This window comes from Arenibacter echinorum (genome assembly GCF_003259375.1).
Classification (GTDB): domain Bacteria; phylum Bacteroidota; class Bacteroidia; order Flavobacteriales; family Flavobacteriaceae; genus Arenibacter; species Arenibacter echinorum.
This window is the reverse complement of record NZ_QLLN01000001.1, coordinates 793,418-851,088: the sequence shown is the minus strand read 5'-3', so window position 1 is coordinate 851,088 and position 57,671 is coordinate 793,418. Positions and strand designations below refer to the sequence as shown.

The following is a 57,671-nucleotide window of genomic DNA, read 5'->3' as shown; positions in this document are numbered from 1 at the left end:
AGAAAACAATTATGCGCATAACAATACGGGCGGATTATTGGCTTTTGTAACCCCGGGATTGCCTATAAAAACAACCTTTGATGTAATCTTGCGAAACAATTTTGTGGTAAACAACAACCATGAAAATTTTGGTGCCCCCGGATCTACGGTTTCCGGAATTCCATCGGGCACGGGTATTTTAATAATGGCCGCCGATGACGTGATTGTCGAGAACAATATTATTACGGGAAATAATAACACTGGGATTACCATCGTGGATCTTGCAACAGGTGCTCCCAAGGCAAATGATCCCAATTCGGAAGGAAATCCGGACAGGGTCGTTATTCTAGATAATATCATGTTCGACAACGGCAATAACCCAACGGGTGAAATAAAGGCAATTATGCTTACCCAAATGGATACTAAGGGTCCGGATATTTTCGCCTATGGAGGAGGCACGGGAAGTAGTATTAGGGACAAGAACAGGTATAGGACCTTTGGTTTGGAAAATTACGGTATGGCACAAATAACCGATACCAAAGATATACCAACCATGATGACCCCATCTCCAGTGCCACCAAGATCGGTTTCCTTTGAAGAATTGGGCGAGCTTACGTATTATGGGGTCTGCGCCGGGTGCCATGCCTTTGGCACTAGATTGATAGGTCCACCAACAGAAATCCTTCAGGCAATTCACCAGAATAATCCCCAAGGTATAGTAGATTATATCACAGCTCCAAAAAACCTTAGGGAAGACTATCCTGAAATGCCGCCCCAAAATTATTTATCGGAAGAAGCCAAAATGGCCGTAGCGGAATATATTCTGGCCTTGAAGCATTGAACCAAAGACACCTACAAAGAAAATGAAAGGTTATTATACTAACCCTGTATTGTTCTTACCTTAAAATTTAAAGTCAATGCAAGGTAATGCAATTGCCTTGGTTCAAATATTCATTTTCATTATGAAGTGATTTGAAATATAATTTTTATAATATCCCCAAATGAATAAGCTTGGGGATGTTTTTTATATTAATTTAATGCCATGAACGTATTAGGAAAACAGCGCGATTTTTTTACAAGGCAAAAGACCAAGGATGTTTCTTTCCGAAAAGAGGCCTTAAAGCGATTACAAAAAGAAATAATTGCGCGTGAAGATGATATTGCAGAGGCCATTTACAAAGATTTTAAAAAACCTAAGTTTGAGACCTTGGCAGCGGAAACGCAATTTGTTTTGGCGGAATTAAAATTGACCTTAAAAAATATTGACAATTGGGCCAGCCCTGAGAGAAAATCTGCCTCATTAATGAATTGGCCCTCTTCGGATTGGATATATAGGGAGCCCTATGGTGCAGTATTGATTATTGCTCCATGGAACTATCCCTTTCAATTGGCATTTGCTCCTATGATCGCAGCTGTGGCGGCAGGAAATACAGTTGTTGTAAAACCCTCCGAAGTAACACCGCATACGGCATCGATCATCTCCGAAATTATCAGTGCAGTTTTTGTACCGGAACATGTTACCGTTGTGGAAGGCGGTGTGGAAGTATCCCAAGAACTTTTGGCCGAAAAATGGGACTACATTTTTTTTACAGGAAGTACCCGCGTTGGGCAAATAGTGTATGAATCAGCCGCAAAACACATAACACCCGTAACTCTCGAACTAGGAGGGAAAAATCCCACCATAGTGGATGAAACAGCCTCTATCAACCTGGCCGCTAAACGGATTGTTTGGGGCAAATTTTTAAATGCTGGTCAAACATGCATTGCTACCGATTATATACTTGTCCATAGAGAAGTGAAGGACAAACTTGTGGCGGCACTTAAACAAAATATTACCAAGTGCTACGGAGAAAATATTGAACAGTCTCCGGATTTTTCGAGAACGGTAAGCAAAAGCCATTATGATGGTTTAAAAGAAATGCTTGTGGGCGAAGAAATACTTTTTGGGGGCAATAGCAATGATGAAGATAATTATCTGGCCCCTACCCTGGTCAATGAGCCCAACTTGGACTGTAAATTGATGCATGGCGAAATTTTTGGGCCCATTCTACCAATTATTGCCTACGAAAATGAAGATGATATCGAGAAGCATTTAACCAATTATGGAAAACCTTTGGCTACCTATATATTCTCCAACCGAAAATCCTTCCAGAAAAAAATAATCAATAGGTATAGTTTTGGAGGGGGAGCTATCAACGACACTGTAATTCAAATTACCAATAAAAATCTCCCTTTTGGAGGTGTTGGCGCAAGTGGTATAGGAGCCTATCATGGCAAACGATCGTTTGACCTTTTTTCACATCAAAAAGCAATAGTTAAAAAAGCGAATTGGTTGGATGCACCACTTCGATATCCACCGTATAACCTTCCCTTGCAGATAGTAAAGAAAATAAAGCATCTGTTTTAAGGATTTATCAAGGTGGCCATCGATCCGATCACCTCTATTGCCGATCAATGGCGACAAAACCGTGCCGTTCCTTTACATATTTGAGGCTCTTCGGTTCTCAATTTTGTCTTTGAGAAAATAGTATTGCCTCCTTCTTATTTCTAAAATATCCCAATCAAAAAAGAAAGGGAATTTCGTTTTGACCATTCGAAAAACCAATATTTTAGAACTAGAATCTTCCAAAAAACAAAAGAAACCAATATATATCGACCTCCACTTTAAGTATTCAACGAGATATATTTTTAACAATCTATTAACGATTATTATTTATACCTTAGAATTGGCAAACAGATAAAATAAGGTTTTGGCCAACGCCTTTTCTTTTTTATTATCATGCCTCGATATAATTCTGTTTTTTCCTATGCACATAGCATCTACATAGTATTTCATTTAGTAAGTGCCCTCTGGCCTTATAGAAAAAAGAATGGGCAACTGCACCATTCCAAAGTCATAATTCCTCCATTAGTCGATTGAAGGAGGAAATAAAATCCTAAATACATAAGAATAATTTACAATAATTAATTCCCTGATCTCACTCAGGCCAAACTGAAAATGTTATGAGAACGAACCATAGATTTCCAAAAAAACTATCATGCTAATTACAACCCTTTTCTTTATTGCCGGCTACATGGTTATTGCGTTGGAGCATGTTGTTAAAATTGATAAGGCGGCGACTGCCCTGTTTATAGGGGTAGTATTATGGGTCATTGTTGCCCATACCGGAGTTGATTTTTCAGAAACCCTAATAAAGCTCAAGGAACATTTTGAGGAAATTGCTGAAATTCTCTTCTTTCTACTTGGAGCAATGACCATTGTTGAATTAATAGACATTCACAATGGTTTTGAAATTATCCTAAGGGTAATAAAGACCCGAAGCATGCTAGTGCTGCTTTGGGTACTATGTTTACTCACCTTTTTCTTATCAGCTGTACTGGACAACCTCACCACTACAATTGTAATGATGGCCATATTAAGGAAATTTTTGACCAGCAAGTCGGACCTCTGGTATTTTGCAGGATTTATCATCATTGCTGCCAATGCAGGTGGAGCCTGGTCACCCATAGGCGATGTCACCACAATTATGCTTTGGAATGGTGGCCAAGTATCCACAAACACCATAATTACCGAGGTATTTTTACCCAGTTTGGCCTGTTTATTGGTTCCTTTACTAATAGCCTCCTATAGTTTTAAGGGCAAAATTATTGAAGCAGGGGTGCCCACTGCCCCTAAGATTCAACAAATAAGTTCCAAGGAAAGCAATTTAATTCTACTTCTGGGGGTAGGTCTACTTTTAATGGTGCCAGTATTTAAAGCTATTACCCATTTACCTCCCTTTCTGGGTATGCTATTTAGCCTATGTCTTTTCTGGTTGATCACTGAAATACTGCATAAAAATAAGCCTATTGAACTTAAACACCATTTATCCGTTGCAGCTACTGTTCAAAGAATTGACACCCCAAGTATTCTGTTCTTTTTGGGAATCCTTTTGGCGGTCGCCGCTATAGAAACCAATGGCTCCCTAGAATTTATGGGGAGTGCACTCGAAACCACTTTCAATGATTTTCATATTACCAATACCTTATTGGGGCTTTTATCCTCTTTAATAGACAACGTGCCATTAGTAGCAGGTGCCATGGGAATGTACACCATGGATACCTTCCCACAAGATCATGAATTCTGGACATTTTTAGCCTATTGTGCGGGTACGGGAGGTAGTGTACTTATTATAGGATCTGCTGCCGGAGTGGCTGCCATGGGAATTTTGAAAATTGATTTTTTATGGTACTTGCGCCGTATAGCCTGGCTAGCCCTAATCGGTTACTTTTCAGGTATCCTGGTCTTTATTTTAATTAATTAATAATTTAGGTTTAAACCCAATTAAAATAGAAAAAAAATAGAGTGTAAAGTTTAATGATACCCTATCTGATATAGGAGTAACAAATTTAGTCATCAAAGAGATATTCCTACTCCGGGATATTCCCGATAACCGCATTATTACAGATGCAAAAACATAGAGATGCCTTTGACAAAAAATTAACCCTGCCCAAAAGAAAGCAGGGTTTTTATTACCAAACTGAACTTCTGGTAGACTACCTAGCCAAATCCAGCATTTTACCGTTTTTTAATTCACCAAGGACGGTTACATCCTTGCTTTTCTTATATTCTTCAAGGGCAAGAAGCATTTGCTCCTCCGTATCCCTTCTAATTTTTATACCTCCAGTTTTCTGGTTTCTATTTCGAACTTCAATATAATATCCGTCCTTAAGTTCCGTTGGTTTTGTCGCCGGCCTTCCCATATTTAATAACTAGTTTTTACTGTTCAACTATTAATTCAAAGTGTACTAAATTTCCTTAGTCGTATAAACATATGAAAACTTAACACATTAATCGGGAATAATATAGCTTATTAATGTATAAACCTAGAAAACAGGGATTTTTAACATAAACTTAGCAGATATTAACCTTATTTCCAACATAAGTCTAAATTGGAATCAAGAATTGAGTGTATTGGATTAGAGAAAGCCACTTTTTAATTACTATAATAGGAAAACCCAAGCGACCTACAAAAAATAAATCCGAGTCATAACAAAGTAAAAAGACCGGCATAGGGTATATCCTATAACCGGCCTTTGAACCAAGTATTTAAATTAAACTTTTACCCAATTACTTACTGCCGTGTGGGTGTTCTTTTAGTAATTCTTCCGGAGAATAAAAACCTTGCTTATCCTTGATCTGCTCACGTACCTCTTTCACTTTCTCTGGTGAAATTGGGGTAGCCTTATTACCGAAGGTATTCCTAACATAGGTCAGAACAGCTGCGGTTTCATCAGCAGTAAGTAAATTTCCAAAAGGTGTCATAGGCACTTGGCCGGGATAGGTCTTACCATTGACCACAATCGGCCCCATAAGACCCTTGGTGGTTAGTTTTATAAGTCTATCTTCACTTCCGGTAACCCATTCGGATCCGGCTAGAGGAGGAAAACCGGAAGCTTCCAGACCTTGACCGTCAGCTTGGTGACAGGTGGCGCAATAGCCATCCCTCATGTATATTTCCCTTCCTGCAACCAGAAGTTCCAAATCCTTTCCTTTTAGATCGGTCTTTATCACCTCTTTGGGCTCTTCGCCCGCCTTGTGCCCGTTTAAATGGGCAATAGCTGATTCATATGGCTTTTCCATCCATTTGTCCAAACCTTTTTTACCAGCTTCAGTGATTATTGGAATACCAGTATCCCTGCCTAACCATGAAGCTGCAACCAAGGCTTCCAACCTTACCCTTGGATTGTCATCTTTGGCCGCCTGCATAAGAAGATCGGCCTGATCTGGAATCTGATGTCCGGCATACCTAAGAACTCCTACTGCAGCTGCACGAGCCTTGAAATCTTTGGCATTCAGCATTTGTTTAAGCAATTCAGCATCAACCTTGTCCAAGCCCCATGTAACCCAAAGGGCTTCCAAAACAGTGTGTTCGTATCTGGGGTCCTTTGTATCCAAGTTTGTTACCCATGTTTTTAATTTGGACAAAACTTCGGAGGCATCCCTAGCCCTCAATTCCCTTTTGGTCCTATAACGGGTACGGTATTCCGGAAGTTTAAGGTTATCCAATAGTTCGTCAATGCTGGCATCAACTATCTTGGCAGGTTCTACCAAGGGTCTGGATGGATAGGTAATGCGGTATACCCTTCCGTGAACATGATCACGTAGCGGGTCGCGTGCATTATGCTGCATATGGCCAATAAGTACATTGTGCCAATCTATAACGTACAAAGAACCATCGGGTGCAAATTCCATATCTACAGGACGAAAATTTTTATCGGTTGCAGAGATCAAATCCTCTTGGTGCTTACTTAAATAGCCAGCTGTTTTAGGATCATCCACCATGGAATGCTCCTTAATTCCTAAAAATCCTATTGTATTGGCAATCAGCATATTGCCTTGTGCCGCATCAGGAAAATGTCTACTGGACACAAATTCCAAACCAGAAGTTGGTCTCACCAAATGTTTCTTTTCAATAAGATTTTCAGGTAATGGTGAACTTACCCCGTAGCGCGGTACAATTGTTCCGGGCATCATCCAGGTAGCAGATGGTCCTGAGGTATGTTCAAAAAATGGTTGTCCCCAATCGTCAAATGCAATTCCCCATGGATTTGGAATGGGCAATTGTGCCGTACGTTCCAAATGATGTCTTTGTGGGCTATACCTATAGAATCCACCATTGGTACCCCTAACGTTTCCATAGGCTGTTTCTACATTGGTATGCAAGAACACCCCTTCGCCCATATAAATTGCACCGGAGGGATCTGTTGTAAAGGCGCTAATGGCATGGTGAGTATCATGATCATCAAAACCACTTAAAACAATCTCTTTTACATCGGCCTTATCATCCCCATCGGTATCCTTTAAAAGTACTAAGTTTGTACCCTGTGATAAATAAACACCTTCAGGCGCAAATTCAAACCCTATGGTCAAATGAAGTCCGTCTGCAAAAATAGTTTGTTTGTCGGCCTTGTTATCTCCATCCGTATCTTCTAAAATCAGTAATTTATCGTTGGGTTTACTATCCCCTGGTTTATAATGCGGGTAACTTGGCATGACCGCAACCCAAAGCCTTCCTTTGTTATCAAAAGAAACCTGTACGGGATTGGCCAAATCTGGAAACTCCACTTCCGAAGCAAAAAGTTCTACCTTATAACCCGGCGCCGGTTTAATTTTATCCAAGGCGTCTTGCCCATATAAATATTCTGGTGTTCCATTTTTATCACTCGGCTTATAATTCGTTTCTACCTCAGGTAATTTTTTGGTCTGTGCATCGCTTTTGGCCAAATCCATTTTTTTACCCTCCAAGGCCTGCCATATGGCAGTATCCCTTATGGCGGTCATCTGACGTATTTTCTCAATTTCATAAGGATAATTGTCCGGACCATAGGGATCATAACGTCTTCCATAAACATGAACAGTATTGGGAATTTTAAAATCGTTGTGCCAGAACCAGTTTTTCTCATTTACGGCATCAAGTACCAATTCCCGGTTCTCTTCTGCCTTACTTTCCTTGGTTCCGAAAACTTTATCGGCCAACAGCTTAGCAAACTTCTGATAGCCGTAATCGGTCAATTGAAATCCATCTTGTGTTAAATCCGTACTTTCCGTTTGGAACCATTCCTTGGTCGGCTCATAAGCATCTACAAGTAGGACTCCTTCTTCAGCGGCAACCTCTTTCATGGCAGCCGTATAAAGCTCAAGGTTCCCATTTTCCTTTTTTCCATCAGGCAGATCCATCTTATCAGAAAGGTCTTCAAAGGCAATTGGGGAAACAAGTGCCAATTGAGGTGCAGTGGAACCATTATATTTTTGACTAAGGGTATGCTTGATAAAGGCTCGTAATTCCCCTTTATAATTATCAATCCCCTCCGGTCCTTCGAAGGATTCGGGATACCCAAAAAATCCTATGATAATATCAGCTTTTAAGCTGGTAATCCACTCATCAGGAGAAGGGAAATGACCAATAGGGCCAGATCGACGTCCGTTTTCATCATCCTCAAAATGGATGGCCTGTCCGGACTCATGCTCAAATTTTTCAGCACCTGGAAACGCCCAAGGTGAATTTCTTGCGGGATGTGGCCTAAAACCGGGTGTGTTACCGCCATCGCACATATTGCGGATAAACAAAGAATCATTGGGAAAACGAAGTTGCATTTCCGTTTCGAAATGCCCAAAGTTCATCATACGCGATCCCAAATTACTACCCACCAAAACGATATGGGAGTTAGGGGAAATTTTTAATGTGTTGTCTTCCTCTTTACTACAGCTTGAAAAGCCAAGGACCAGGAAAAGTATTAGGAAAAACTTTCCCCCAGCAACGTTTTTATTGATTTTCATCTTTTTTTGGTATATAATTAATTGATATTCACGTGTATTCCTTCTTTCACAGATTTTTCACAAGCCTCTATAATTCGCTGGCATGTAATGGCATCTTCAAGGCTTGAAAGTGCCGACTCATTGTTCCGCAGCACATTATTGATAAAATGCGTTGCCGTATTCTTTATGGATTCAGGATAACATTGATACGTTTGTGAATGGGCTCCATTACGATCATTGATTACCCAATCCCTATAGCTGTATCGCGTACTACCTTTTGTCCCAATAACTTTTATAATACAGGTCCAGGGATCTCCTGCATGATCATCATTGGCAAAGCTGGCCGATAAATGGCTCAAGGTACCATTTTGCATTTTAATATTGGCCATGGCCACGTTTTCTTGTGGTGCAATGGTCGTATCTACCGTATGCTTTAAACAAGAAACTGTTTTTGGTTGTCCTGCCAAATATAGCATGGTATAACTGTGATGGGTCAATATCTGGCGGATAACCCCAGGGTAACGGGCTCTGATATCCTCGGCATGATGTATATTGTACATCATATAGAATTGGGAAATATCGCCCAATTTGCCACTGTCGATCATGGATTTCGCCCTATTTATACCTGCTTCGTAGATATAATTATGGACAGGCATACATTTAACACCTGCAGTATTAACGGCCTCCTGCATCAACTCCAATTCAGCAATACTAGAGGCTGCCGGTTTTTCTACCAATATATGTTTTCCTGCCTTTGCCGCCCTAATAGTATAATCGCAATGGGTTTCCATATTGGTCAATATGAATACGGCATCGATTTGGGGATCCTGAAACAATTCATCCTCCGTTTTATAGGTTTTACATCCGAAAATCTTTGCTTTTTTTGCCCCCTTCTCAAAAGTTCTGTTCCAAAGACCCACAAGTTGGGCACCTGGCAGACTGTTTATGGCTTCTGCATGTAAATCGGCTATATCTCCCGCTCCAATAAATCCTATTCCTATAACTTTCATGAGGCAGCAGTAGAATATTTTAATGTGCCTTTTTCTGCCATAGCTTTAAACTCTATCAAGGAATTTTTTATTCCCTCCGCTATTTCTGTCAAAGGCAGGTCTTTGAAAGTGCTTGCTATTTTACTATGATCCAAATCGCATATGAACAAGTTAGGTGGAGCACCATCGGTTACTGAAAGTGACACATATTCTCCCATACCCATAGCGGTAGCTTGTTCCTTAATAATATCCAAGAATGATGTAATTGGAATAGTCTCCCCTTGTATATTAAAGGCTCCAAAGCCTTCGTAGGGCTGTAATGCACAGGCTGCGAATTGAGCTCCCACATCTTCCACAAAATGGTAGTTTTCCCTTCCTTGATACGGCATTTCAAAAGGAATTACTTTTCCATCCACAGCTCCCAAGACTATTGCCTTTAAGGCATTGGTGGGGGCAGAAGTCTTTCCTTTGTCCCTTCCTTTTCCATAGGTGGTGTTCAACCTAAGACACACGGTAGGTATTTTTGTATTATCGTGAAATAAACGTGCCAAGTGCTCGCCGGATAATTTCCAAATGCCGTAATGGTTAGGTGGAGCCAATGGAACATCCTCATTAATTATATCCTGAGGATACATGGATCTCATGCCGTAAACCGCAGCTGAGCTGGCAAAAACGAATCTCTTAAGGTTGGTTAATTTTTCAGCGGCATCAAAAAGTGCCATTGTACCTCCAGTGTTTATTTCCATACCTCCGATATGATCTCGAGAACAATCCGGACTTTGGTATGCCCCTAAATGAATAATGTGCGTGGGGTCCACTTCGAACAACACCCTTTCAATCTCTTTGTAATTGGATACATCCAAAGTAACGAACTCTAGACGGGGATCCAGATCATCAGGAAGCCATAATTTTAATGGGTCTACATTATTGGAGCGGGTTGCAATAACAATTTTCCCAACCTCCTTTGATTGCAGAAGCTTATAAATAGTGACCGATCCAATACAGCCGGTACCTCCGGTAATAAATATTTTGTGCATAATCTTAATGCTAGTTTTTTTTATATTAGGTTGTAGGCCTGTACAAGAACTAATGAATTATCAGTTCATTTTTACAACGGCCTTCATATTATTTGCCTTTATAGAATCTTCAAAAGCCTGGTTAATGTCTTTAAAATCGTAGTAATCCGTGTAGTGTTCAGAAGGAAAAATACCGGTTACCATCAATTTTTGTGCGGCCATATAATCTGCCCTACAAGACCCCATGGATCCCCTCATATTTAAGGAGGTACGGGTAAGGTGTGTAGCATTTATCTGTACATCCGTTCCGTAGGTGGCGATAACGCATATGTCCCCTTCGGGCTTAACAACACCCACCGCCTCTGTTAGCACAGGTGGAACGCCGGAACATTCTATAAGAAGATCTACTTTTCCATTAGTGCCAAAAGGAACCCCCTTATCATCGGTAAGGCCATTTTGCAATTGGGTAGTCAAAGAATTTTCCGGTGACACCTCTATGGTAATGAAACCTCTTTCTTTTGCTCTTTTTAAGCGGATATCACGATCATGGGCAATACCTGTCACTGCTACTCTTGCTCCTGCAGCCCTTGCAACTTCGGCAGACATCATACCAATTATTCCACAGCCGGTTACGACTACGTCTTGTCCCGGTTTAATATCGCATTTGTTATATAGGGCATTGGTAATTATGGACAAAGGCTCTACCAAGGCACCTTGGGCCGGGGTAAGGCCTTTCATTAAAGGCACCACACGATCCGACTCCAACACAACTTGTTGACCAAACCCCCCGTTTCTATGAAAACCTATAATTTCTTTTTTTGTACATAAATTCCATTTGGACACACTACAGGCCGGGCAATCTTCTTCCCTGCACCCTAACATGGCCAAGGGTGTAAAAATATCCCCAACCTTAAGGTCACCGTGGTCACCAGGACCCAACTCCAAAACCTCGGCACTAAACTCGTGCCCAATTACCCTTGGACGCTGCACCCAATCAAAGTTGGCCTTACCAATAGTTGCACTATTGTCCGAACCACAAATTCCTGTATACAGTGTTTTTGCCAATATTTCCCCTTCCTTTAAAGGCGGCATTTCCATTTCTACCACCGCAGAATTACTAAGGACCGATTGACCAGAGTTTGGATATATCTTTTCGTTGGATTGAAGACAAAATCCTTTTATAGAATTACTCATAGCAATAATTTGTTAAATTAAATTTCTTGTTCAAAATAAAGTTTAAAAATTGACAATTCAATTCTTAACAATGAACTTCACTTATCCGGAAAAGTTTGAGGTTACCAATTAACACCTGTGTCTTTCCAGCTTTTTGTTTTTGCGGAATCCAATACGGCCTCACAAACTTTCTGCGTCTCTTGGGCCTCCCTAAAAGTAGGAGAACAGGGTTTTCCTTCCTGTAGGGCCTTAAGAAAGTCCGCTATTTGATGTACAAAGCTATGTTCATATCCTATTGACAATCCTGGCACCCACCATTTATCCATATAAGGATGGTCACCATCGGTAACATGGATAGAACGCCATCCTCTTTCCCGGGATTCATCCCTATGGTCAAAATATTCCAATCGACTTAGATCATGCAAGTTCCATTTTATAGAGGCGTGTTCCCCATTTATTTCAAATGTATATAAAGCCTTATGACCTCTAGCGTATCTTGTAGATTCAAAAAGGCCCAAAGAACCATTATCAAAATGACAATGAAACATACAGGCGTCATCAATGGTTACCTTCTGTACTTCGCCTGTACCGGTATGTACTCTTTCTTTGATAAAGGTTTCGGTCATGGCGGAAACATCCTTTATCCCTCCATTTAACCACATTGCAGTATCTATACAATGTGCCAACAAGTCGCCCGTAACGCCAGATCCAGCTGCATCATTATCCAATCGCCATAAACCTTCCCCACCTTGTGGAAGTTCAGGACTAATGGTCCAATCTTGCAAAAAATTGGCACGATAATGAAAAATTTTACCCAGCTTACCGGCATCTATAAGTTGTTTCGCCAAAGTAACCGATGGCAATCTCCTGTAATTAAAATAAACGGTATTGGGCACTCCTGCTTTTTCAATGGCATCGACCATTGGCTGAGCTTCCGCAACAGTACGTGCCAAAGGTTTTTCACACAAAACCATTTTCCCGGCTTCTGCCGCTGCAATGGCAATATCGGCGTGCATATTGTTAGGGGTACAAATATCTATGGCATCAATATCATCACGGGCAATAAGCTTTCTCCAATCAGTTTCCACGGACTCATAGCCCCATTGATCAGCAAAGGCCTGGGTACGTTCCAGGTTTCGCCCGCAAATTGCCTTTAATACAGGTTGATATTCCAGTTCAGGAAAAAAATTGCCCACCCTGCGATAACCATTGGAATGGGTTCTTCCCATAAATCCATAACCTACCATTCCTATTCGTAATTCTTTCTTACTTGACATGTGTACTCTATTTTTTTTATTTTAAATTAAAATTTCAGCTTTAACGAAGGTATACTCAGCCTATTATCCTATGGCGCTTCGTACCACCCGTGCATTTGGCGCACCTTGATCATGGCACCTAAAATATCGTTCCAAGTTTTGGGCTGCATCATAACATCGTTGGGAAACATACATCCATCCCAACAGATATGTCTGATTTTTTTGGTCAGGTTTCCATTTTCATCGCGCAACCAATGTCCCGCATCAACAGCAATGTCCAATTTTCCATTTGGATCCGTCGCCTGGCAATGCCTTCCCGTTTTATCATGAGATCCAGAACCGAACACTGTGCCATCATTTTGGGCCACATGAAAATCAATCGTCCATGGGCGAAGTGCAGCCGTTACGGTCTTAAGGCCTTCGGTCAAGGTAGCCCTATCGTTCCAATCGAAGTCTTTGGGCAATATTCTTTCGTCCTCCTTATTATAACCCAAGAGATACAACAAGGTATGGGCCATATCGGCCTGAAACCCAATATTAGGTCTATCTACGGCTTCAAGGGTGTTCACCATGGTCTTCCAACCGTGCATCCCGCCCCAGCAAATTTCACCTTCGGCAGCTAGGGACTCCCCATAATCGGCGGCCACATCACATGCTTCGCGGAAGGTTTGTGCAATTAGTTTAGTATTGGCTACTGGATCGGCGGCCCAGCTATGTGGATCAACGGACGAATCTATTCTAATTACTCCATTGGGACGTATCCCTAGATCACGCAGTTTTTTACCTAAAATACAAGCCTTGCGAACCTGGGTTACAAACTGATTGCGTTCTTCCCTGGATCCCATTGCGGAGCCTCCTCCGGTTCCGGCCCAAACAGGAGCAACCAAACTTCCGATTTCGAGGTTTTTGGACCTCGCTTTATCGGCTAATTTTTTAATACCATCATCATTGGAATCGATATCCAAATGGGGATCCGCTGCAAAAAGGTCAAATCCATCAAATTTAACCCCGTCTACCTCCGCATTGGCAGTTAGCTCAATCATGGTATCAATAGAAATTGGTGGCTCTGAATCAGGTCCTTTTCCTACCACACCGGGCCACGAAGCGTTGTGGAGTTTTGGATAATTGTTTTCTGGCATAACAATAGTTTTTATTCGTTTTATTATTTTCTTGGCATTATTACCGATTCCCAACCCTTAAGGTCGGACGGTTTTACATTTTTCTGGTACCCTTCAAAATTAAATGTAGTTGGTTCATACCCCCCTACAAAATCTATCGGATTGTCCGCTTTAATTTCATCTTCCATTTCCAATCCCCAAAAACAAGCGTTGATGAGCATTCTCCGAAATCCTTCATTCAGGATATCCTCTGAAGCTCCATGGGTAGTTGTAAATGCCCTTCCGGGCTTACCTGTTTCCAACTGGTAAGTTCTAACCCAAGCAACGGGTAATTCTTCCTTGCTAGTGTCCGGAGCCGCATCAGGGGTCATTCCGTTCAACACCCTTCCCCTGGCCAATATCTTCAAATCCTTACCTTGGGGGTAGGCATTATAGCCTCCGCATTGCGCCCATGCATTTCGAACTCCACGCATTATTGGATGTTCTCCATTATTTTCTTCTATTATCAGCATGGAAGCCTGTTGATGGTTCTTGCCATAGTGCCCTACCCAGGTTTCCCCTAAAACTACTTCTCCAAATCCACCGTGCCAAGCCTCTTTTTCGCCTTCATATTTGAAGTCATAATGTTTCCAATTAGGGCTGTCGGCATTTTTAAAAGCATGTGTGGAAGTCCTTAATCCTATTACAGCCCCTCCCCTATTTAGATAGTCATCTATATATTGCATCTGCCCATCTTCAAAATTTGCAAACCTCAAGAACATTACCATTAGATCCGCCTCTTTAAGAACATCGAGTCCCTTAAGGTCCGACCCTCCAGGAAAGATATTCCCCTTGTCGTCCAAAGCCCATACCACGGTACATTTAAAACCATATCTTTTAGCCAAAATCCTTGCCAAGGCAGGTAAGGCTTCTTCCCCCCTATATTCATGATCCGTAGCTATAAAAACTATATGTTTACCTTTTCCCGGACCTTCCGAGCCATTGTATGTTATACGGTATTCATCCGGACTCCTTTCAACTTTACTAGCTTCCCCAATCATCATGGAACCATCATTATCCAAATCCGATCGGTCGGCTTGCGCCATTAATTGATCCGAATGCTCCCCTCCCAAGATTGCGGCCGCTTTGTTATCATTATTTCCGCAGGAAACAAACGCGCAAACCACAACCAAAGAAAATATGGCATTCCATGTAATCTTCCATAAAAAAGAATAGCCGAAAATTAATGATTCCAACATAATAATACAAATATTAAATACCCGGTACATGAACTATTCCAATGTCAAACCTTCTTGAGTTGGAGGCAATTAATGTTTAAAAATTCCACGAATAACCAATGGGCACACTAAGCTGTATTGTTTGTCAATATCCAAATTTATTATCACTTTTTATACACTATTCTTAAAATTTATCGCGATAAAATCTGACAATAAAAACTTAGCTCTACAAATCTAAAATACTATCCGCATGAATATTCCCTATATCTTACTAAAAGATGACACTTTTTTGTCTTAAATTAGCCAAAATAAAATTCAAACCGGAAATTTATGAGTACCCCCAACATCGAAAAAACACTAACAACAAAAGAAACTTTTATTTTCAAGGATATCGTTGGCCCTTACTTCAATCCAAATTGGCATTTTCATCCTGATTACCAAATATCCTTAATTGCAGAGGGAAAAGGAACAAGATTTGTTGGGGACCATGTACAATCTTTTGAAAAAGGCGACCTGGTCATTACCGGCCCCAACCTGCCACATTTATGGCGCAGTGATGACGCTTATTTTGACAAAAACAGCAAACTGTCTACCAGAGGTTTGGTAATTTATTTTGACCACGATCTCTTTAGTGAATCCTTATTGGGCAAGGAAGAGTTTTATAATATAAACAAGTTTGTGGAGAATTCGGTCAGGGGTATGGAATTTTATGGAGAGACCCGAAATAAAATAAATAAACTTATACATAAAATCAATAATGAAATAGGATTTAGAAGAATCATAAAATTATTGGAAATAATAGATCTTCTGGCCAATAGTGAAGAATACCACCTATTGTCCAGTCCGGGTTACACCAATGTCTTTAAGGGGGATGACGCCGACAAAATGCGGATTGTCTACGACTATGTCATGTCTAACTTCAAGACTAAAATCTCCTTGGAAGAAATAGCGGAAATGCTTAATATGACCACGACCTCTTTTTGTCGGTATTTTAAACCTAGGGCAAATAAAACTTTTACCCGCTTTGTAAATGAAATCCGAATAGGACATTCAAGAAAATTATTGCTGGAGGATAATTTCAATATTTCGCAAATAAGTTACGAGTGTGGTTTTAATGCCTTATCCAACTTCAACAGGCAATTCAAGGCTATCGTTCATATGAGCCCCCATGAGTATCGAAAATTGTTCTTGAATATTAAAACCAGTATATCGTAGTCGTTTAAAAATTATTGGCATCACACATTATCGGTTTAATTATAATTTTACAGGTTTTGACCTAAAACTTGGGAACCACTTATCCTGATTATATGTACGGTTGTTTAAAACTCAATCCAGACAAATTATAAGCATATTTTACCCTTACCTAATTAAGTAGCAATTTCCACTTATAAAAACCAAAATAGTTCTCCCTTATACATTATTCATATAATAAGGTATAACGCAGTTAGCATTTATGGACAGGGAACCAATATACAACAAAGATAAAAAAGTACCATTATTTAGTAGGATATAGGAATTTTTAAAAATCTTTAAAGTTTAAATTTATCAGCTTTTAATTTTTTGGATTGAAAGGGTCATGAATTTTTCTTGAACAAATGTTTTAAAGGCCAGATAATAAAAGCGCAAAATAGATAGTCTTTAATTTGTTATTTGATAAAACAATTAAAAATAAATTATGATTATTGTAAAAAAGAGATTAAACTTATACGCTGAAATCAAAAATTAAATTATACACCATCTAATCAAAAATCTATTAAATCCAATGGAAAATTCAAATGATCAACAAAAAACCAATGCCAACAGACTATTTTACGGTAGCTGTTTTGCATTAATTACCACCGCATTTTCTTTTAGTATTAGAGCTGGGATTCTTCCGCAGTTGGGAGAGGAACTGAGTTTAAGTGCCGAACAACTAGGCTTTATCAATTCAATGTGGTTTTTTGGTTTTCCGATATCCATGGTTATCGGAGGATTAATCTACCATAAGGTAGGTGGAAAGGCCATTATGCAATTTGCATTCTTTGCCCATGCCCTAGGGATAATTCTAACCATCTATTCCGGCAGTTATGTAGGCCTCCTCATTTCTACCTTATTAATAGGTCTTGGTAACGGATGCACCGAAGCGGCCTGTAACCCAATGATTGCGGACGCATACTCCGGAACTAGAATGAGCAGAATGATGAACCGTTTCCATATGTGGTTCCCAGGAGGTATTGTAATAGGTAGTCTTGTATCGAAATTTATGACAGATGCAGGTTTAAGTTGGGAAACACAAATCTGGGTTATCATGATTCCGACCTTAATCTATGCATATTTGTACTTTGGACAGGCTTGGCCAAAAGCCAAGGTCGAAGCGGCTGCCACTCTTAGTGGTAATTTTAAAGCTATGTTGTCCCCCTTGTTTATATTTATGATTGTTTGTATGTCCCTTACGGCTATCTCCGAATTTGGGCCACAACAATGGGTAGGTCTTATTTTGTCCAAAAGTGGGGCCGAGCCTATGCTAATATTGGCCCTGGTTACAGGACTAATGGCTGTAGCCCGTTATTTTGGTGGTGAAGTAGTTCACAAATTCGATCAAACTGGAGTCCTTTTGGGTTCAGCTGTTCTAGCCACAATAGGAATCTATCTTTTCAGCACTCAAACTGGAACCATGGCTTATGTTGCGGCCATCTTTTTTGCATTGGGAATAGCCTATTTCTGGCCAAACATGATTGGTTTTATAGCTGATAAAATACCAAAAAGTGGTGCCTTGGGAATGTCTATAATTGGTGCTGTGGGTATGTTCTCCTCATCCATATTCCAACCTATTATTGGGGGATGGATCGATTCTGACAAGGCCGAAGCAGCTGCCGCAGGATTTACCGGGGATGAATTGGAACTTGTATCCGGGCAGGCCACACTTGGAACCATGGTAGCCTTCCCTGCTATTTTGATCGTCCTATTTACCATACTGTGGTTTTGGGTAAAAAAACGTAAAAGTACCGATGCCGCAGAAGCTACTAGTGGCCAAGCTGTAACAGACTATTAGAAATTACATAAAATTAACGTATGAAAATTGGAATGAATATGTTGCTCTGGACTAACCATGTCACAGAGCAACACTTTGATATTGTAGATACCCTAAAAAAAACTGGCTATGATGGTATTGAGCTGTTCTTGGGCGACGGGGATCTTAAGCATTATACAAAATTAGGCAAGCATTTTTCCAGTATCAACATGGGTGTCACTGCTGTAGGTGCCTTGTCTCCAGAGCAGAATATTGCCAGTCCCGATAAGAAGATCAGGGAGGCAGGCCTAGAGCGGTTAAAATGGACCATTGATATGGCCGAGGCTGCCAATGTAGAAGTTATTTGTGGCCCTTTTCATTCCACCTTTGCCTTATTTACACGCCAACCGCCCACATTGCAGGAAAAACAGTGGAGCAATGAGATGCTTTTTAAAGCGGCCGAATATGCCCAAAAGGCTAATATTATTCTTACTCCTGAAGCCGTAAACAGATTTGAATGTTACCTCTACAATACTATGGCCGACCTTGGCAACATGGTCAAGGAGGTAAACCATCCCAATTTGGGCGCCATGTTCGATACACACCATGCCAATATTGAAGAAAAAAGTCAGGCCGAAGCCATAAGAACAATAGCTCCCCATTTAAAGCACGTGCATATTAGCGAAAACGATAGGGGTACGCCCGGCAGTGGACAAGTACACTGGGATGAAGTCTTTACTGCCTTGAAAGAGGTAAAATATGACGGCTGGCTTACCATAGAAGCTTTTAGCACCATTATCCCAGAGTTTGCCAATGCAATTAACGTATGGCGGGATTACTCTCCTTCTGAAGAAATCTATACCAAAGGCTTGAAATTGATCCAAGAAGGCATGGGAGTTAAATAATTAATCCAGTTCTTTACGTCCAATATGAATTCACTAAAAAATAATTAATGAAAAATCTATTACCTATCCTTATTTGCCTTTTTCTTTTCGCCTGTAAAGAGCAAAAAGAGGCCAAAACAAATGAAACGGCAACCGTGGCAACCACTGATACACCTGAACAATGGCTTACTTTTGAAGGTAGTGATAAGAACGCAAAGCATATAGTCCTTATTTCCGGCGATGAAGAATACCGTTCTGAGGAGTCCATGCCACAATTGGCCAAAATCCTATCACAACACCACGGTTTTAACTGTACCGTACTGTTTGCCCAGGATCCGGCCAACCCTGGTATAATAGACGCCAATTATGTAAAAAACATCCCTGGTTTGGAAGCCCTGGACAGTGCGGACCTAATGATTATTTCTACAAGGTTTAGAGCTTTGCCAGACGATCAAATGAAACAGATAGATGATTATCTTATGGCTGGCAAACCTGTAATTGGGCTTAGAACGGCTACTCATGCCTTCAATTTCAAAGATGAGGATGTCTCCAGTTACAAACATTACGGAAACTCCTATAAAGGGGATATGGAAGAATGGGAAGGTGGATTTGGTCGACTTGTTCTAGGTGAAAATTGGGTAAGCCATCACGGGCATCACAAACATCAAAGTACCAAAGGTTTTGTGACCGATGCGGGAAAAACTACAGGAATTACGAATAGTATTGCAGACGGAGATGTTTGGGCTTCTGCCGATGTCTATGAAGTGCGTCTGCCAATGTCCGGAGATTCCCAACCTATAATTTATGGAAAGGTAATGAACAGGAAAGGCGAATTCGACGAAAATGATATATTCTATGGAATGCGCCCCACCGATGATGAAGCTGCCAAGACCAACAATGCCGGAAAAGATGTAAGTGAACCACTTATGCCGGTAGCATGGACCAGAACCTATCAAATTCCTGGAGGAAAAAAAGGAAAGGCCTTTACATCCACGGCCTTTTCCGCTGTAGATTTCACTATTGAAGGAACACGAAGATTAGTCGTAAATGCCGTGTATTGGACGCTGGATCTACCTGTACCGACCATGACGAACGTTGAATTGGTAGGTTCCTATAATCCTACCACCTATGAATTTAGGAAGGACGAATACTGGGATCAAAAACAACTAAAAATATCCGACTTTAAATAATACCAATTAACCAACCAATCTTTACCAAGCCAATAGAATTTGTTCTATTGGCTTTTTTTATACGTTGCCAAAAATATTTCAGTTTAGTATTGGAATATTTATTAATTTTAAGTTACTGGTTTAAAACAAAGTAGGTAACTACAACTCCCGTTTTCTTCCATATTTTCATTTTATACTTTTGCAATAACCCCCTCTATTTTTTTTAGATATTGATTTTCTTTTCCGGTAAACTACAGGCCGGTTGATTGTACATAGTTTTTTTATTCCATTATAATTGGACCTAACCAACAATACCTTGCAACAAATGGGATGTTGGTTCTAACATATCTCCTTAACCTCGGGAAGTATGGCTGTTTTTAAGTATCTAGAAAAATTCTACAAATAATCTGTTCAATTTTAATTAAATCAAAAATTATGAAAAAGTGTTATCTGGTATTTAGCATGTTGGGAATTATCGTTTTTGCCTGCAATTCCCCCAAGCAAAAAGATATTGCCAAAGCCGTAGTGGCAAAAGCAGAACCTAATACTGTAGTAGATAGGGTTACAAGAGGTAAACTATTAGTTGCATCCGTTGGTTGCAACGACTGTCATTCCCCTAAAATCATGACCGAGAGAGGTCCGGAGGTTGATCCGGAAAGAAGGCTCTCCGGGCACCCTTCCCAAGAGAACCTGCCACCTTACGACAAGGAAACTGCAAAATCTTATGTGCTGTTCAGTATGGGACTTACTGCCGCCGTAGGACCTTGGGGAACCTCTTTTGCCGCTAATCTTACTCCTGATGAAACCGGAATCGGCAACTGGTCGGAAGCACAATTCTTAAAGGCCATAAAAGAAGGGAAATTCAAAGGAATGGATAACACAAGACCGCTGTTACCTCCCATGCCATGGACCGAATATCGGAATTTACCTGATGAGGACCTTAAGGCTATTTTTGCCTATTTAAAAACAATTAAACCGATTGATAATGTAGTACCCGCAGCCATACTTGCTACACCCCAACCATTGGAAGCCAAATAGGATTTGATTAAACGACTTTAATAAATTTAAATTAGGGTTTAATTATCACATCCATTCCCAGCAACTCTGGGAACGGATGATCTTTTCATTTTAGTTAGGATTAATTTCACAGGAAGGTCCTTGAGGAAAATATAAGTCTAATCTTCCTTGGAAAAGGTGGAGGATATTGGGTTTTCATACACTCTTTGTCCCCCTATTAAAGTAAATTCCTCCTTGATTTTTTCTCTATTTGTCCAAACAATCCAATCCGTTAGTATGGGAAAATAGCGAATTATTAAATTGGCCAGCATCCCCAAACTTGTTAAGGTTATTCTTTTTTTTCTTTTTGCGATCATATCACAAACGCTTTTGGCCACGGATTGGGGGGATGCCAGGTTTACATTTGTTCTTTGGGGCAGATAGATCCATGAACCATCTATATCCAGTATTTTTTTCTCGGGATCGTTTACCGTAAAGCCAACATGAGCTATACCCACATGAATACCGTAATCATACCACTCTATCCGCAAAGCGTCCACTAAGGCCGCCTGTGCCAATTTGGATGCTGTATAGGCCGAATTATAGGGCATTCCCCTGAAACCACCGGCACTATTAATAAAAACTACATGTCCGTGAGTCTTTTTTAAATGGTCAAGGGCATATTTACTGAGATAGGCGGAGCCATTAAAATTGGTCTCCATAAGCATAATAAAATTGGAAGTGGCCATTTCCTCTAAGGACCCCCTACTACTTATACCCGCATTATTGACCAAGATATCCAACTGCCCATAGCTACGAATGGTTTCATCAATAAGATAGGCACATTGATCCGGAAGACGTACATCTGCCATAAATGCTTTTACATCATAGCCCATTGAGGACAGTTCCTCGCGACTATTTTCCAGTTTATCCTTTTCCCGGCCGTTCATAACCACTTTCGCTCCCCTTTGAGCCAACTCAATGGCTATGGCCTTTCCTATGCCCATACTAGATCCGCTTACCAAAGCCACCTTATCCTTTAATGAATGGTTCTTCATTTTATCATGTCCTTCCGCTTTACCATTTCACCACTATTTTACCCATGGATTTTCGTGATTCCAAATACTCATGAGCCTCGGCCATTTGAGCAACTTTATACTCTCCGCCAACAAAGGGTTTTATAATGCCTTCTTGGGCAAGATTGATAACGGCCTTCATGGCGTTGGCCACCTTCTCAGGATTATCCTCCCCCAGTTTGAGCATATTTACCCCGATCATTCCCCTGGAATTGCTCAAAAATTGAAGTGGGTGATAAATTCCGAATTGGGCCAAAACCCTTATTTTTCCAAAAATCGATTTTGTTTTGTTCATGGAAGAAACTCCATAGCTTAACAATCTTCCTCCTGCCGTTAGTAATTTATACCCCTTCCTAACTGAAAGTCCACCAACAGGATCAAAAATCACATCCAATCCTCCTGTTCCCAGGATAGTTTTAATTTCAGATGCAAAATCATTTTCTAAATAGTTAATGGGATGATGTACGCCATTTTTTCTTAGGTAGTCCATTTTATCCAAAGAACTGCAGGTTCCGAAAACAAGACATTTTTTGTGCAGTGCCATTTGTACCAAGGCGGTGCCAACCCCTCCGGCAGCGGCATGAACAAGTACCTTATCCCCCTCATGGATATTGGCCATAGTATGGGATAAAAAATAAGCTGTGGTGTATTGGGTGGCCAAGGCAACAGCTGTTCCCACGGACATGGATTCCGGGATAATGTTGGCTACTTCTTTTTGGGCCACTGCATATTCGGCATACCCTCCAAAGCGGGTAATAGCGCTGACCCTGTCCCCAACTTTTATATCCTGAACATTGCTCCCACATTTTTCTACATGGCCAACAACTTCATATCCAAGTAATGCAGGTAATGGCGGGGCCCCTTTATAAAGTCCCAACCTCGCCATGACATCGGCAAAATTAATTCCGAATGCTTCAACTTTTATCAATACTTGATCATGGGATACCACTGGAATCTCTACTTCCCGAATTTCAAAGGCTGTATCAGACTTGCCATATTTCACCAAATAAACGGCCTTCATTGCTTAAATTATAGGATATGAGTAGTAAGGTAGTCAATTAAAAAATGGAAAGGGATCTTATCAACAATAGATTGGGAAATTAATGGTGGCCTTTGGTAAGCCCTGCCCTCTTTAAGGAACACATCAAAGCATGTAAAGTATTAAACTTAAAACTTGCAAAAAAAGGTCTGTTTGGGTCAATTATCAAATTCCCATGAAACTGTAGCCGTAAACTATGGTCTTCACTAATATTGATTCTTTTTTATCCTCATACCAAAGAAAGGATCAAAATGACACCTTATAGTCCTTCACACCTGAAAACCAAGGCTGGTTATTTAGTCCGCGAGCAATGAATCTTAAAGCTTCCAACGTAATGGGCTAGGCCTTAAAATCTGGTTTTAACTCTAGATTGGTACTTCATCGGGGAAATCTATCAAAATTGTCTCCCCATCCCCTCTCCTTAAATATCGTCTAAGTATTTTTTGGACATCATTGTTATCGGCCATGGGGGTAATCAATTTATCATAATCCATAAAAGTCCCCAAGGTTTTTTTCCAGGGAACATACCCAAAACCCTTATAAACCCCATTTTCTACAACTATTACCGATTTTTCATTTGTGTTTCTTCCAGCTGTCTTAATAATGTAAGTATTTTTATCATCGGCTATCGGCATCAAAGCATTTTCAACGCGTTTATTATAGGCTTCCACAGTTTCCATATCTCGACAAATACCATGACATTTTTTAATGTGAAAATGAAAACAGGCCCCTGAAATATGCTGTAAACTGCAAAACCGTGGACAAAGGCCATAGGTCTCGCACAATTCCTCCAAAAAAATCCTGCATTCCCCTTGGTTATAAAAACAGGCCAAAGGGGATTTCATGTTGCTCAATCGGTCATAAAACAGATTTGTGATTCCGTTTTTATCCCTCCTTGCACCTATCCCATATCGATATCCGATTCGTTTTTGCGCGCGATTAAATTTGGGGAGGTGTTTTTTTATTTCATCGGATTCCAACAACAGAGCCACCAACTCACTTCCCGTATGTGTATAATCTATATGCACGGTTTCAAAACACAGTCGCATCTCCTTGTGAGCTTTGCTATAGACATGGCTCAACACCCGTTGTTTAATATCCTTGGCCTTGCCCACATAAATGATTTTTCCAAGGGCATTTTTAAAATAATAGACACCTGTAACATTGGGCAAGTTGGTGACAACAGATTTGGGCCATTGCGGAGGAATACCTGCCTGCCCGGATTTTGGTCCCAGAAAGAAATTGAAAACCCCGTCCGTGTCCAATGCCCAAAGTTTTTCAAGTAAGCTAGCCGTGGCCTCCGCTTTGTCCTTGGCGCTTTGAACATGACCAACATTAATGCCCAACTGGTTGCACACGGCTCCCAGACTATAACTTTGTTGGCCGGGTATTAGTTTGCGGGACAGTCTTAGGGTAGATAACTTCTTGCGCTTAAAAACACCACCAAGAGATACCAATTCATTTTTAATACCGTTGAAGTTAAAATTGACATGGTGTGAAATAAAAATACAATCCTTGGTGAGCGCCACCACCTCCTTGGCAATCTCATAGAACTTAGGTGCCCTAAGCAACATATCATCTTTGATACCATTGCGACGCGAAACCCTATATTTTATAGATACTTCGGGATTTACCAAGGAAGAAAATTCCCTTACCACCTTTTGGCCATCGTGAATCAAGATACAGATTTCGGTAATCTTATTATCCTCTCCCCGTAATCCTGTGGTTTCTGTTTCAACTATGGCGTACACTAACTATATGAATTTGGAGTATAAAATTAAAAAAGAATAAGCCAACAGAATGGCTTTTCATATATTTAACGTTTTGAATATATAAATTGGATCTTCACCGAAGGTAGGTCGTTACGTGGATAGATGATTGAAAAAGGAGCGAACCTCATATTCGAATATGTCCAGTGGAATCCTATGTACCAAGTCCTGTCTAAGGGAGATATGGTAATCCGTATTTTCGGCAATTCTTTCCCCTATAAATTTCATGGTGTCCTTTGGATCAACCACCTCATCCTTTGCCCCCAGGACCAATCTTTTAAAGGATCGATTGGGATTGAAATAATCCGGTACATTTTGTACTACCGAACGGGAAACCAAGGCCGGATTGAACAATAAGGCTGGTTTTTTAAATGTAATGGACAGATAATAACCTACAAAACCACCCATACTGCTACCCATTATGACATCTATTTTTTCATCTACAAATTGCCTTCTTATATTTTCAATACTATTATTGTCCGATTCATAGTCGATAGTAGGGGAATACACGGTACCGTAATTCTCTAGAATTGTTCTTTTTTCTTCGCTTAGACTAGCGTTTAGGCCATGTATGTATAGTATGTTCATTAAAATAGCAAATTAGCTTACTTACTTCTTCTGTAAATTACGTATCTCCTTCCGCAGTATTTCCTTTTTGTCCAAAGCTTCCCCAATGGTAAGCCCCACATTCATTCCAGGCCTTTGGTGACCTATGGAAGTGAGCCATGCATCTTTCATCATTTTTTGCCCTTCCTCTACAAGTTTCCATATTTCTTCCCCATGGTGAAATTGGGAAACCACTTCCTCAATACCATTGGCTTTGGATACTTCCCCTTCCCCAAGATATAAAAGCAGCTGTTGGGCCATAATCCAATGACCTGTATCATTTGGATGAACACCGTCCTTGGCTAAAAAATAATTATTATCGGTAAGACGCTTATCTTCCAAGTATTTTTTCATGGGCCAGTGGAGATCTATTACCTCCCATTGATCAGTATATCGTTTACTGATAAGCCAATCCGCATATATGTCCAATACATTGGCATAGGCTTCCCCCATACGTTCATCGTAAATGGGTGGGGTCATATGTACAATGGAAGCCCCGGATTCCACAACTTGGTTATTTAACCAAAGGATTCCCTCCTTGTATTTTTGAAAACGTACTTCATCAAAGGGCAAATAAATGCCATCGTTCATACCATAGCAGGCCAATACCAAATCAGGCTTTACCTGAGAAATAATGCGTTCCAAACGCTCATGAAGATCTGGACGTGGAAATTTACCATCGGCATGACCTTGTTCCGAAAGACCGGATACCGTTTCACTAGGTAAACCCACATTAATAATTTCAAAATCCCGATCGGGATATCGCAAGGTCAAATAGGCATCTACATAGGACACGTACTGCCCGGAATAGGTAATACTGTTCCCAATAAAAAGTATTCGTTTTACATCTTGGGGAATTTCATAAGAATTTTGTGCCTTACTATGAAATTGCGACCCGACCAAGAAGAAGAGAAGCATTATTAAAAATTTGGTATTCATCATTTGTGCTCGATTTGTATGTTTAGGTATTCGCTCTCGGTTTTTATCAATCCTAACCGTGTGTCCTATTTTTATGAAAGTGCTTTTTTATCTTTTAAAATCTTATTACATGATGACCAATGCAACTATCCACGCCACAAAGAAAATAGCCTCAAAATAAAGTCCGTATCACTACTATAATCAGCCCAACAACATACAGGGTTGTAAAAATCAACTTATTATATTTAGCTAACCAATTGGGAAGAAAAATATCAAAATTATCCTTTTCCGAATCCGAATATTTCCTTGCCATTACGGTTAGGGGACAAAACATTTTGAAAATCAAAAGAACAATACCCTCTCCTACTATTAAGCCTATACCTACCCAAGTATAATTATTGACATCATCAAAAATTCCGGAATACAAAATATAGAAAATCACGACCACAAAAAATAGCCATATCAGGGTGTGTACCCATTTGATTACCAGAAGCCGATTCGCCGGACTCATTTAAAAATTAGTAAATTAATTGACCCATACTACAACCAAGTTCTTGTTAGGTAACATACTTAGAATTAATTGGACACAAACTTCAGTCCAATAATGGAACAAATTAATGTGGTAATAAAGAACATCCTCCAAAAGGTGGCAGGTTCTTTAAACACCAATATACCCACCAATACAGTCCCTACCGCCCCAATTCCAGTCCATACGGCATAAGCAGTACCTATGGGCAATTCCCTTGTTGCCCTAACCAATAGTAACATACTTACAGCCAAACACAGCAAAAAACCAATATACCAATAGGTCGCCTCAGCACCAGTAGCCTCCTTTGCTTTCCCAAGACAGGCCGCAAAAGCCACTTCAAAGAGGCCTGCAACGATTAGAAAAATCCAATTCATAAATGTCCTTTAGTCCTTTTGGTTTATAATACTATTTTCCGAAGGCCCCGCTGACCTGAAAATTCAATTAATCAATGTTTATTATTGGTTCCTTCTTTAAATAGCCCAAGGACACCAAAAATTGATCCGCTGCGGCAACAGTACTTTTATAGGCTTTAAGATTGGCATAATTAAAAAATCCATGCCCCTCCCCTTCATATAATTTAAGGTCGCACCTACTTTCCACTTTTTCCATTACCATTTTATAATACTCGGCGGTCGCCACTGGAATTAAGTGGTCTTTGGTTCCTTGGAAGACGATGGTCGGGGGAGCCCCTTTTTTAATATTGTGGAGAGGCGAAAAGTCTTTGTACGCGTCCCCTATTCTTTCATAACCATAACCTCCTGGACCATTATCTACCACAGGGTTAAAAAGTACCAGCGCATTTGGGATACAATCAATGGATATGTCATCGGCCGGGTCATTGTACCCTTCAATTAATGCCGTTGCAGCCGCTAAGTGTCCGCCGGCTGAACCTCCGGATGCTATAAGCTTAGTAACATCTATATTAAATTTGGCCGCATTTTTTCTAATAAATCTGACGGCGGATTTCGCATCTTTTAGAGATTCGAACGGAGTTGTTCCATTTATTTTTGAAGTACGGTAGTCTGCCAAAAAACAAACCACCCCCCTTTTGGCAAAATATTTGGCCTGATTCAAAAATTGAGACCTTTTGCCCCCTACCCAACCGCCACCAAAAAAGAAAACCATGGCCGGATAAGTTTTCGAGGATTCCATATTGGGGGGATAATGTACTTCCAAAAACAACTGGGTAGTATCCACCTTCTTATAAAGAATTTCATCTTGGGAATTACCAATTTGAGTACCAAATACAATACCTATTATTAGTGCAATTATAAATTTTAAGCGCATTGACCGTTTTTTAGAAAGGCTACAATAGAACAGCCACATTCAAAAATTGAAATTATGGTCCTAAGATAGGAAAACCTTAAAACTTATTTACGGTTTAAATTACAATTGAAACTTGAAGAGTTACTTTAACTTGTATATGCCGTACCACAACTGGAAATATCCATTGAATTGAAATTGGTAATAAAGAGTACAATCCACGACCAAGCTTATCGTTTTCTCCGATAACGATTCTGGACGAGCTGATTTAGAAATACCTTGGATTCTACAAGAGCAAATTCCAGTTCTTTGGGAAGTATAGAAAACAAAGCACTTCCTCCTCCCAATACTATGGGGATGGTCGTAATTGTCATTTCATCAATGAGGTTTTCCTTTAAAAAATTCTGGATGGTAACCCCTCCATCTATATAGAGCCTATGGTATCCTTTGCTGTTAATTTGCTCCAAGATTTCCGTTAAGCTTCCTTTGACCAATTCGGCTTTATCCCAATACTCCTCAGCTAATGTATCCAAGGTCCTGCTCACTATAAAAACCGGTTTGACATAAGGCCAATCCCCTTCAAAACCACAGATTGTTTCAAAAGTTTTACGGCCCATTACAAGGGCATCCACCTGGGTCATAAATTCATTGTAACCCATATCCGATTGCTCGGGATTGGGAATGGAGGTAAGCCAATCCAATCCACCATTCCTATCGGCGATATAGCCATCCAAACTGGCCCCTATAAACACCATGTTACTTTTTTCCATAGTTGTAAAGATATAAATAAGGTAAAAAATCCTTTCAAAGAAAAACAACTTCAAGCTTCGATCATTTCCATACCTACTTTTTGTTTATCCTTCCCAAGGTCCAATCCAACACCTCATCACCAGGCGACAACACTTCCTCAATGGTATTCCTTATAGGATGATCGGGCATAACACCCCTATCTGTAAATTCATAATCTTTTACCGCGGTATAATAGGCCATTAAGGGGATTCCTAGTTTCAACTTGGAGTTTGGGAGGGTAACTATAGCGAAGGCACCACTATTATTCCCATAATATCCACCACCTGTTTCCTCCCCTACAAAGCTAACCCTATCCAGATGGTTTGCCACGGCACAAAACTCGGAAGTAACCGAGAAACAAGCTCCGTCTATCAATACATAAACATGCCCTTTAAAGGGATCTTTTTGTGGTGTTTGTATTGCCAGATTTCCGTTGTGCTCCCAACGGAACTCCCCATCCTCTGTTTGGGTAATTAAAGCCCTTAACTGCTCATAACCTTCAGGTAATTGGGCATAGTCTCCAAATGAAAATCTTTCATTGGTGGCTACTACCAGTTTGTCATAATACCTAAATTCGGCATTTACCAAATAGGACAACAGTAGCGACCCAAAGGCATCTTTTCCCCCTTCGTTTCCCCTCAGGTCCAAAATTAAATTTTCAATATTTTTGGCGTTGATGTCCGCAAAGGATTCCTTTAAAAAAACCTCAAAATTATATTTCTCCTCGTCTGGCCAGAATGTACGTATGGTCAAGAGGGCCGTATGCGCGTTCTTGAATTCCAATTCATAGGGTATATTGTTTTGCTCTGCGCTATCATGTTCCATTACTTTTTGGTAGGAAACCGAAGGCAATGTGATACTGCCCTTCCTCCCGCGGTTCTTATAGGTGATGTTAAATTTGTTATGAGGCTCACCCTCTTCCAAGTAAAAATTGGAGAATAAGGCATTAAAATACCTGTTAAGCTCGTAGTACTTGAAGGTTTGGTTGTGTCCGTCAGAAAACAGATTGTTCAATAACCCTTCAATAATCTCCCCCATAGCTATACCATTGATAGCGGTAATTTCGGTTCCAGGTTCCAATTTAACCTTGGTATCATAGCTATAGCGCACGTAAGCCTTGTTCTTGTCCAGAAAAAGTTTTAATGGAAATAGAGTTTCCATATTGTAATAATACATAAATCCCTTATCCTCCGAAGGCATTAATTTGGTATGTCCACATCCAATTTTAGCCAATACTGGGTTCAATATTTTATAAAACTCCTGTTGACTAAGTGGCTTATCGAGTTCCTTTACAATTGACTCAAAACTTTCATCCATTGCAGCTTTGGTTTCATACCGGTAGATTCCCGGATGTGCCTCTTCCAAAGCTGTCTTGAAGAGTTGAAAATCTTCCTCTAATTCCGAAGGGTTAAAGGCATTTTGGCCACTTACAACAGGGACACATAAAAATTGGGTCACAAAGAACGCCAACTGTAATATCGCTTTTGATTTCATAGTTTTCGAATATTTAATGGATCCTTTCTTAAACAACCGGCTTGTGGGATTCTTTTTCCCAAGTTTACCTTTGCTATTTTATAAGGATATTATCTAAATACAAAGATCTAACGATCTGTAGAACCTAACAATCACACAAGAATGTGATATTTTTTTATAAGGCCCGAGTTACATCCTCTAAACTCCCTAACCCACTTATCGCGAATTGTTCCTAAACGTTATTAAAACACATTTTTTCACATGTTTATGCTATTTCGGGGATGACCTACCGTTACTAAATTTGACCTATTATTTACCATTAAAGTTTTAGATATAGGGAACTAAATGATACCCGTGAATCAAATGGTCACCGAATCAAAAACAAATGGAGTTTATTCATCAATCAATACAAATCAATTAAACAAAAACAATTATGCTTACATTATTTCAAATTCTGATCAACCTATTAATAGAGCTTGGGATCAACTTTCTACTGTAAAAGGTATGTGGATTCCATACCTCTGGAAAATGGCTTGCATAGCAACATAAAATTTCAATTATTTATACTTTGGATGTCCAATCTTTATGTAATTTTATTATAAACCACCTGGCTGCATGAGCATAAGGATTCTTTGTTGTTTGCTATGTTTCCAAGCCTATCTATTTGGACAGAATTCCTACGTCTTCAATAGATTTTCTACTGCGGATGGTCTGAATACCAATAAGGTAAAATGTGTTTGGCAAGACGCCACTGGATTTCTATGGATTGGAACCGAGGTGGGCATACAGCGTTTTGATGGGAGAAAATTCATTTCCTTTGTTGGTCCCGAAAATTACCAGCTGCCACCCAGCATAGGTGTAGACCAAATTTTGGATGCCGGCAATGGCAATCTTTGGTTATTGCAAGGAGGCCAGGTGGGGAAATTCAACACAGTAGATTTTCATTATACCTCTGTATCTATAAGGAGTTATGGCGGCATTCCCCCAAGGTCGGAATTCAAATTGTACATAGATAGCAAAAAGCAGGTATTTCTCTGTGCTTCCAAATATGGTCTTTTATGGTACGATGCCAAATCCAATGCTTTTGTAGAATCCAATTTACCTATAAAAATCCCCAGAGGTTGGGGCGTTGGTTCCCTCTATGAAGACAAGCAGACTGGAGAATATTGGATCTGCAGCGAACAGGGCCTAGCAGTATACCGAAGTTCTAGTGGCGAGGTCTTTCATCGGCTCAACAATCCTGAGAATATACCTTTACTGAACAACAAAGCCATTACCAATTCCGGAGATTTCATCAAGGATATAAATGGCACCTGGTGGCTAACCTATTGGGATTATAATCCACATCGGGAACACCCAGTTCTCCTGCATTTCGACCCTAAAACAAATCAATTTCTGACGGATACCTTAAGAAGCCATAGGGCTACAAAAAAATATACCGTTCTAAGGCAAATTTTGGAAACCAGTAATGGACAGATCTGGATCGGCGGGGAAAATTCTTTGTTGAGCTATGACAATGACCTTCAATGTTTTTATCAACATTTCAAAGCCAACCCTTTAGAGTTCGATATAAAATGTAATCAGGCCAGGCATCTCTTTGAAGACAGGGAGGGCAATATTTGGTTGAGTACGGAAAATGGGCTTTTTGTGATGAACCCCAATCAAAAAGACGTGTATAGCCTTGTGGTAATAGATGGTCTTGGATTGGACTCTCCTGTAAATGCCATATTGGAAACCAAGACCAAGGAAAATTGGATTGGAACATGGGGTAAGGGCCTCCTATTTTATGACCAGAAATTCAATAAATTGGATGGAAACCCCTATAAAGGTTTGGGAACCGAATCTTTCAAATTATATTCGTCCATTTGGGACCTACAACAGCACAGTGAATCGGGACATGTTTGGTCTGCCTGTCAAGGGGGCAGACTGGCAGTTTTTGATGCCAACACGAAAAAGGCATTAAATTGGCTACACCCTCCAATATTTAAAAAATCTACGGTACGGCAGATCGAGGAGGATCATAACGGTAATCTTTGGTTTGGTACACAGGGTGGGCGTTTGGTTAAATGGAAAAAGAACGATCCAATTGCCGATAATTATTTTGAAGAACTACACAATTTCAACACCATCATTTACAGACTCTATTTAGATCGGCAGGGACGCTTATGGGTAGGAACCCACAAGCAAGGTGTATACGCGATTGATGTTGACACCAACGAAATCCTTTTTCATTTCAACAAAGAGTTCAGCGACAGTTATGGGATAATGGACAATACCATTTCTGACATCCAGCAATATAACGACAGTATTTTTATGGTTGGTACCGAGGCTTTGAACATTCTCAACATCAATACCGCTGAGGTAAAAAAGATAACTTCTTACGAAGGACTCTATGGTTCAAGGGTTTTGCAGTTAATGATGGATAGGGAAGGAATAGCATGGATGATAACCAGCAATGGCCTTAGCAGTTATAATTATGAAAAGAACATAATAAGTTCCTATAGCAACCTTCATGGCGTTATCTATGCAGAAAAGACCTATAGCGCCAAATGGATGATGCAAAACGGAGAGATATGGTTTGGCGGTGAGGATGTGGTTTTTGGCTTTTCGCCCGAAAAACTAAATTATAAACAAAAGCCTCCCAAGGTAAATATTACAGATTTTAAGCTCTTCAATACCTATATGCCTCTGGATTCCATTATGGCGCAAAAGGAAATTGTATTCAATCATTATCAAAATTCGTTTACTTTCTATTTTTCCGCCCTGAGCTTTTCCCAACAAAGAAAGTTACAATACTACTATCGCATTCCCGGTGTGAACAAAGACTGGGTAAAAGCCGAAAGGGATATGGCTGCCACCTATACCACAATGCCCTCCGGAAAATATACTTTTCAAGTAAAATGTATGAACCTCCAAGGACTGGAGCCGGACGAAATTACGAGTATCGACTTTAGGATACGCCCCCCCTTCTATCGTACCTGGTGGTTTATTGCATTGGCCCTATGTACCGGGATAGGCATGGCGTATTTTATCTACAGACTTAAGGTTAATCGCATATTGGCGGTTGAAAATTTGAGGAACAAAGTGGCCAGGGACCTGCATGATGATATGGGCTCTACCCTGAGCACTATAAACATTCTTAGTTCCATGGCCAAGAGCAAAATGAATAGTGATACCGTAACCAGTAGTAACTACCTCTCCAAGATTACCGACAACAGTCAAAGAATGATGGAAGCTATGGATGATATTGTCTGGAGTATTAAACCGGACAACGATAACATGCACAGGGTTATTGCAAGAATGAGGGAATACGCTACCGGCATCTTGGAAGCCAAGGACATAGAGTTCGATTTTCAGGTAGAGGATAAAATAAACGATTTAAAACTGGACATGGAAGCTCGGCGAGACCTCTTTCTTATTTTCAAGGAAGCTATCAATAACGTCGCCAAGTACTCACGTGCAAAGCGCGCGGAAGTGCAACTAACCCTTAAGGATAAGTGGCTACAAATGCAGATCATGGACAACGGGATTGGGTTTGAGATGGAAAAGGTCGACAACGGCAATGGTCTGGACAATATGGTTAAAAGGGCATCCAAAATGAAAGGAAAACTAAAAATTGACAGTAATCCAGATCTGGGCACCGAAATTTGTTTGACCGTTCCTGTGCGTTGGAGGGCATTTTAACATATTTATGTGATTTTGTCCTAGAGATTTCCTGTCTAACTTTACAAAAAGAGACAATTATGATAAGGGTATTAATATATGAGGATAATCCCCAATTTCGAGAAGGGCTCACCATGTTGGTCAATGGTAGTGATGGGTTTTCCGTTTTGGCATCGTACAAAAATTGCAACAATGTTGCCGAGGAAGTGGAAAAATGGTCGCCAGATGTCATTTTGATGGATATCAATATGCCAGGAACCGATGGCCTGGAAGGATTAAAGAAAATAAGGGAAGTAAACGCCGAAGTCAAGGTACTGATGCTTACCGTGTTTGACGACAATAAAAATGTTTTTGAGGCACTTAGGAACGGGGCCAATGGATATTTACTCAAGAAGACCCCACCCGCAAAATTATTGGAATACATACAAGATGCCACTTTGGGCGGTGCTCCCATGACCTCCTCCATAGCTACACAAGTGCTTAAAATGTTCCAGGTTATACCCCAGACCAAGAACCAGGACTATTGTTTAAGTGAAAGGGAAACAGAGGTATTGCAACTTCTTGTAGATGGCTATAGCTACAAAATGATTGCTTCGGAACTTTTTATAGCTATTGATACCGTTCGATCGCATATCAAAAAAATATACGAAAAACTGCATGTAAACAGCAAGAGCGAAGCCGTTGCCAAGGCCTTTAAGGATAAGTTGCTATAACATATTTCCTTCAAACCCCATAAAAAAATCTTCGAATTTCACATACATATGCGATTGTAGGAACTACGGTAGCACACTTCCTTTGTCCTGAAAAAATTTGAAACTATAACTCAATATCAGGATAATGAAAACAAAACTAATTTTACTTTCAATCTTCTTCTTAATGTTCATTGGATGCTCCGATGACGACTACACTGAAATTCCTTCCAACACTTTGGAGGCAGACGCTTTTAGTGAGAATCAAGGAGATATTTATACCGGTCAAGCTGTTGTCCTTAACGGCTCCAAGTCCATGGACAAGGCAGGAAAGTCATTTCAATACTTATGGAGATTTAAAGCCAAACCAAGTGGCAGTTTAACTGAATTGACAGAAGAAACCACGGCCAAGCCAAAATTTACTCCGGATAAGGCAGGAAACTATTCCGTGGAACTAAAAGTTTTCAATACCGACTTTTATGATACGGACGAATTGACAATTGTGGTAAAGGAGGATGAAAACCCACCTGTACAAGAAACTATACTCATTTCAGAAAATATCACGGAACGTCGCCACTTGGCCAATGTCTTTGACGATCCTGACAAATTTGATTATTTGGTAACAGGGGATATCCATGTATCAGCATTACTTACCATAGATCCAAACGTGGTTATTGCCTTTGATGAAAATACGGCAATGTATATTGACAATCCCGGGGCTATCATCACAACAGCAGCTGCCAGTTCATTTATCACCTTTACGGGTAAGAACAAGCTTCCGGGATATTGGAAGGGATTAATTATAAATTCCAATAATCCTTTGAATAAATTGGACCGGGTAACCATTGAATACGCGGGCGGAGCTATTGCCCAAGGAATGGAAGTTGCTACCAGTTTGGGTATCGCCAATGAGGGGCCCGGCCACCTTAACTTGGTTTCCTCCATTATCCAACATAGTGCTACCTATGCCATGGCCGTTGAAGTTGGAGCTAAGTGGAATACTGAATCCTTTAATGTATACAGGAACAACAAAAAGATAATTAGAGTACCAGCTTCACAACTTGGAGTGGTATCCAGCTTGTCCGAATTCCACAATAATGAAGTGAACGTAATCGAGGTCATTGGTGACCGAATTTATGATACCGAAGAAACCATTTGGAGCAATTTGTACAATAGTACGGGCGATCTAAAATATATTGTAGAAGGAAAAATAGAGGTTGTTTCCGGCCTTAGGATCTTAGAAGGTCTGGAATTGTACATGGATAGGGATTCGGAGATAAATATCACCAGCAGGGGTTATTTGGTAGCTCTTGGCAGCAATCAATATCCTATTAAATTCCGCGGAAAGGAATCCTTGGACGGAGGGTATTGGAAAGGTATTTCCATAATGTCCAACGACATGAAAAACGAATTGGACAATGTTGAAATACACAATGCCGGAAGCGAAATCCTGGACGGATTGCAGTACAAGACTGCCATTGGATTGGGAGGGGCCAATGAGGCTAAATTAAAGTTGTTCAGCTCCAAAATTGTGGGCAGTGGTGGCAATGGGATTTACGTTGAAAATGGAGCCGAAATTGTTCATATAGACCAAATTAAGTTTCGCGAAAACCTAGGTCCGGCCATTACTATGGCTGCCAACCAAGTAAAAAAACTAACCAATGCCACAGGGATGGAGTTTATAGGCAATGGCCATAATGGGGTTGAAATTTTTGGATCTGCTTTGTTCGACCCTAATGTTGAGACGACTTGGCCAGCCCTACACTTTAATGCCAGCTATTTGGTGAGCGGTAATTTAGCAATCCAATCAGGATTAAAGATACTTCCTGGAGCGGTTTTCAAATTTGCCGAGGACAAGATGTTTGGAGTCTTTCCCTATGGATATTTAATTGCCCAGGGTACCGCAAATAATAAGATAGTCTTTACCGGAGCCACTACTACCAAAGGATTTTGGAACGGGATCCGAATTCAATCGGACAGCGCTAAAAACCTAATGGACCATACAGAAGTACTCTATGCGGGAAAGACCGAAATGCCCGGAGTCTCTAAAATAGCAAGTATTGGCCTGGATGGGGACTACTGGGCCAATCTAACCATAAAAAATTCGAAAATTGCGCATGGTCATGGCTACGGAATTGCGTTTGAAAACCGTAACACCTCCATCAACTCGGATTTTAACATGGTAAACCTTTTTGAAGACCTAAGCCTTGGAGACATTTCCCTGCCCTAGAAGATTAAATTGGGCATAACATATCATTATAATTTTTGGCCATAGTTTATTAAAAAAGAATACTGATCAAAGATGTGATAAATGGCTAAGTCGGAACGGGGAACCAATCAACTTCCACATAATTATGCGATTGTGGCCCCTTGAACTCCAAACGATCTTTGTTACCATTATTAATCAAAAAAAATATAGTCATGAAAGCATTTGATAATTACCGAAGAATACCTTCAGAATCCAATAAACATGTCTTCTTTTCACAATTGAAATATGGAAAAAAAAGTCAATGGCTGGCCTTAAGACGCTTTACAGCAAGCCATTAACAAAAAAAGAATATTCCACGGCATCTTAAAAACTCTAAAACAAATGAAAAATGAAAAATCTAGGTATTGAATTTTACAGAAGATGTATATATGTCATATATACGATATTCCTGATCTATCTGTTGGCCACCGCAAAAAAATAATGAATCTAAAAAATTACAAAAATGAAAACAAAATTAAAAATATGCTATCTCATCGTCTTTTCAGTATTGCTAATTTCCTGTGAAAAGGACACAATAACCGCTTCCGAAGAAATTACTACAAAAGATTATGAATTCTCCGCTTATACTTCTTTGGAGGTAAACGATAATTTTAAGGTCTATATAAACTTCTCGGATACAGAAGAGAAGTTGAGGGTTCAGGCCAACGATAACCTTCATGAGTATATCCTGGTAAACAAGGAAAGCAATAAGCTAACGGTGAAACTGGACAACGTTAGGAGGATCAAAGGACAGGAAACCTTAAATGTGTTTATTACTACCAAAAGTATAGACAATTTTACCGTTAAGGGAAATGCCAAATTGGAACTGGAAGACCCCTTGGAAGCCGATAACCTAAAAATCTATTTAAGTGGAAATAGCTTCTTTACCGGTGCTTTGGCAACTGAGAAGCTCAACCTGGTTTCTAGCGGAAACTGTATGATTGATTTCTCTGGCAGTGTAAAAAATATGGAAGTGGAACTTGACGGCAACTGTGAACTATCGGATTACGACCTAAGCGTTGACACACTAAAAATTGACCTTTCCGGTAATAGCAATGCCTATCTTACAGTAAACAATTCCATATCTATCGATGCCAGTGGAAATAGTGTGTTATCCTATAAAGGCATTGCTACCATTGCTCATCAAAATCTTTCTTCCGGCTCCAAAATAGTGAAAAAAGGGTAATGGGCAGGTGTAATTGTAGGGTGAAAAATAAACAAGGAGAGAGTCCGTTGGTGATGTTCTTACCGGAATAACAGTGGAAAGTAGCAGGAACTAACCACAGGATGGTTAGAATAAGCAAATAATAGGAATCTTCACAATTCAAAGCTTATATATTTTGCAAATATCAGCAAAGTGTATAGGCTTCTTTTATGCTATATTTCCACAAAAAAAAAGGAGTGCTTAACCTACCCATTATTCCAATTCCGCCAAGAATATTTACTTAATGATCAATTGCGAGGTATCGTAAACATGAAATTGCTTCCCTTGCCTTCCTCGCTTTCAACCCAAATTTTTCCACCAAGTTTTTCCACGAATTCCTTACATAGCACCAATCCAAAACCGGAACCTTTTTCGTTAAGGGTGCCTGGCAATGGGGTATTGGTAGTTATCCCGAACAAATTCTCAAGTGTTTTATCGTCCATTCCCACACCTTTATCAGAAATTACAATCATAACCTGGTCTTCCTCTTCAATTGCGGAAACCGTTATTTTATCGCCCGGTCTACTATATTTAATGGCATTGGAAATAAGATTTCTAATGACGGTCTTTAATATTTTTTTATCGGAATTCACTTCAATTTCATCCGCTACATTTACCTCTATTGAAATTCCTTTTGTCCGAGCAATGGATACTGAGAGTTCCAATATTTCATGGATAACAGGGGATATGCTAGTTTTTTCGGTTTTAAAACTGATTTGACCGGACTGCGATTTTGCCCAATCCAATAAATTTTCAAGTAGTACCAAGGTGTTTTTGGCTGTAGAATGTATTAGGCCCAAATACACTGGAGCATCTGAATCCTCTGACTTAGTTAATTGTGTCTTTAAGATATCGCACAACACCAAAATATTATTAAATGGACTTCTTAAATCATGGGCAATGATAGAAAACAGTTTGTCTTTTGTAGCATTTAGTTCCCTCAATTGTTTTTCGCTCTCCCTTAAATCCTCCTCCGCCTTTATACGTTCCGTAATATCCCGTATTACCCCAACCAAAAACTTTTTCCCGTCCTCATCTATAAACCTCGACTTCCTTGTAGAGATAATTTTCTTTTCGCCTTCCTCTACGGTTAAAGGCTCTTCATTAATATTATCTATGCCATCCAACAGTACCTGCTTATCTATCCGTAAGAAATTCTCCCGCTCATCGGGGGGTACATTTTCAGCAAGGGTTTTGCCTATTATTTTGGTTCTTGGAAGGTTGAACAGATTGCAAAAAGCATCGTTGACCAAAAGCAACCTGCTCCCGTTGTCTTTTACAAATACGGCATCGCCCATATTATTGAGGATGGTATTGGCATATTTCTCACTTTCATCCTTTTCCTCTTCACTTTGAAAGGCCAAAAGCGATTTAAGGATTTCATTTTGTTTCTGAAGTTCGTCAATTTGATTTTCCAGTTCGCGACGTGTCTTATCCTTAACTTTTTTAATTCGCTTAAATCGGTTATATAAATTATACCAAATCAAATTATTACAATTTTAGGCTAAGGCTGTAAATCTACAATTTTCATAAATTAGTACGATACAATTTTGCCATAGATTTCCACCAAATGAGTAAAAATTTGTCCATCCTATAGTTGGTATACCATAACTGACCTGGTATTGATTGGCTCTTTAAAGCGCTTCCCATCGGTATCCACAATATTACTGCTCCTTGGCCACTAACTGGGACCAAATCTGCATTCTACATATAGACTTTGAATTTACCACACTTTTGTACTTATAGACTAGAGGAACTCAATTCTCTTTACTGATTGCTCTATTCTCCTTTTTAAATTTGGAATTGTATCAGCTGTGTGCCAGTGACAATTTATGGCAACTATATGGTGTCGTTAATTTAAGGACACCTTTATTCCGGAGATAAAATAATCTGGATTATCGGTACCAAAAGCCATAAAAATATAAAGTGTATTATTCTTGATAATTGGTGAGACAAAAGCCCCCAAATGATCCCAAGCCCAATCATAAGCTGGGTACTTTTTATGCAATTGCACTGGGTTTACCAATAACGGACTTCTGCTATCATGGTTCCAACTACCTCCATTCAACTTCACAAGTCCGTATTCCCTATTCCTCGAAGTTAAATAGACAGACCCTAACTCTTCACCACCAAGGAGTATATAGAGTTCCGAATTAAATTCCATGTATGCCGCATCATCCGCTTTCCCCCGTAAATAACCACTACTTGTATTTCCTTTGTGAATAATATGGGAAGAGCTAATACTTTGATTTAAATTGAGGGCATCAAACAAATTTGTGGCTACAATTTCATGGATTTCCCTATCAATAAAACTCGGATTTCTTCTGTGAAATAAAATCCTGTATTGATTATCGAATTTTGTAATGGACAAAGGAAAACTGTTTTGATCCAAACCCTGCCATTCCGGAATCATGATTTCGGTCGGTTGCTGTAAAATATTCAAATCTTCATCAATGATCATATAGGCGGAAGTATAATTATTGTTAGGCTGCTGAACCCCGAGCAGCACCAAGAAACTACCATCATCCAACTTAAACGGATTTCCTGTGGAGAATACGTTGCCATTTGGTTTGGCAAAGGTAATGGTCATCGTCTCCAAAACCAGATCATCATGGAATGTCCAATCCTGTAAATTAGCACTGGTAGCGTAATAAATACTTCTTTTGGTATGTGGCCCGAATACTACAGGAGTCAATAGAATAAAGGTACCATCAGATTTTTCAATGATACCGCCAGGTTGAATATAATGGAGATTTTCCTCCGAGGCTATAGTTGGATAAGGGTTGAACAAAGGCCTGTCATTGATAATTTCGTAGTTGATGAATGGATTAAAAAATTCCAAGGTCGCTCCAATTTTGGTATTTAAACTTCCCTGATAGGTATTCCCTAGGCCTATCCAACCATCAGTTGTATTTACACCAATAATTTCAACTACAGTTGAAGCTTCACTATTTTGGGTAACAAACCAACTTTGATTATTGGTGCCCTGGACCAACAGATTTTCCAAGTTTGAATAATTGGTTTTGACCCTGTTATTGACCTGGTCGTATTCGGTTATTTGTATAGGGTTCTTCCTAGCAATATTACTGGATCTATCCGAGATAAGACAGTTATTGAAAAAGCTGTTTAGGCTTCCATCCGGGAATACTTCTTCCGGCAACATCTCTTCTTCTACGGGCACCTCCTCCTCTTCTTCTATTGGTACAATTTCTTCCTCTACAGGAATTACTTCAACATTTTTTTCTGGAACTATACTGTCCGGATTACAGGAAATAATAAAAACAATTAATAAATAAAAAATTGATTTTTTCATTGATCGGGGAGGTCGGTAGCCCTATTCCAGGATGGATTGGAAGATGTAATAATATCCCGTGAATATTGGTGTCATAATTGGTTTGATATTGGTGGTGGTTATAAAAACGTAAACATACGTTGTTTTAGTGGAACGATGTAAAACTAAATTTATAATGATTCATAATTTCAAAGCAAAAGGCTCCTTCCCTTGGCCTGTACTGAGCGGAGTCGAAGTATAAGGGAAGGTGGATTCTCCGACCCTAGGAGGAGAAGACGGAAGGGATTGAAATTACCACGCTACGATAAAGACAAAGCGGAAAACCTCTTTCTGTTGGTCCGCTTCCTAACCCTCCCCCAAGGGGAGGGAACATCAAAATTTCAAAGTTGTCATTGCAGATGAGGGATGTAAATTTAATCTAGACTCTAGCATCTAGATTCTCATTACTCCTTTCTCAATCCAACTTCACTCCAATGAAATCCTTTCCCATCCGGCTTCCGGGAGTTCGTATCGGTCCAATTTCATGATCTTTCTTGTCCCATCATAATATTTATATACTAGGTACACACAGTCATCGGAACTTTCTATATAGAAAAGGCCAAGGCGTTTGGGAAATGGAAGCTTCATCAACTCACATTCCTTGTTCAATTGGTGTGCTCCAATTTCCATTAAAAGACGTTTAACGGCGTATCGATCATGATTTCTGTACACAATATTTTTCATTAATTGGAAATAATCCTATTTTATGGATATTTTCCAAATTTACAAATTTTAGATTTTGAATTCGGTCCAGAAAAGTTAAATTCTTAATTTAGGGTAAAACTATTATTATGTGTTTCGGTACCAGGGTAACCGCCTCTGCCAAGGACGTGGAAAAATTTTACAATGTTTCCAAATTAATGGGCAAAACCCCCATTGAAGGCGAACTTACATATAACCACGCCAACGGATGGGCGCACCCCCTATTATGGATCATTCCACAAGAAAAAAGCAACCACATAACCCCTTCCATGTGGGGCATAATGCCACAGAACTCCACAGGGGCCGATTACAAAAAATACTATAAGGAGGCTGCCAGGTTTGGGGCCGGACTCAACGCACAATCAGAAAAGCTTTTTGATCATTTTATATATAAGTACAGTGCCATGACCAAGCGCTGCGTTATCCCTGTAAACGGATTTTATGAACCACACACGGCTCCCAAGAAGTTTAAGATCCCATTTTATTTTAAACGAAAAAATGAAGCTCTTATGAGTTTGGCAGGACTCTATACTACCACCAAGGATGGCTACAACACCTTTACTATTTTGACGAAGGCGGCCACTCCCCTCTTCAAGAAAATCCACAACACCAAAAATAGGAGACCCATTATCTTAAGGGATGAGGATGTGGACGTATGGTTGAACAACGAGCTCAACGAAGAGGATATCCGGAACCTTATGGAGGATGATATGGACGATATTGCCATCAACGCCTACCCTGTTAGCAAGGACCTTTACAATCCAAAAGTAGATTCCAATAGAGCTAATATTATTGAGGAAGTCAAATATGAGGAATTGGAGATAGAGTATTAGGATTACTCCACATAAGATAGATATGCACATGAATTTTCCAAAAACTAATTGGTATGCAAAAGACCTTTTACATGGCGTAAAAAGTGGGAAAGAAATTGGAATAACGTAAAATACTGCAGCGAAAGGTGTAGGCGTAATAAAAATAATGAAGAAAGCAATTAACCTTATATTTCCACACCAGCTTTTTGCTGAAAGCCCTCTGCTTGACAATGGTGTGGAGGTCTATTTAATTGAAGAGTACCTTTTCTTCAAACAATACATGTTTCACAAACAGAAGATAGCTTTCCATAGGGCCTCAATGAAATGTTATCAGAATTTTTTGGAAGAAAAAGGGATTAAGGTCAATTATATAGAATCCAACAACAAATTATCCGACATCAGTTTATTTCATGAAGAAATCGAGAGTAAAAACATAACTGAAATCAACATTATTGACCCTGTTGACAATTGGCTTGAAAAGAGAATTGGAACTATTGCCAAAAACTATAAGCTCAATACTTTTAGCAGCCCATTGTTTATTAATTCTAAAGAAGACCTTTCCACTTTTTTCAGGGCCGATAAAAAATCATTTTTTCAAACTACTTTTTACAAACAGCAACGAAAAAAGCTGGATATCTTATTAGTAGATGGCGATCAACCCAAAGGCGGAAAATGGACTTATGATACGGATAACCGTAAAAAGTATCCTAAGGAAAAAACACCTCCGAGCATCCATTTTCCAGAGGCAACCTCTTTTTGGACCGAATCCGTAACATATACAGAAAAACACTTTAAGAACAATCCTGGGCAATTATCAAAAGATCCTATTTATCCCATAAGCCACAAGCAAGCTGAGAATTGGTTTGTACAATTTCTAGAGTACCGATTCTTTGATTTCGGTATTTATGAAGATTCGATTGTAAAACAACAGTCCTTTTTAAACCATAGCATTCTTTCCCCCCTACTTAACGTAGGTCTCATATTACCAAATCATGTTGTAACCCAAAGTCTTTCTTTTGCAGAAAAAGAGAATATCCCTATCAATTCCACCGAAGGTTTTATAAGACAACTCATTGGTTGGAGAGAATTCGTCAGAGGAATGTATGAATGCAAGGGAAGCTACTCAAGAACAAGAAATTTTTGGGGCTTTGATAGAAAAATACCGAAGAGTTTCTATGACGGAAGCACAGGAATTGTACCCATTGACGAAACCATTAAACAAGTTTTAAAAACAGGCTATTGTCACCATATAGAAAGATTAATGGTATTGGGCAATTTTATGTTGTTGTGCGAATTTGATCCGGATGAAGTATACAAATGGTTTATGGAGTTATTTATTGATGCCTATGACTGGGTAATGGTTCCCAATGTTTATGGAATGAGTCAGTTTTCAGATGGCGGCACTTTCGCCACCAAACCTTATGTGGGAGCTTCCAACTACATCAATAAAATGAGTAATTACCCTAAAGGCGAATGGGAAGAAATTTGGGATGGGTTATTTTGGCGTTTTATAGCTGAACATCAGGAATTTTTTAAATCAAATCCAAGAACCTCCATGCTGTATTATTCATATAACCGTATGTCAGAAGATAAAAGAGCCCTTCATATTAAAAATGCCGAAGAATTTATAGAGAAAATAATGCGTGCTGACTAGGAAAACTGTGGTGTTGTTCTTACTACTAAGCTTACAATTGAAGATAAAGGAGGGGTAAAGAATCTAAACCAAAATTAAACGCGAACGGGTAATTTGCAGCATTAGTTCTCGCCGTCAATAGCAAAAGCCTTTGCCGGATTTACAGATATCAATAGATTAATTTCCTTTTCAGTGAAGCCTTGGGCTCTCAATTCTGGAAGGAGTTTGGTGAAAATATTTGTATAAGGAGTAATGGTCTGTTGTTGCTTTTGGGGATCGTACCAACCGGCGTCGTGTGATATGAGTATATGATCTAAAATGCCGTGCTCCTTGGCATATACCAATTTTTCCAGATGCCTTTCCACATCCCAACCCAGTCCATCCAGGCTTATCCAACAGCCCATAGTTGCAGCTTTTAAATAACTGCTATTCTCATCTTCCGCCTGGGCGTGTACCCAAATAAATTTGGCCAGAGAAACCCCCATTTCCTCAAGGACCTTTAGTTGTGGCCAAAGCCCTATGGCCTTTCCTGTATGGGAGGCTATTGCTAAGCCTGTCTTTAAACTGGTTATGGCAGCGGCTTTTACCAATTTTTTATGCAGGGTATCCAACGGGTTGGCCGTATCTACCCCGATCTTGATAAAGCCCGGCTTGATGCTGGTACCGTCTATACCATCTTCAAATTCGGAAATCCACTTTTCCGCTAGAGCTTCGGTAGATATATTTTGGACATATTTTGGGAGAAATTTATTATTACGGGCTCCATATAACCCGGTGTTGGTGACTATCTTAAGTCCTGTTTTCTTGGCCATTTTTTCAAGAAGCAAAACATCCCGCCCCAGGTAAGCCGGGGTGGCATCCACAAAATAATCTACTTTATAGGTTTTTAGTTCTTCCAAAAAAGGAATTACTTCTGCAATTACGGCATCGTGGTCCCAAGTATGGTGCTGAATGCTATCGGCCCCAATAAAATCGACCAAAATATGTTCATGGGACAACCAAACGCGATCGGTATCCACTGGGTGTCTACCCTGAACATCCTGTATAAAAGCTTGCTGGTCATTTAATGTGCACCCATAAGTGAGCGCAATAAGAAAAAACAACAAATGGCATCTCAGCATTGCACCCATTTTTTTGTATTACCTATTTTATAGCATCCAACGTCCCATTTACATAACCCACGCATTCGGCAAGGCCAGCAAAAACATCCTCGGAGTCCTTTTCATATTCCATTGCCATTACGCCAGTATAGTTAATAGCTTTTAAGGCTTTCAGTACCGCTGGGATATCTAGGACACCTCTTCCAAACTCGGTCGACTTACCATCGGCCTCGGACTTGTCCACATCCTTAAGGTGGATATCATATATGCGATCGGCATATTTTTTAATGTTCTTTACGGGATCCAGCCCCAATCTTTGCACGTGGCCTACATCCATACAAAGTCCAATACGGGTGTCGAGCCCTTTAATTTTATCGTAAACCACTTCGGGTGTTGGATACACCTCATCTCCCGGGCCATGGTTATGGATAGCCAACTTTATATTGGTCTCCTTTACTTTCATTTCCACCAAAGGCAATAAGTCGTGATTGGGCACTCCTATGATCAACTTCATTTTGGCAGCTTTGGCATACCGAAAGGCATTTTCAACTTCTTGGGCAGTTTTCATATAAATGACTCCCCCGCCATAAAGGCCTATTCCTGCCTTCTCGAATTTTGCAGTTATAGCTTTAATCTCTTCTTCACTACTCTCCAAGGGCATATGCATACTCTTGACAGCAATCTGTTTTAGATTCAATCGGTTGGCTATTACCAGGGTTTCATCCAAATTAAATTTTCGCGTGGAATAGGATGCCAGCCCCAGTGTAAGGCTTCTCGGTGCCGCACTTAGGTAGCTTTCCCCTAAAATTTCTTTAAATGGGCTAGCGGTCAAAACTGAGCTAGTGGCCACCAAGCCCCCAAGACCGAGGGTTTTTAAAAATGAATTTCTAGAGTATTGCATGGAATATGGATTTTAATACTTTGTTAGAGATCAAAACTGTAAGATATAAAATCTTTTGAGTTCTTGCAGGTAGAATAATAAAAGTGAATATATTAAAGTCGCTACCTTGAAGTTTTTCGACACTCAATAGGTAATTGTACAGCGGACTATTGGCTAATAAAATAACTTGTCCCTAAGGATTACACGGGTAATTCTCTTTATAAATCTCATAAATAAGATTGCCCGGATCATCGGGGTCGTTTCGGCTGGTATTCCATTTAAAATTATTTCTAAGCAGTAATTTTTTGGAACTCAGATTTTGTTTGTTGGTAAAGGCTTCAATTAGATCCAATTTCAGTTGGATGAATCCAAAATTAAGCACGGCTTTCATAGCTTCGTCCATTATGCCCCGACCCTGAAATTTGGGACTTAGGTCGTAACCCATTTCCGCAGTTTTATAATCTTGTGAAAAATTCCACAGACAGATATTTCCAATCATTTCCGGAATGTTCTTTAGGGAAATGCACCATTGGTACAATTGTCCATTGTTTATATCATTGTTGGTCTTGGCTATAAAGGCAAGTGCCTTTTCCTTGGTTTCGGCGGGTTGCCGATTAACAAATTTGTTTACTTCCTTATCTGAACGTAGGTAACGAATCATAGGCCAATCGGTCTCCTCCAACCTCCGCAAGTGGAGCCGGTTCGTTTCCAATTCCTGAAAATTATTAATCGAGTTCATTTTATAAATATACGATCATCCGATCAGATTTTGAACAGCAAAGTTATTTGAAATTTTTCGGTTAGTAAGCCTATGGCAAAAGCCCTATTTTTTGTTCTTGTTTGTGCAATCTGAATTCAAAATAGGGCTTTGACATAGTGTCATTATACTGACCTGATTTGGCAATTCACTTGTTAGTCTCAATAATTTATGGTAGTGCCAAATCCAAGTCCCATATCACTATCATAATGTGTAGAAATCCCTAGATTTCGGGTTACGATATACTTCAAGCCGGTCATATATTCCTTATCGGTATTTACCATAAAAGCCCATCGTAATCTGGGACTAATTGGAATGTCTTCCCGCATCAATTGAAATCGCACATTCCCATCCGTAAACACCTCTCCCTGTAGGGTTATCAACAGCGGCAAGGTATATTCAGCCCCAAGACTTAACACAGCCCTAGAATCCTTAGTATTTCCTTGGCCAAAAATGTTCTTCTCAACGATGCCCTCAGTTTTTCGATAACGCCAATCGAAACCAACAAAAGGCATAAACCATTGGTTCCTTCCAATATATCTTCCAATATGGGTTTCACTTTCATAACCATGGTCATCATGATATCCTAAACGCCATTCCGTTCCAATACTCCAACGGGTATTTTGCAACATGGCCCTGCCGTCATTGCCATTGGATGCAAAATCGTTTTCTGCCATAAAATGGAATTTGTTACTTTCCTTTTGCAACTTTTTGTAGGCCCATTTCTTATTGGGCAGATATGGATTGGGGGCTTGTTGCTCATAAGAAAATACGCGGTTCATTCCTGCCATCATATGATAAAGAATATGGCAGTGAAAAAACCAATCTCCTTCGGCATTTGCCTGAAACTCTATGGTGTCCGTTTCCATAGGCATAATATCCAAAACGTTCTTTAAGGGTGCATATTCCCCTTGCCCGTTCAGAACCCTAAAATCATGCCCGTGCAGGTGCATGGGGTGCCTCATCATAGATCCGTTGTAAAGTATAATCCGTACATTCTCTCCCTTTTTGATCAGGATTTTATCTGTTTCCGAAAGCACTTTATTATCCATGCTCCACACGTAACGGTTCATATTCCCTGTAAGCTCAAAGCGCAATTCCCTTACGGGGGCATCTTTTGGTAAAGTGGTAGAATGTGGTGCTTTCAACATGCCATAATTCAGGGTCACCAAATCTGCATCGGCTTTCATGGAATGATTTTCATGGTCCATTTTATCGTCCATTTTCACATCACCACTACCAGTAACCTCCGGATACATCACCGTGTTCATATCCATTTTTTGAAGGGACATATCCATACCCATATCATCCATGGAACCGTCCATATTCATCATGCCGTTCATCATTTCCATGCCTTCAAAATACTTGAGTTTTGGCATTCTACTTTTCAATTGAATGGTTCCATTTCCCAAATATATGGAGGCCGATTTGGTGCGGTCCTCAGGGGTGGCCAAAAATTCATAAGCCGTATCTTCCTGAGGAATACTCACCACAACGTCATAGGTTTCTGAAACACCTATAATCAATCTGTCCACCTCAACAGGTTCTACGTCATTTCCATCATTTGCTACAACAGTCATTTTGCCCCCTGCATAAGAGAGCCAAAAGTAGGACGATGCCCCACCATTCGCTAAACGTAACCGTACTTTATCCCCAGCTTTAAATTGGGAAAGTTGGCTTTCATTCTTCCCATTGATAAGAAATTTATCGTAATACACATCACTGACATCCATGGCCAGCATACGTTTCCATTCGTTTTCCAATTTAGTTTTAAAATGTCCTGCCTTAATGGCCTCAGAATAACTCTGAACAGTACCTTTTTTAATTCCACCCCAATCATTGGCGTTGTGCAACATTCTATGCACATTTTCAGGTTTAATATCGGTCCATTCGCTCAAAATTATAGGAACAGTTGGCAAATCATCAATACCCTCTCTAAAGGTAGGGTCTGTTTCCTTTTTCTTTAAGATCAAGGATCCGTACATTCCTATTTGTTCTTGTAAGCCACTATGACTGTGGTACCAATGCGTTCCATTTTGTATAATTGGAAAACGATAGGTGTGGGTGGTGTTCGGTGCAATCGGCATTTGGGTAAGGAAAGGTACTCCGTCTTCCTTATTGGGCAAATATACCCCGTGCCAATGTAAAGAGGTCCCTTCCTTTAGCTTGTTATGTACCACAATTTCGGCAATGTCCCCCTCTGTGAAGGTTAACGTTGGCATAGGAATCTGCCCATTAACGGCAATAGCTCTTTTTTCCTTGTCCGAAAAATTAACAATAGTGTCCGTCACGGTTAAATCGTATCTAACTACATTTTGGCCATAGCCAAAATGAATGGACAGTATTAGTATAAATACTGTCAAACAATATTTGTAATTGGTCATGTCCGAGTTATTTTATGGTTTCCACTGTTTTTCCACAACTTAGCATTTGGGAGCCATAATAAGGGTTTTTGATGTCCTCCTCCAAACTAAGCCAATTGGCACCTTTCCCACTATCTGCCATAGGGCAAAATTGATAATAGACCGGTTTTTCTGATTTTGAAACCTTTAATACCTCAAACATATCTTTTGATAAGGACTTAAAATAAACCCGTTGTTTATCCACATCCTTAGTTGCCGCTATATTTCCTATATCTGTCTTGAGATCTTTCAGTACCTTCATCCATGCCATATGCACCTCCATTGAAAGTTTGTCCATTTCCACCTCCGTTACCGATTTCAAAAGTATTTCAGCCTTATCAGAAGCCAAGGAGCCATCAGTGCTTACTAAGGCATCCTTAACCGAAAAATAGTGTTCAAATACACCTGCAAGTGGGTTTTTGTTTTGATTCTCTTGGGCCATAGATCCATGTTGAGAATGGTCCGTAGTCATATTCTGTTTCTGCGACTCCATATTATGGGCCTCTTTTTTAGCTCGTTCATATTGGCAACATTCTGGCAAATTGGCATAGGTATCGTCCGGAGCAAAAAAGAGTTCACTATCGTAACCTGCCAATGCAATTCTTTTTAGAATTTCTTCTTTAGAGGTAGCAAGAGTGTCAAAGGAAATAATGGCCATTTTAGTGTCCTTGTCCCAATCTACCTTGGCCGCATTATTTAGATTACCTGCTTTCTCAATGGTTTTCTCGCACATGGCGCAGTTTCCAAATATTTTTACAGATTCTGATTTTAAGTTTTTTGCCTGGGCATTAGCCGCTGCAAAGGATAGCAATACGGAAATTGTTATCAATATATTTATTGAATTTTTCATCGTACTCATATTTTATTACAAGGGATTCTGGAATCCCTTTTCGAATTATAAAAATTAATTATTCTAGGTTATTACATAGATACTGACCGGAAATAATACGACAGACCTATGGCTATTACTAAAAAGTTAACCTATTTTGGGGCGTTGCCAAATGGGGAGATAAACCAATTTTGGAATTTGTTGGATATAAGCCCAATCATTTTCCAATTCAGTATTGATATTTGAGAATTTCACTTCAAATCCGTTTAAATAAACAGGTGTATTTACCACAACCGGACAGTGGCACATATTATGGCCACAAGTTCCGTTACAGCCCTCATCCTCTTTGTCTGTTTCGGAGTCGCAACAAGACTTATCTTCAGTATGATGGTCCTTGCTGCACGAATGGATATTTTCAGATTTGGATTTTTCCATAGAAGTCCCACAAGCCCAAACATCACTGGTTGAAAGAAACAGCAAAAAAGCAAGCATTGATAATATGTGGGTTCTGTTCTTCATATTTTTCAAAGGCAAAGTTACTCAATTATCTTTTTACTGGATCAAATTTGGGGCGATATCCAATAATCCAATAGCGCCCAGTTTTAATTGAGTTGAACTTTTAAGCAAAGTACCCGTTTGCAGCAATTTGTACCTAAGTTAATTGGATTCAGTATATTTTTTAAAGTTATCAAGAATGGACTGCCATCCTCCTTGTTGCATTTCTATGGAGTTTTCGGTTTCGGCATCAAAGGTTACCTTCACGGTGGTCTGGTGATTTAACTCGTAGAAAGTGACCTTTACCTGCCTCCCATCCGGCATGGTGTAGGAAAACTGTTTGTTGGGTTCGACTTCATCGTAGACGGCCTCAAATTCAAACCCAAAACTTCCGTCCTTAGCTTCCATTCTAGCCGAGTATTTTCCACCTACCCGCATGTCATTGGATGCATATGGACAGTGCCAATCGTCCGAAGCAAAATTCCACTTTATGATGTGTTCAGGGTTGGTATAATAATCCCAAACCTTATCCATTCCTTCAGAAATGGTAGCTTGTACCATTATTTTTGTCTTTTCCATTTCCGTTTTATTTTTATTGATTTAATTATTACCCAAAAGCAGGCCTTGGTAATACTTCTATTTGGTGCAATCGTGTAAGTTTATAATAATTTTACATATCATACAGAGTCACAGAAAACAGCTGGCAAAATCTTACATTACCAAATACTAAAGTAAGTTATTTGCCCTTAATTCTTGTAAGGAATTACAGGATATTCCTAAAAAATCATTAGTGCTCATTCAATTTGTATACACTGAAACAGTCAAAAAAATCATCGTGGTGAGGACCAAGATCAACATCAGGGGAATAACAAACCTCAACCACTTATTGAATCCTATTTTCACTATGGCCAATGCTGCCAAAATTAAACCTGTTGGATTGATCAAATGAAATAAGCCCATTCCATATAGGTATGTGTCGACAATTATTTCCCTGCCTATATGGACCGTATCTGCCAAAGGCGAAAAAATTGGCATAGTCAATACCGCCATACCTGAAGATGATGGCATAAAAAAGGATAGTCCCCCATAAATAAAGAGCATTACGTTGGCGAATACTCCTTTGTGCATGTCTTCAGTGATGTTACTGGCATAAAACAAAATGGTATCGCTAATAAGCCCGTCCTCCATCAGTATGGTTACCCCCCTTGCTATACCCACAATAAAGGCCACACTGAGCAGATCGGCCGCTCCCTTGGCGAAGGCCTCCACAAAGTCGCTTTCCTTAATTCTCGCAATAATACCAATGATAATGGCCCCAACTAGAAATGTGGACGTCATTTCCACAAACCACCAATCCAAAAAGGAAACTCCAACTATCATGACTATGAAGCACAATGAAAATACCAAGGTGATCAGGCGCAGTCTTTGGGTGAATTTTATATTAGTATTCAACGAATCCAATCCAAAAAGATGTTCAATGTTCTCTTTTTGATCATAAATAATGGACTTTGAAGGATCGGCTTTTACCCTTTTGGCGTACCTAAGAATATAAACAATGGTGATGGTGGTACACAACAGTAGCATAATGATACGGTTATTGAGTCCAGTAGTCCAATTTATTCCTGCCGCATCAGAGGCAATAATAGTAGCAAACGGATTTACCGTAGAGCACATGGTGCCAATATTGGAACCTAGAAAAACACAACTTAGACCAACCATGGCATCGTATTTGGCCGCCAGGAATACGGGTATTAATATAGGGTAGAAAGCCATGGTCTCCTCTGCTAGGCCAAAGGTAGTCCCCCCAAGGGCAATTAGGGTCGTTACTGTAATGATCAGCACGTACTCCCTACCTTTCAGTGCTTTTGCCATCCAGGAAATTCCTGCATCAAAAGCCCCCGTAAGATTCATAACACCGATTAATCCACCGATAATTAATATCAAAAAAATGATATCGGCTGCTGCAATTATACCTTTTATTGGCGATTGCACCAAGGCAGCAAAACCCTGGGGCTGTGCCTCCATCTTCCTATAGGTATTGGGTATACCAATGGGTTTATAGATATCACCATTGGTGAATTTATCAATTGGAATCTTTATTCCCAGCCCTTCCAAAGTTGCTTGCGTTGCGGGTAAAACAACACTCACTTCCTGACTTATTTTAGTAAAACTATTGCCTTTGGTATCATATTCCAGACTATCGTATTTTCCGGCAGGAACAAACCAAGTTAATAGGGTTACCAATACAGCGATAAGTATGAGAATAGTTTGGGCTGTTGGAAATTTTAGTTTTTTCATGTTTGGTCATGGTCTAGGTTTGGTGTCTGGTCAAGGTACATAATTTTAAATCATTCTTTTGACACCGAATATTGCTTAAGATTTCACTTTCTGCAAGAGGTAGAAATTCTCATTTAAAATTAGTTCCTTATCCTGTATTATTTTATGGTTATAGTCTTTGGATAGGCTAAAATAATCTTGATGGTCCACCAAAATGTACCCGGATATTTCTCGATAATACGTATCTTGAATTGTTTGATAATCGCTCGCCTTGGTTTTGGAAATCTTTTCCCCAAAAAAATCAATTAGCCTTTTAAAAGCCAATGTTTGTTTCAAATTATCCTGAAACGATGCACTTCCAATAATATCTCCAGTATCTTGAAGGAGGTTGAATAATTGAAACAGGCTATCCGTTTCCTCCCTATCCAAAAAGAACAGAACCCCTTCAATAAGTATAAAGCACTTTTTTTTGCCCTTTAAAGACTTAATGGTTGCCAATAACCCCTCCTTATATTCCTTACTAAAATCAACTCCTATAAAATGTAAATTTCGCTTGGGAAGTAAATCCTCATTTTGCCATTGTTCTATTTTAAATTTTTTATGACCCACTATCTCAGGTTTATCAATTTCGATATGGATTATTTTTGGGTCCAACAAAAACGGATACATACTAAAACCAGCCCCAAAATTGATCAAAACCTCAGTTCCATTTTTAATGACATTCTCCTTTATTTTATCCAAAAAATATCTGTTCCTCAAACAGTGGGTAAATGTTTCCTCGGAGGACACCTTAGTCAGGTATTCTTCGACCCATTTTTCCGTTTTTGGATTATTCCACAAATAGGCAAAATAATCTCCACTTAATTTTACATCAGCAGCACGAAAGGCGGAGGTTACAAATGCCGTCTCATGTATTTCTATATGGTCACTACTTAGCATATTTTTTTTCAAATTAAGATTATAGTATACAAGGTGTGATACATTCAACTATTTAAATCCCAAGGTAAAAAATCTTTTATTTCGATGGGTAATTTGTTTTTTGGTGCTAGCAAATTGAAGGCACATTGATACCAATTTGTCCATGAAGTCAAGAATTCTTCAATTGATCAACCAAAATAATTCTTAAGAATCTATTACACTTGGTGCATTCGCAATGACTATTCCTAAAGTTTGGATTAACTGTATTTGTAAATGGGTACATCAATCCAAATATGACGGGTTCAATTATTTAAACTCTTGAATTGGGACCAATGTATAAGGGCCATAAGTTTTCCCTAATACCCATAAGTTTTATTGATTAACATTTCAAATCCATCAGAAAAAATTATTGTAAATTTAAGGGTGAACTAATCGAAAACTTATTTAAACTATATAAAATGGAGAATAAAACACATTCAAGCCCATCATCTAACGGAAAAGTATGGGATGTAAATGAAGCAAGTGCACAATGCCCTTTCTTAAATGGCGAATTGCATCAAGTAGCTGGGGGAGGCACCAGCAACCGGGAATGGTGGCCGAATCAATTGAAGTTAAATATACTTCGTCAAAATTCGTCCTTGGTAGATCCTATGGATCCCGATTTTGATTATGCTGAAGAATTTAAAAAGCTGGATCTGGCAACTGTAAAAAAAGACCTTTACGAATTAATGACAACAAGTCAGGATTGGTGGCCCGCTGATTATGGTCATTATGGCCCTTTCTTTATTCGTATGGCATGGCATAGTGCAGGAACCTATCGTATACAAGACGGTCGTGGGGGTGCCGGTTCCGGATCACAACGCTTTGCGCCATTAAATAGTTGGCCGGACAATGCGAACCTGGACAAGGCCCGTTTATTGCTATGGCCAATTAAAAAGAAATATGGCAAGAAGCTATCTTGGGCCGATCTATTGATATTGGCCGGGAATTGTGCTCACGAGTCCATGGGATTAAAAATGTTCGGCTTCGCTGGAGGCCGTGAGGATATATGGGAATCCGAACAAGATGTTTATTGGGGTTCGGAAACCGAATGGATGGGTAATAAGGAACGTTATTCGGAAAACGGAGAATTGGAAACTCCTCTGGGTGCCGCCCATATGGGATTGATTTATGTAAACCCGGAAGGCCATAATGCCAATCCGGATCCTGTAGAGTCTGCGCATTATATACGCGATACTTTTGGCCGTATGGCAATGAACGATTATGAAACGGTTGCACTTATAGCAGGCGGACATACCTTTGGCAAAACCCATGGTGCTGCTGACCCCACTAAATATGTGGAAGCGGAGCCGGCAGCGGCAGGCATTGAAGCCCAAGGTCTTGGATGGAAGAACAACTATGGATCCGGCGTAGGTGCAGACACTATTACCAGTGGTATAGAAGGCGCCTGGACCAATACCCCAACCAAATGGAGTCACACTTTTTTTGAAAATCTATTCGGTTACGAGTGGGAATTGACCAAAAGTCCGGCTGGAGCACACCAATGGAAGCCCAAAAACAATGCGGGTGCAGGAACGGTTCCAGATGCACACAATCCAGACGTGAAGCATGCACCTTTTATGTTGACCACTGATCTTTCGCTGCGTATGGATCCGGCTTATGAGAAAATATCAAGACATTTTTTGGAAAATCCTGAAGAGTTTGCCGATGCATATTCACGTGCTTGGTTTAAACTGGTACACCGGGATATGGGACCGGTTTCCCGCTACCTTGGTCCGGAAGTACCTAAGGAAGAATTAATTTGGCAAGATCCAGTACCTGCCGTAGATCATCAATTGATAAATGATAAGGATATTGCCGATCTGAAGGCCAAAATTTTGGCAACGGGCCTTTCCATATCCCAATTGGTTTCTACTGCCTGGGCTTCCGCCTCCACTTTTAGAGGGTCGGACAAGCGAGGGGGAGCCAATGGAGCACGTATACGACTAGCACCACAAAAAAATTGGAAGGTTAACAACCCAGAACAATTAGCACTTGTTTTGGAAAAATTGGGGGCCATCCAAAAAGAATTTAATGCCGCTCAATCCGGAAATAAGAAAGTTTCTTTGGCAGACCTTATTGTCTTAGGTGGTGATGCCGCCGTTGAGAAATCCGCTCAAAATGCAGGAAAAAAAGTAACGGTTCCTTTCTCGCCCGGACGTACAGATGCGACCATAGAGCAAACCGATGTAGAAGCTTTTGAGGTCCTCGAACCACGAGCTGATGGTTTCAGAAATTACGTCAAGGAAGCTTACGGCGTTACCTCAGAAGAAATGCTTGTCGACAAAGCTCAATTATTGACCTTGACCGCTCCCGAAATGACGGTACTTCTTGGTGGTATGCGTGTTCTTAATACCAACTATAATGGTTCCCAACACGGTGTTTTCACTAAACGCCCTGAAGCCTTGACGAACGACTTCTTTTTGAATCTGCTCGATATGGGAACTACTTGGAAGGGTATTTCTGATTCCCAAGACGTCTTTGAAGGGCGTAGCCGCAAGACTGGAGAATTTAAATGGACCGGTACCCGTGCCGATCTTATTTTTGGATCCAATTCCGAGCTACGAGCCATTGCAGAAGTTTATGCCTGCGAGGATTCAGGAGATAAGTTTGTAAAGGATTTTGTAGCCGCCTGGACCAAGGTCATGAACTTGGATCGTTTTGATTTGGCATAAAAAATATCTTCCTAAACGGACTATTTACGGGAAATAGCTTTCCTGAATGTATAAGTTATTAAAAGATTGAAACGTACCCTAAAAACCTCTCCATAATAAGTCGTGGAGAGTTTTTTTTTGTGATTAAGTCAAAGCCTAAATTTTGGATGTCTATTAGGACCACCGTTTAAATGCATATGAGCATTCTGTTATTGACATATTACTACTTTACAGATATCTCATCTACAAATATCCATGCCGGACCTTTTCGTATATGCCATTCAGGAAGAACTGATCTATTTTTGGCGATTATTTTTATATGAGAAACGTCTTGTTTGTCAAAATTGGATTTTATAGTCTTAATAATTGGCTCTCTTTTTTCTTGGGTAGCTATAGCTTCATCCAATACCGTTTTAAAGTTTTCACCGTCTTTTGAGATGGAAATAATCACCTTGGTAGGCAACATCACCGAGGTAGCACCTATATCCTGA

The 57,671-nt window shown here is 39.8% G+C and carries 47 protein-coding genes (2 of these 47 running past the window's edge); 17 read left to right on the top strand and 30 right to left on the bottom strand.

Going from position 1 to position 57,671, the window contains the following annotated elements; genetic code table 11:
• The 3 genes from LV92_RS03580 to nhaD all read left to right on the top strand — a co-directional run.
• Positions 1–820, top strand: the 3' portion of a protein-coding gene (locus tag LV92_RS03580) for a parallel beta-helix domain-containing protein (RefSeq protein WP_111622249.1). The gene continues 689 nt to the left of window position 1, outside the view; only the last 820 of its 1,509 coding nucleotides appear in the window; its start codon lies beyond the left edge, outside the window; it ends in the stop codon at positions 818–820.
• A 201-nt stretch (positions 821–1,021) separates the two neighbouring features.
• Entirely contained in the window at positions 1,022–2,386 is a 1,365-nt protein-coding gene (locus LV92_RS03575) for an aldehyde dehydrogenase (RefSeq protein WP_111622248.1), read from the top strand.
• Between the two features lie 631 nt (positions 2,387–3,017).
• Entirely contained in the window at positions 3,018–4,283 is a 1,266-nt protein-coding gene (nhaD, locus tag LV92_RS03570; RefSeq protein WP_211322922.1) for a sodium:proton antiporter NhaD, read from the top strand.
• 232 nt (positions 4,284–4,515) lie between these two features.
• Here nhaD and LV92_RS03565 read toward each other — a convergent pair whose 3' ends face one another.
• The 8 genes from LV92_RS03565 to LV92_RS03530 all read right to left on the bottom strand — a co-directional run bounded on the left by LV92_RS03565 (position 4,516) and on the right by LV92_RS03530 (position 15,068).
• Positions 4,516–4,722 carry a hypothetical protein gene (locus tag LV92_RS03565; protein ID WP_111622246.1) on the bottom strand — a complete coding sequence of 69 codons (207 nt, stop codon included), beginning with the start codon at positions 4,720–4,722 and terminating at the stop codon, positions 4,516–4,518.
• A 367-nt stretch (positions 4,723–5,089) separates the two neighbouring features.
• A complete protein-coding gene (locus tag LV92_RS03560; protein ID WP_111622245.1) occupies positions 5,090–8,299 on the bottom strand; it encodes a PVC-type heme-binding CxxCH protein in 3,210 nt (1,069 codons plus the stop codon).
• A 17-nt stretch (positions 8,300–8,316) separates the two neighbouring features.
• The gene (locus tag LV92_RS03555; RefSeq protein ID WP_111622244.1) at positions 8,317–9,288 is read right to left on the bottom strand and encodes a Gfo/Idh/MocA family protein; all 972 of its coding nucleotides are present in this window, start codon (positions 9,286–9,288) and stop codon (positions 8,317–8,319) included.
• On the bottom strand, positions 9,285–10,304 hold the full coding sequence (locus tag LV92_RS03550; RefSeq protein WP_111622243.1) for an NAD-dependent epimerase/dehydratase family protein: 1,020 nt from the start codon (positions 10,302–10,304) through the stop codon (positions 9,285–9,287). Before LV92_RS03550 ends, LV92_RS03555 begins: the two co-directional genes overlap by 4 nt.
• Positions 10,305–10,364: 60 nt before the next feature.
• The gene (locus LV92_RS03545; protein ID WP_111622242.1) at positions 10,365–11,477 is read right to left on the bottom strand and encodes a zinc-dependent alcohol dehydrogenase; all 1,113 of its coding nucleotides are present in this window, start codon (positions 11,475–11,477) and stop codon (positions 10,365–10,367) included.
• A gap of 101 nt (positions 11,478–11,578) precedes the next feature.
• Complete coding sequence (locus tag LV92_RS03540) at positions 11,579–12,733, bottom strand: Gfo/Idh/MocA family protein (protein WP_111622241.1); 1,155 nt, start codon at positions 12,731–12,733, stop codon at positions 11,579–11,581.
• A gap of 68 nt (positions 12,734–12,801) precedes the next feature.
• Positions 12,802–13,851 carry a sugar phosphate isomerase/epimerase family protein gene (locus tag LV92_RS03535; RefSeq protein WP_111622344.1) on the bottom strand — a complete coding sequence of 350 codons (1,050 nt, stop codon included), beginning with the start codon at positions 13,849–13,851 and terminating at the stop codon, positions 12,802–12,804.
• A gap of 23 nt (positions 13,852–13,874) precedes the next feature.
• Positions 13,875–15,068 carry a ThuA domain-containing protein gene (locus tag LV92_RS03530; RefSeq protein WP_211322921.1) on the bottom strand — a complete coding sequence of 398 codons (1,194 nt, stop codon included), beginning with the start codon at positions 15,066–15,068 and terminating at the stop codon, positions 13,875–13,877.
• 309 nt (positions 15,069–15,377) lie between these two features.
• Here LV92_RS03530 and LV92_RS03525 point away from each other — a divergent pair, with 309 nt between their 5' ends.
• From LV92_RS03525 to LV92_RS03505, 5 genes are all read left to right on the top strand, one after another.
• A complete protein-coding gene (locus LV92_RS03525; RefSeq protein ID WP_111622240.1) occupies positions 15,378–16,262 on the top strand; it encodes an AraC family transcriptional regulator in 885 nt (294 codons plus the stop codon).
• A 547-nt stretch (positions 16,263–16,809) separates the two neighbouring features.
• A complete protein-coding gene (locus LV92_RS03520; protein WP_111622239.1) occupies positions 16,810–18,078 on the top strand; it encodes an MFS transporter in 1,269 nt (422 codons plus the stop codon).
• 20 nt (positions 18,079–18,098) lie between these two features.
• Positions 18,099–18,941 carry a sugar phosphate isomerase/epimerase family protein gene (locus tag LV92_RS03515; RefSeq protein WP_111622238.1) on the top strand — a complete coding sequence of 281 codons (843 nt, stop codon included), beginning with the start codon at positions 18,099–18,101 and terminating at the stop codon, positions 18,939–18,941.
• Positions 18,942–18,988: 47 nt separating this feature from the next.
• Positions 18,989–20,110: a ThuA domain-containing protein gene (locus LV92_RS03510; RefSeq protein ID WP_111622237.1), complete on the top strand. Its 1,122-nt coding sequence runs from the start codon at positions 18,989–18,991 to the stop codon at positions 20,108–20,110.
• A gap of 414 nt (positions 20,111–20,524) precedes the next feature.
• A complete protein-coding gene (locus LV92_RS03505; RefSeq protein WP_111622236.1) occupies positions 20,525–21,127 on the top strand; it encodes a c-type cytochrome in 603 nt (200 codons plus the stop codon).
• 137 nt (positions 21,128–21,264) lie between these two features.
• On the opposite strand, the gene LV92_RS03500 is transcribed toward LV92_RS03505, so the two are convergent.
• The 9 genes from LV92_RS03500 to LV92_RS03455 form a co-directional block, all read right to left on the bottom strand.
• A complete protein-coding gene (locus LV92_RS03500; protein WP_111622235.1) occupies positions 21,265–22,143 on the bottom strand; it encodes an SDR family oxidoreductase in 879 nt (292 codons plus the stop codon).
• A 19-nt stretch (positions 22,144–22,162) separates the two neighbouring features.
• On the bottom strand, positions 22,163–23,182 hold the full coding sequence (locus LV92_RS03495; RefSeq protein WP_111622234.1) for a zinc-binding dehydrogenase: 1,020 nt from the start codon (positions 23,180–23,182) through the stop codon (positions 22,163–22,165).
• Positions 23,183–23,565: 383 nt separating this feature from the next.
• On the bottom strand, positions 23,566–24,951 hold the full coding sequence (locus LV92_RS03490; protein WP_111622233.1) for an exonuclease domain-containing protein: 1,386 nt from the start codon (positions 24,949–24,951) through the stop codon (positions 23,566–23,568).
• A 111-nt stretch (positions 24,952–25,062) separates the two neighbouring features.
• On the bottom strand, positions 25,063–25,557 hold the full coding sequence (locus tag LV92_RS03485) for a YqiA/YcfP family alpha/beta fold hydrolase (RefSeq protein WP_111622232.1): 495 nt from the start codon (positions 25,555–25,557) through the stop codon (positions 25,063–25,065).
• Positions 25,558–25,578: 21 nt separating this feature from the next.
• On the bottom strand, positions 25,579–26,517 hold the full coding sequence (locus tag LV92_RS03480) for an SGNH/GDSL hydrolase family protein (RefSeq protein WP_111622231.1): 939 nt from the start codon (positions 26,515–26,517) through the stop codon (positions 25,579–25,581).
• Positions 26,518–27,069: 552 nt separating this feature from the next.
• Positions 27,070–27,396, bottom strand: coding sequence for a DMT family transporter (locus tag LV92_RS03470; RefSeq protein ID WP_111622229.1), 327 nt, complete (start codon positions 27,394–27,396; stop codon positions 27,070–27,072).
• Positions 27,397–27,463: 67 nt separating this feature from the next.
• The gene (locus LV92_RS03465) at positions 27,464–28,309 is read right to left on the bottom strand and encodes an alpha/beta hydrolase (RefSeq protein ID WP_111622228.1); all 846 of its coding nucleotides are present in this window, start codon (positions 28,307–28,309) and stop codon (positions 27,464–27,466) included.
• 206 nt (positions 28,310–28,515) lie between these two features.
• On the bottom strand, positions 28,516–29,055 hold the full coding sequence (locus LV92_RS03460; protein WP_111622227.1) for a dihydrofolate reductase family protein: 540 nt from the start codon (positions 29,053–29,055) through the stop codon (positions 28,516–28,518).
• Positions 29,056–29,128: 73 nt separating this feature from the next.
• Positions 29,129–30,568, bottom strand: coding sequence for a S41 family peptidase (locus LV92_RS03455; RefSeq protein ID WP_111622226.1), 1,440 nt, complete (start codon positions 30,566–30,568; stop codon positions 29,129–29,131).
• A gap of 594 nt (positions 30,569–31,162) precedes the next feature.
• Between LV92_RS03455 and LV92_RS03445 the strand changes: the two genes are divergently transcribed.
• From LV92_RS03445 to LV92_RS03430, 5 genes are all read left to right on the top strand, one after another.
• Positions 31,163–34,231 (top strand): ligand-binding sensor domain-containing protein, encoded by a 3,069-nt coding sequence (locus tag LV92_RS03445; RefSeq protein ID WP_111622224.1) that lies wholly within the window; start codon positions 31,163–31,165, stop codon positions 34,229–34,231.
• Between the two features lie 59 nt (positions 34,232–34,290).
• Positions 34,291–34,923 carry a response regulator gene (locus LV92_RS03440; RefSeq protein ID WP_111622223.1) on the top strand — a complete coding sequence of 211 codons (633 nt, stop codon included), beginning with the start codon at positions 34,291–34,293 and terminating at the stop codon, positions 34,921–34,923.
• Positions 34,924–35,047: 124 nt separating this feature from the next.
• Positions 35,048–37,129 (top strand): PKD domain-containing protein, encoded by a 2,082-nt coding sequence (locus LV92_RS03435; protein WP_146613507.1) that lies wholly within the window; start codon positions 35,048–35,050, stop codon positions 37,127–37,129.
• Between the two features lie 191 nt (positions 37,130–37,320).
• Positions 37,321–37,446 carry a hypothetical protein gene (locus LV92_RS22050; protein ID WP_262511290.1) on the top strand — a complete coding sequence of 42 codons (126 nt, stop codon included), beginning with the start codon at positions 37,321–37,323 and terminating at the stop codon, positions 37,444–37,446.
• Positions 37,447–37,610: 164 nt separating this feature from the next.
• Positions 37,611–38,333 carry a head GIN domain-containing protein gene (locus LV92_RS03430; protein WP_111622221.1) on the top strand — a complete coding sequence of 241 codons (723 nt, stop codon included), beginning with the start codon at positions 37,611–37,613 and terminating at the stop codon, positions 38,331–38,333.
• Positions 38,334–38,599: 266 nt separating this feature from the next.
• Here LV92_RS03430 and LV92_RS03425 read toward each other — a convergent pair whose 3' ends face one another.
• From LV92_RS03425 to LV92_RS03415, 3 genes are all read right to left on the bottom strand, one after another.
• A complete protein-coding gene (locus tag LV92_RS03425) occupies positions 38,600–39,838 on the bottom strand; it encodes a PAS domain-containing sensor histidine kinase (RefSeq protein WP_245946228.1) in 1,239 nt (412 codons plus the stop codon).
• A 365-nt stretch (positions 39,839–40,203) separates the two neighbouring features.
• On the bottom strand, positions 40,204–41,664 hold the full coding sequence (locus LV92_RS03420; RefSeq protein ID WP_111622220.1) for a hypothetical protein: 1,461 nt from the start codon (positions 41,662–41,664) through the stop codon (positions 40,204–40,206).
• A 444-nt stretch (positions 41,665–42,108) separates the two neighbouring features.
• Positions 42,109–42,366, bottom strand: a complete 258-nt coding sequence (locus LV92_RS03415; protein ID WP_111622219.1) for a hypothetical protein — start codon at positions 42,364–42,366, stop codon at positions 42,109–42,111.
• A 107-nt stretch (positions 42,367–42,473) separates the two neighbouring features.
• Here LV92_RS03415 and LV92_RS03410 point away from each other — a divergent pair, with 107 nt between their 5' ends.
• The 3 genes from LV92_RS03410 to LV92_RS03400 are packed head-to-tail and all read left to right on the top strand — an operon-like array spanning position 42,474 to position 44,850.
• Positions 42,474–43,217 carry an SOS response-associated peptidase gene (locus tag LV92_RS03410; RefSeq protein WP_111622218.1) on the top strand — a complete coding sequence of 248 codons (744 nt, stop codon included), beginning with the start codon at positions 42,474–42,476 and terminating at the stop codon, positions 43,215–43,217.
• A gap of 48 nt (positions 43,218–43,265) precedes the next feature.
• The gene (locus LV92_RS03405; protein ID WP_111622217.1) at positions 43,266–43,379 is read left to right on the top strand and encodes a DUF2256 domain-containing protein; all 114 of its coding nucleotides are present in this window, start codon (positions 43,266–43,268) and stop codon (positions 43,377–43,379) included.
• Positions 43,363–44,850, top strand: coding sequence for a cryptochrome/photolyase family protein (locus tag LV92_RS03400; RefSeq protein ID WP_111622216.1), 1,488 nt, complete (start codon positions 43,363–43,365; stop codon positions 44,848–44,850). The genes LV92_RS03405 and LV92_RS03400 overlap by 17 nt, the downstream gene beginning before the upstream one ends.
• 101 nt (positions 44,851–44,951) lie before the next feature.
• Here the strand turns inward: LV92_RS03400 and LV92_RS03395 are convergent, their stop codons facing one another.
• The 9 genes from LV92_RS03395 to LV92_RS03355 form a co-directional block, all read right to left on the bottom strand.
• Positions 44,952–45,950, bottom strand: coding sequence for a phosphotriesterase family protein (locus LV92_RS03395; RefSeq protein ID WP_111622341.1), 999 nt, complete (start codon positions 45,948–45,950; stop codon positions 44,952–44,954).
• Between the two features lie 22 nt (positions 45,951–45,972).
• Positions 45,973–46,830, bottom strand: coding sequence for a sugar phosphate isomerase/epimerase family protein (locus LV92_RS03390; RefSeq protein ID WP_111622215.1), 858 nt, complete (start codon positions 46,828–46,830; stop codon positions 45,973–45,975).
• Positions 46,831–47,002: 172 nt separating this feature from the next.
• Positions 47,003–47,548 carry a GNAT family N-acetyltransferase gene (locus tag LV92_RS03385; protein ID WP_111622214.1) on the bottom strand — a complete coding sequence of 182 codons (546 nt, stop codon included), beginning with the start codon at positions 47,546–47,548 and terminating at the stop codon, positions 47,003–47,005.
• Between the two features lie 179 nt (positions 47,549–47,727).
• Entirely contained in the window at positions 47,728–49,950 is a 2,223-nt protein-coding gene (locus LV92_RS03380) for a multicopper oxidase domain-containing protein (protein ID WP_111622213.1), read from the bottom strand.
• 7 nt (positions 49,951–49,957) lie between these two features.
• Positions 49,958–50,818: a DUF3347 domain-containing protein gene (locus tag LV92_RS03375; protein ID WP_111622212.1), complete on the bottom strand. Its 861-nt coding sequence runs from the start codon at positions 50,816–50,818 to the stop codon at positions 49,958–49,960.
• A 126-nt stretch (positions 50,819–50,944) separates the two neighbouring features.
• Complete coding sequence (locus LV92_RS03370; RefSeq protein WP_146613506.1) at positions 50,945–51,316, bottom strand: hypothetical protein; 372 nt, start codon at positions 51,314–51,316, stop codon at positions 50,945–50,947.
• 138 nt (positions 51,317–51,454) lie between these two features.
• Positions 51,455–51,871 carry an SRPBCC family protein gene (locus tag LV92_RS03365; protein ID WP_111622210.1) on the bottom strand — a complete coding sequence of 139 codons (417 nt, stop codon included), beginning with the start codon at positions 51,869–51,871 and terminating at the stop codon, positions 51,455–51,457.
• 219 nt (positions 51,872–52,090) lie between these two features.
• Positions 52,091–53,590 carry a YfcC family protein gene (locus tag LV92_RS03360; RefSeq protein WP_111622209.1) on the bottom strand — a complete coding sequence of 500 codons (1,500 nt, stop codon included), beginning with the start codon at positions 53,588–53,590 and terminating at the stop codon, positions 52,091–52,093.
• Between the two features lie 75 nt (positions 53,591–53,665).
• On the bottom strand, positions 53,666–54,520 hold the full coding sequence (locus LV92_RS03355) for a class I SAM-dependent methyltransferase (RefSeq protein ID WP_245946225.1): 855 nt from the start codon (positions 54,518–54,520) through the stop codon (positions 53,666–53,668).
• A 425-nt stretch (positions 54,521–54,945) separates the two neighbouring features.
• Between LV92_RS03355 and katG the strand changes: the two genes are divergently transcribed.
• Entirely contained in the window at positions 54,946–57,201 is a 2,256-nt protein-coding gene (katG, locus tag LV92_RS03350; protein ID WP_111622207.1) for a catalase/peroxidase HPI, read from the top strand.
• A 202-nt stretch (positions 57,202–57,403) separates the two neighbouring features.
• Here katG and LV92_RS03345 read toward each other — a convergent pair whose 3' ends face one another.
• Positions 57,404–57,671: the final stretch of a glycoside hydrolase family 20 protein gene (locus tag LV92_RS03345; protein WP_111622206.1), read on the bottom strand. The gene runs 2,018 nt beyond the window's last position; 268 of the gene's 2,286 nt are visible here — the last part of the coding sequence; its start codon lies off the right edge, out of view — the gene reads right to left on this strand; its stop codon occupies positions 57,404–57,406.

What these genes read in the sequence shown, in the direction of transcription:
- LV92_RS03575 (WP_111622248.1), top strand. Translation starts at nt 1,022, where the DNA reads ATGAACGTATTAGGAAAACAGCGCGATTTTTTTACAAGGCAAAAGACC.
- nhaD (WP_211322922.1), top strand. Translation starts at nt 3,018, where the DNA reads ATGCTAATTACAACCCTTTTCTTTATTGCCGGCTACATGGTTATTGCG.
- LV92_RS03565 (WP_111622246.1), bottom strand. Translation starts at nt 4,722, where the DNA reads ATGGGAAGGCCGGCGACAAAACCAACGGAACTTAAGGACGGATATTAT.
- LV92_RS03560 (WP_111622245.1), bottom strand. Translation starts at nt 8,299, where the DNA reads ATGAAAATCAATAAAAACGTTGCTGGGGGAAAGTTTTTCCTAATACTT.
- LV92_RS03555 (WP_111622244.1), bottom strand. Translation starts at nt 9,288, where the DNA reads ATGAAAGTTATAGGAATAGGATTTATTGGAGCGGGAGATATAGCCGAT.
- LV92_RS03550 (WP_111622243.1), bottom strand. Translation starts at nt 10,304, where the DNA reads ATGCACAAAATATTTATTACCGGAGGTACCGGCTGTATTGGATCGGTC.
- LV92_RS03545 (WP_111622242.1), bottom strand. Translation starts at nt 11,477, where the DNA reads ATGAGTAATTCTATAAAAGGATTTTGTCTTCAATCCAACGAAAAGATA.
- LV92_RS03540 (WP_111622241.1), bottom strand. Translation starts at nt 12,733, where the DNA reads ATGTCAAGTAAGAAAGAATTACGAATAGGAATGGTAGGTTATGGATTT.
- LV92_RS03535 (WP_111622344.1), bottom strand. Translation starts at nt 13,851, where the DNA reads ATGCCAGAAAACAATTATCCAAAACTCCACAACGCTTCGTGGCCCGGT.
- LV92_RS03530 (WP_211322921.1), bottom strand. Translation starts at nt 15,068, where the DNA reads ATGTTGGAATCATTAATTTTCGGCTATTCTTTTTTATGGAAGATTACA.
- LV92_RS03525 (WP_111622240.1), top strand. Translation starts at nt 15,378, where the DNA reads ATGAGTACCCCCAACATCGAAAAAACACTAACAACAAAAGAAACTTTT.
- LV92_RS03520 (WP_111622239.1), top strand. Translation starts at nt 16,810, where the DNA reads ATGGAAAATTCAAATGATCAACAAAAAACCAATGCCAACAGACTATTT.
- LV92_RS03515 (WP_111622238.1), top strand. Translation starts at nt 18,099, where the DNA reads ATGAAAATTGGAATGAATATGTTGCTCTGGACTAACCATGTCACAGAG.
- LV92_RS03510 (WP_111622237.1), top strand. Translation starts at nt 18,989, where the DNA reads ATGAAAAATCTATTACCTATCCTTATTTGCCTTTTTCTTTTCGCCTGT.
- LV92_RS03505 (WP_111622236.1), top strand. Translation starts at nt 20,525, where the DNA reads ATGAAAAAGTGTTATCTGGTATTTAGCATGTTGGGAATTATCGTTTTT.
- LV92_RS03500 (WP_111622235.1), bottom strand. Translation starts at nt 22,143, where the DNA reads ATGAAGAACCATTCATTAAAGGATAAGGTGGCTTTGGTAAGCGGATCT.
- LV92_RS03495 (WP_111622234.1), bottom strand. Translation starts at nt 23,182, where the DNA reads ATGAAGGCCGTTTATTTGGTGAAATATGGCAAGTCTGATACAGCCTTT.
- LV92_RS03485 (WP_111622232.1), bottom strand. Translation starts at nt 25,557, where the DNA reads ATGAACATACTATACATACATGGCCTAAACGCTAGTCTAAGCGAAGAA.
- LV92_RS03480 (WP_111622231.1), bottom strand. Translation starts at nt 26,517, where the DNA reads ATGATGAATACCAAATTTTTAATAATGCTTCTCTTCTTCTTGGTCGGG.
- LV92_RS03470 (WP_111622229.1), bottom strand. Translation starts at nt 27,396, where the DNA reads ATGAATTGGATTTTTCTAATCGTTGCAGGCCTCTTTGAAGTGGCTTTT.
- LV92_RS03465 (WP_111622228.1), bottom strand. Translation starts at nt 28,309, where the DNA reads ATGCGCTTAAAATTTATAATTGCACTAATAATAGGTATTGTATTTGGT.
- LV92_RS03460 (WP_111622227.1), bottom strand. Translation starts at nt 29,055, where the DNA reads ATGGAAAAAAGTAACATGGTGTTTATAGGGGCCAGTTTGGATGGCTAT.
- LV92_RS03455 (WP_111622226.1), bottom strand. Translation starts at nt 30,568, where the DNA reads ATGAAATCAAAAGCGATATTACAGTTGGCGTTCTTTGTGACCCAATTT.
- LV92_RS03445 (WP_111622224.1), top strand. Translation starts at nt 31,163, where the DNA reads ATGAGCATAAGGATTCTTTGTTGTTTGCTATGTTTCCAAGCCTATCTA.
- LV92_RS03440 (WP_111622223.1), top strand. Translation starts at nt 34,291, where the DNA reads ATGATAAGGGTATTAATATATGAGGATAATCCCCAATTTCGAGAAGGG.
- LV92_RS03435 (WP_146613507.1), top strand. Translation starts at nt 35,048, where the DNA reads ATGAAAACAAAACTAATTTTACTTTCAATCTTCTTCTTAATGTTCATT.
- LV92_RS22050 (WP_262511290.1), top strand. Translation starts at nt 37,321, where the DNA reads ATGAAAGCATTTGATAATTACCGAAGAATACCTTCAGAATCCAATAAA.
- LV92_RS03430 (WP_111622221.1), top strand. Translation starts at nt 37,611, where the DNA reads ATGAAAACAAAATTAAAAATATGCTATCTCATCGTCTTTTCAGTATTG.
- LV92_RS03420 (WP_111622220.1), bottom strand. Translation starts at nt 41,664, where the DNA reads ATGAAAAAATCAATTTTTTATTTATTAATTGTTTTTATTATTTCCTGT.
- LV92_RS03415 (WP_111622219.1), bottom strand. Translation starts at nt 42,366, where the DNA reads ATGAAAAATATTGTGTACAGAAATCATGATCGATACGCCGTTAAACGT.
- LV92_RS03410 (WP_111622218.1), top strand. Translation starts at nt 42,474, where the DNA reads ATGTGTTTCGGTACCAGGGTAACCGCCTCTGCCAAGGACGTGGAAAAA.
- LV92_RS03400 (WP_111622216.1), top strand. Translation starts at nt 43,363, where the DNA reads ATGAAGAAAGCAATTAACCTTATATTTCCACACCAGCTTTTTGCTGAA.
- LV92_RS03395 (WP_111622341.1), bottom strand. Translation starts at nt 45,950, where the DNA reads ATGCTGAGATGCCATTTGTTGTTTTTTCTTATTGCGCTCACTTATGGG.
- LV92_RS03390 (WP_111622215.1), bottom strand. Translation starts at nt 46,830, where the DNA reads ATGCAATACTCTAGAAATTCATTTTTAAAAACCCTCGGTCTTGGGGGC.
- LV92_RS03385 (WP_111622214.1), bottom strand. Translation starts at nt 47,548, where the DNA reads ATGAACTCGATTAATAATTTTCAGGAATTGGAAACGAACCGGCTCCAC.
- LV92_RS03380 (WP_111622213.1), bottom strand. Translation starts at nt 49,950, where the DNA reads ATGACCAATTACAAATATTGTTTGACAGTATTTATACTAATACTGTCC.
- LV92_RS03375 (WP_111622212.1), bottom strand. Translation starts at nt 50,818, where the DNA reads ATGAAAAATTCAATAAATATATTGATAACAATTTCCGTATTGCTATCC.
- LV92_RS03370 (WP_146613506.1), bottom strand. Translation starts at nt 51,316, where the DNA reads ATGAAGAACAGAACCCACATATTATCAATGCTTGCTTTTTTGCTGTTT.
- LV92_RS03365 (WP_111622210.1), bottom strand. Translation starts at nt 51,871, where the DNA reads ATGGAAAAGACAAAAATAATGGTACAAGCTACCATTTCTGAAGGAATG.
- LV92_RS03360 (WP_111622209.1), bottom strand. Translation starts at nt 53,590, where the DNA reads ATGAAAAAACTAAAATTTCCAACAGCCCAAACTATTCTCATACTTATC.
- katG (WP_111622207.1), top strand. Translation starts at nt 54,946, where the DNA reads ATGGAGAATAAAACACATTCAAGCCCATCATCTAACGGAAAAGTATGG.